The 53,386-nt window shown below is 69.4% G+C and carries 59 protein-coding genes (1 of these 59 cut by a window edge); 27 read left to right on the top strand and 32 right to left on the bottom strand.

The genetic code is table 11. The features are described 5' to 3' along the window. The 7 genes in view from phnH to OCL97_RS02680 are tightly spaced (at most 8 nt apart) and all read left to right on the top strand, a layout consistent with a single transcriptional unit that may run on beyond the window. Nucleotides 1–414, top strand: partial view of a phosphonate C-P lyase system protein PhnH gene (phnH, locus tag OCL97_RS02710; protein ID WP_377367373.1) — the 3' portion only. It extends 201 nt beyond the left edge of the window; only the last 414 of its 615 coding nucleotides appear in the window; its start codon lies beyond the left edge, outside the window; its stop codon occupies nt 412–414. A gap of 1 nt (nt 415) precedes the next feature. Further along, a complete protein-coding gene (locus tag OCL97_RS02705) occupies nt 416–1,522 on the top strand; it encodes a carbon-phosphorus lyase complex subunit PhnI (protein WP_377367371.1) in 1,107 nt (368 codons plus the stop codon). Next, on the top strand, nt 1,519–2,427 hold the full coding sequence (locus OCL97_RS02700; protein ID WP_377367369.1) for an alpha-D-ribose 1-methylphosphonate 5-phosphate C-P-lyase PhnJ: 909 nt from the start codon (nt 1,519–1,521) through the stop codon (nt 2,425–2,427). Before OCL97_RS02705 ends, OCL97_RS02700 begins: the two co-directional genes overlap by 4 nt. Beyond that, the gene (gene phnK, locus OCL97_RS02695; RefSeq protein WP_377367367.1) at nt 2,427–3,248 is read left to right on the top strand and encodes a phosphonate C-P lyase system protein PhnK; all 822 of its coding nucleotides are present in this window, start codon (nt 2,427–2,429) and stop codon (nt 3,246–3,248) included. The genes OCL97_RS02700 and phnK overlap by 1 nt, the downstream gene beginning before the upstream one ends. A gap of 8 nt (nt 3,249–3,256) precedes the next feature. Further along, a complete protein-coding gene (gene phnL, locus OCL97_RS02690; protein WP_377367365.1) occupies nt 3,257–3,961 on the top strand; it encodes a phosphonate C-P lyase system protein PhnL in 705 nt (234 codons plus the stop codon). A gap of 2 nt (nt 3,962–3,963) precedes the next feature. Next, a complete protein-coding gene (locus tag OCL97_RS02685) occupies nt 3,964–5,103 on the top strand; it encodes an alpha-D-ribose 1-methylphosphonate 5-triphosphate diphosphatase (RefSeq protein WP_377367363.1) in 1,140 nt (379 codons plus the stop codon). Beyond that, on the top strand, nt 5,100–5,789 hold the full coding sequence (locus OCL97_RS02680) for a DUF1045 domain-containing protein (protein WP_377367361.1): 690 nt from the start codon (nt 5,100–5,102) through the stop codon (nt 5,787–5,789). Before OCL97_RS02685 ends, OCL97_RS02680 begins: the two co-directional genes overlap by 4 nt. Here OCL97_RS02680 and phnN read toward each other — a convergent pair. The 3 genes from phnN to phnC are packed head-to-tail and all read right to left on the bottom strand — an operon-like array spanning nt 5,779 to nt 7,782. Next, nucleotides 5,779–6,312 (bottom strand): phosphonate metabolism protein/1,5-bisphosphokinase (PRPP-forming) PhnN, encoded by a 534-nt coding sequence (gene phnN / locus OCL97_RS02675; RefSeq protein ID WP_377367359.1) that lies wholly within the window; start codon nt 6,310–6,312, stop codon nt 5,779–5,781. The genes OCL97_RS02680 and phnN overlap by 11 nt on opposite strands. Nucleotides 6,313–6,319: 7 nt before the next feature. Further along, nucleotides 6,320–7,009 (bottom strand): DapH/DapD/GlmU-related protein, encoded by a 690-nt coding sequence (locus tag OCL97_RS02670; RefSeq protein ID WP_377367357.1) that lies wholly within the window; start codon nt 7,007–7,009, stop codon nt 6,320–6,322. Then, nucleotides 7,009–7,782, bottom strand: coding sequence for a phosphonate ABC transporter ATP-binding protein (gene phnC, locus OCL97_RS02665; protein WP_377367355.1), 774 nt, complete (start codon nt 7,780–7,782; stop codon nt 7,009–7,011). Before phnC ends, OCL97_RS02670 begins: the two co-directional genes overlap by 1 nt. A gap of 156 nt (nt 7,783–7,938) precedes the next feature. Between phnC and OCL97_RS02660 the strand changes: the two genes are divergently transcribed. Further along, nucleotides 7,939–8,802 carry a carbohydrate kinase family protein gene (locus tag OCL97_RS02660; protein WP_377367353.1) on the top strand — a complete coding sequence of 288 codons (864 nt, stop codon included), beginning with the start codon at nt 7,939–7,941 and terminating at the stop codon, nt 8,800–8,802. Here OCL97_RS02660 and phnE (OCL97_RS02655) read toward each other — a convergent pair. The 4 genes from phnE (OCL97_RS02655) to phnD are packed head-to-tail and all read right to left on the bottom strand — an operon-like array spanning nt 8,783 to nt 12,283. Then, nucleotides 8,783–9,604, bottom strand: a complete 822-nt coding sequence (phnE, locus tag OCL97_RS02655; protein ID WP_377367351.1) for a phosphonate ABC transporter, permease protein PhnE — start codon at nt 9,602–9,604, stop codon at nt 8,783–8,785. The two genes, OCL97_RS02660 and phnE (OCL97_RS02655), sit on opposite strands and share 20 nt — an antisense overlap. After that, complete coding sequence (phnE, locus tag OCL97_RS02650; RefSeq protein WP_377367349.1) at nt 9,601–10,470, bottom strand: phosphonate ABC transporter, permease protein PhnE; 870 nt, start codon at nt 10,468–10,470, stop codon at nt 9,601–9,603. The genes phnE (OCL97_RS02655) and phnE (OCL97_RS02650) overlap by 4 nt, the downstream gene beginning before the upstream one ends. A gap of 5 nt (nt 10,471–10,475) precedes the next feature. Further along, complete coding sequence (locus OCL97_RS02645; protein ID WP_377367347.1) at nt 10,476–11,324, bottom strand: PhnD/SsuA/transferrin family substrate-binding protein; 849 nt, start codon at nt 11,322–11,324, stop codon at nt 10,476–10,478. Next, nucleotides 11,321–12,283 carry a phosphate/phosphite/phosphonate ABC transporter substrate-binding protein gene (gene phnD / locus OCL97_RS02640; protein ID WP_377367345.1) on the bottom strand — a complete coding sequence of 321 codons (963 nt, stop codon included), beginning with the start codon at nt 12,281–12,283 and terminating at the stop codon, nt 11,321–11,323. Before phnD ends, OCL97_RS02645 begins: the two co-directional genes overlap by 4 nt. A 286-nt stretch (nt 12,284–12,569) precedes the next feature. Here phnD and OCL97_RS02635 point away from each other — a divergent pair, with 286 nt between their 5' ends. The 6 genes from OCL97_RS02635 (at nt 12,570) to OCL97_RS02610 (ending at nt 16,816) form a co-directional block, all read left to right on the top strand. Further along, entirely contained in the window at nt 12,570–14,138 is a 1,569-nt protein-coding gene (locus OCL97_RS02635; protein WP_377367343.1) for a carboxylesterase/lipase family protein, read from the top strand. Nucleotides 14,139–14,220: 82 nt separating this feature from the next. Then, the gene (locus OCL97_RS02630) at nt 14,221–15,087 is read left to right on the top strand and encodes an alpha/beta fold hydrolase (protein WP_377367341.1); all 867 of its coding nucleotides are present in this window, start codon (nt 14,221–14,223) and stop codon (nt 15,085–15,087) included. 79 nt (nt 15,088–15,166) lie between these two features. Next, nucleotides 15,167–15,337, top strand: a complete 171-nt coding sequence (locus tag OCL97_RS02625) for a hypothetical protein (RefSeq protein WP_304774982.1) — start codon at nt 15,167–15,169, stop codon at nt 15,335–15,337. A 126-nt stretch (nt 15,338–15,463) separates the two neighbouring features. Then, entirely contained in the window at nt 15,464–15,652 is a 189-nt protein-coding gene (locus tag OCL97_RS02620) for a hypothetical protein (RefSeq protein WP_377367339.1), read from the top strand. A gap of 67 nt (nt 15,653–15,719) precedes the next feature. After that, a complete protein-coding gene (locus tag OCL97_RS02615; RefSeq protein WP_377367337.1) occupies nt 15,720–15,971 on the top strand; it encodes a hypothetical protein in 252 nt (83 codons plus the stop codon). After that, entirely contained in the window at nt 15,971–16,816 is an 846-nt protein-coding gene (locus OCL97_RS02610) for a mechanosensitive ion channel family protein (protein ID WP_377367335.1), read from the top strand. Before OCL97_RS02615 ends, OCL97_RS02610 begins: the two co-directional genes overlap by 1 nt. Here the strand turns inward: OCL97_RS02610 and OCL97_RS02605 are convergent. Both OCL97_RS02605 and OCL97_RS02600 read right to left on the bottom strand, forming a co-directional pair. Further along, the gene (locus OCL97_RS02605; protein WP_377367333.1) at nt 16,787–16,948 is read right to left on the bottom strand and encodes a hypothetical protein; all 162 of its coding nucleotides are present in this window, start codon (nt 16,946–16,948) and stop codon (nt 16,787–16,789) included. The two genes, OCL97_RS02610 and OCL97_RS02605, sit on opposite strands and share 30 nt — an antisense overlap. 82 nt (nt 16,949–17,030) lie before the next feature. After that, a complete protein-coding gene (locus OCL97_RS02600; RefSeq protein ID WP_377367331.1) occupies nt 17,031–17,345 on the bottom strand; it encodes a hypothetical protein in 315 nt (104 codons plus the stop codon). A 318-nt stretch (nt 17,346–17,663) separates the two neighbouring features. Here OCL97_RS02600 and OCL97_RS02595 point away from each other — a divergent pair, with 318 nt between their 5' ends. Both OCL97_RS02595 and OCL97_RS02590 read left to right on the top strand, forming a co-directional pair. After that, a complete protein-coding gene (locus OCL97_RS02595) occupies nt 17,664–18,197 on the top strand; it encodes a hypothetical protein (protein ID WP_377367329.1) in 534 nt (177 codons plus the stop codon). Next, nucleotides 18,194–18,976, top strand: a complete 783-nt coding sequence (locus tag OCL97_RS02590) for a prepilin peptidase (protein WP_377367327.1) — start codon at nt 18,194–18,196, stop codon at nt 18,974–18,976. Before OCL97_RS02595 ends, OCL97_RS02590 begins: the two co-directional genes overlap by 4 nt. Here the strand turns inward: OCL97_RS02590 and gspN are convergent. From gspN to OCL97_RS02505, 17 genes are all read right to left on the bottom strand, one after another. Then, nucleotides 18,973–19,713: a type II secretion system protein N gene (gene gspN / locus OCL97_RS02585; RefSeq protein WP_377367325.1), complete on the bottom strand. Its 741-nt coding sequence runs from the start codon at nt 19,711–19,713 to the stop codon at nt 18,973–18,975. The two genes, OCL97_RS02590 and gspN, sit on opposite strands and share 4 nt — an antisense overlap. Continuing rightward, the gene (gene gspM / locus OCL97_RS02580) at nt 19,710–20,183 is read right to left on the bottom strand and encodes a type II secretion system protein GspM (protein WP_377367323.1); all 474 of its coding nucleotides are present in this window, start codon (nt 20,181–20,183) and stop codon (nt 19,710–19,712) included. Before gspM ends, gspN begins: the two co-directional genes overlap by 4 nt. After that, complete coding sequence (gene gspL / locus OCL97_RS02575; RefSeq protein ID WP_377367321.1) at nt 20,180–21,295, bottom strand: type II secretion system protein GspL; 1,116 nt, start codon at nt 21,293–21,295, stop codon at nt 20,180–20,182. Before gspL ends, gspM begins: the two co-directional genes overlap by 4 nt. After that, a complete protein-coding gene (gene gspK, locus OCL97_RS02570) occupies nt 21,292–22,263 on the bottom strand; it encodes a type II secretion system minor pseudopilin GspK (RefSeq protein WP_377367319.1) in 972 nt (323 codons plus the stop codon). The genes gspL and gspK overlap by 4 nt, the downstream gene beginning before the upstream one ends. After that, on the bottom strand, nt 22,260–22,841 hold the full coding sequence (gspJ, locus tag OCL97_RS02565) for a type II secretion system minor pseudopilin GspJ (RefSeq protein WP_377367317.1): 582 nt from the start codon (nt 22,839–22,841) through the stop codon (nt 22,260–22,262). Before gspJ ends, gspK begins: the two co-directional genes overlap by 4 nt. Then, nucleotides 22,838–23,203, bottom strand: a complete 366-nt coding sequence (gspI, locus tag OCL97_RS02560) for a type II secretion system minor pseudopilin GspI (RefSeq protein ID WP_377367315.1) — start codon at nt 23,201–23,203, stop codon at nt 22,838–22,840. Before gspI ends, gspJ begins: the two co-directional genes overlap by 4 nt. Continuing rightward, nucleotides 23,187–23,666 carry a GspH/FimT family pseudopilin gene (locus OCL97_RS02555; protein ID WP_377367313.1) on the bottom strand — a complete coding sequence of 160 codons (480 nt, stop codon included), beginning with the start codon at nt 23,664–23,666 and terminating at the stop codon, nt 23,187–23,189. The genes gspI and OCL97_RS02555 overlap by 17 nt, the downstream gene beginning before the upstream one ends. After that, on the bottom strand, nt 23,641–24,087 hold the full coding sequence (gene gspG / locus OCL97_RS02550) for a type II secretion system major pseudopilin GspG (RefSeq protein ID WP_377367311.1): 447 nt from the start codon (nt 24,085–24,087) through the stop codon (nt 23,641–23,643). Before gspG ends, OCL97_RS02555 begins: the two co-directional genes overlap by 26 nt. A gap of 11 nt (nt 24,088–24,098) precedes the next feature. Beyond that, complete coding sequence (gene gspF / locus OCL97_RS02545) at nt 24,099–25,313, bottom strand: type II secretion system inner membrane protein GspF (protein WP_377367309.1); 1,215 nt, start codon at nt 25,311–25,313, stop codon at nt 24,099–24,101. Beyond that, complete coding sequence (gspE, locus tag OCL97_RS02540; protein ID WP_377367306.1) at nt 25,300–26,781, bottom strand: type II secretion system ATPase GspE; 1,482 nt, start codon at nt 26,779–26,781, stop codon at nt 25,300–25,302. Before gspE ends, gspF begins: the two co-directional genes overlap by 14 nt. Beyond that, entirely contained in the window at nt 26,778–28,823 is a 2,046-nt protein-coding gene (gene gspD, locus OCL97_RS02535) for a type II secretion system secretin GspD (protein ID WP_305761791.1), read from the bottom strand. The genes gspE and gspD overlap by 4 nt, the downstream gene beginning before the upstream one ends. Further along, a complete protein-coding gene (locus OCL97_RS02530) occupies nt 28,820–29,665 on the bottom strand; it encodes a type II secretion system protein N (protein ID WP_377367304.1) in 846 nt (281 codons plus the stop codon). The genes gspD and OCL97_RS02530 overlap by 4 nt, the downstream gene beginning before the upstream one ends. Nucleotides 29,666–29,785: 120 nt before the next feature. Then, nucleotides 29,786–32,389, bottom strand: a complete 2,604-nt coding sequence (locus OCL97_RS02525) for a TonB-dependent receptor domain-containing protein (protein WP_377367302.1) — start codon at nt 32,387–32,389, stop codon at nt 29,786–29,788. Nucleotides 32,390–32,458: 69 nt separating this feature from the next. Beyond that, a complete protein-coding gene (locus OCL97_RS02520; RefSeq protein WP_377367300.1) occupies nt 32,459–33,895 on the bottom strand; it encodes a hypothetical protein in 1,437 nt (478 codons plus the stop codon). A 397-nt stretch (nt 33,896–34,292) separates the two neighbouring features. After that, a complete protein-coding gene (locus OCL97_RS02515) occupies nt 34,293–35,564 on the bottom strand; it encodes a TolC family outer membrane protein (protein WP_377367298.1) in 1,272 nt (423 codons plus the stop codon). After that, the gene (locus OCL97_RS02510; protein WP_377367296.1) at nt 35,561–35,764 is read right to left on the bottom strand and encodes a YgaP family membrane protein; all 204 of its coding nucleotides are present in this window, start codon (nt 35,762–35,764) and stop codon (nt 35,561–35,563) included. Before OCL97_RS02510 ends, OCL97_RS02515 begins: the two co-directional genes overlap by 4 nt. 145 nt (nt 35,765–35,909) lie before the next feature. Next, the gene (locus tag OCL97_RS02505) at nt 35,910–37,262 is read right to left on the bottom strand and encodes an NAD(P)/FAD-dependent oxidoreductase (protein WP_377367294.1); all 1,353 of its coding nucleotides are present in this window, start codon (nt 37,260–37,262) and stop codon (nt 35,910–35,912) included. An 85-nt stretch (nt 37,263–37,347) separates the two neighbouring features. Between OCL97_RS02505 and OCL97_RS02500 the strand changes: the two genes are divergently transcribed. From OCL97_RS02500 to OCL97_RS02480, 5 genes are read left to right on the top strand one after another with little or no spacing between them, the layout of a single operon-like run. After that, nucleotides 37,348–37,668, top strand: coding sequence for an ArsR/SmtB family transcription factor (locus tag OCL97_RS02500; protein ID WP_377367292.1), 321 nt, complete (start codon nt 37,348–37,350; stop codon nt 37,666–37,668). Nucleotides 37,669–37,679: 11 nt separating this feature from the next. Further along, entirely contained in the window at nt 37,680–38,009 is a 330-nt protein-coding gene (locus OCL97_RS02495) for a rhodanese-like domain-containing protein (protein WP_377367290.1), read from the top strand. 33 nt (nt 38,010–38,042) lie between these two features. Next, complete coding sequence (locus OCL97_RS02490; protein WP_377367288.1) at nt 38,043–39,074, top strand: efflux RND transporter periplasmic adaptor subunit; 1,032 nt, start codon at nt 38,043–38,045, stop codon at nt 39,072–39,074. Then, on the top strand, nt 39,071–42,283 hold the full coding sequence (locus tag OCL97_RS02485; RefSeq protein ID WP_377367286.1) for an efflux RND transporter permease subunit: 3,213 nt from the start codon (nt 39,071–39,073) through the stop codon (nt 42,281–42,283). The genes OCL97_RS02490 and OCL97_RS02485 overlap by 4 nt, the downstream gene beginning before the upstream one ends. Nucleotides 42,284–42,317: 34 nt before the next feature. Beyond that, the gene (locus OCL97_RS02480; RefSeq protein WP_305337741.1) at nt 42,318–42,683 is read left to right on the top strand and encodes an ArsR/SmtB family transcription factor; all 366 of its coding nucleotides are present in this window, start codon (nt 42,318–42,320) and stop codon (nt 42,681–42,683) included. Nucleotides 42,684–42,756: 73 nt separating this feature from the next. Here the strand turns inward: OCL97_RS02480 and OCL97_RS02475 are convergent, their stop codons facing one another. The 3 genes from OCL97_RS02475 to OCL97_RS02465 all read right to left on the bottom strand — a co-directional run bounded on the left by OCL97_RS02475 (nt 42,757) and on the right by OCL97_RS02465 (nt 45,450). Next, the gene (locus OCL97_RS02475) at nt 42,757–43,374 is read right to left on the bottom strand and encodes a class I SAM-dependent methyltransferase (protein WP_377367283.1); all 618 of its coding nucleotides are present in this window, start codon (nt 43,372–43,374) and stop codon (nt 42,757–42,759) included. Between the two features lie 82 nt (nt 43,375–43,456). Beyond that, a complete protein-coding gene (locus OCL97_RS02470) occupies nt 43,457–44,521 on the bottom strand; it encodes a class I SAM-dependent methyltransferase (RefSeq protein ID WP_377367281.1) in 1,065 nt (354 codons plus the stop codon). 155 nt (nt 44,522–44,676) lie between these two features. Next, entirely contained in the window at nt 44,677–45,450 is a 774-nt protein-coding gene (locus OCL97_RS02465; protein ID WP_377367279.1) for a sulfite exporter TauE/SafE family protein, read from the bottom strand. 82 nt (nt 45,451–45,532) lie between these two features. Here OCL97_RS02465 and OCL97_RS02460 point away from each other — a divergent pair, with 82 nt between their 5' ends. After that, the gene (locus tag OCL97_RS02460) at nt 45,533–46,477 is read left to right on the top strand and encodes an MBL fold metallo-hydrolase (protein WP_377367277.1); all 945 of its coding nucleotides are present in this window, start codon (nt 45,533–45,535) and stop codon (nt 46,475–46,477) included. A gap of 335 nt (nt 46,478–46,812) precedes the next feature. Here OCL97_RS02460 and OCL97_RS02455 read toward each other — a convergent pair whose 3' ends face one another. The 3 genes from OCL97_RS02455 to OCL97_RS02445 are packed head-to-tail and all read right to left on the bottom strand — an operon-like array spanning nt 46,813 to nt 48,757. After that, complete coding sequence (locus OCL97_RS02455; protein ID WP_377367275.1) at nt 46,813–47,430, bottom strand: TetR/AcrR family transcriptional regulator; 618 nt, start codon at nt 47,428–47,430, stop codon at nt 46,813–46,815. Nucleotides 47,431–47,474: 44 nt separating this feature from the next. Beyond that, a complete protein-coding gene (locus tag OCL97_RS02450) occupies nt 47,475–48,332 on the bottom strand; it encodes an alpha/beta fold hydrolase (RefSeq protein ID WP_304774913.1) in 858 nt (285 codons plus the stop codon). 20 nt (nt 48,333–48,352) lie between these two features. Further along, nucleotides 48,353–48,757, bottom strand: a complete 405-nt coding sequence (locus OCL97_RS02445; protein ID WP_377367273.1) for a hypothetical protein — start codon at nt 48,755–48,757, stop codon at nt 48,353–48,355. 224 nt (nt 48,758–48,981) lie between these two features. Between OCL97_RS02445 and OCL97_RS02440 the strand changes: the two genes are divergently transcribed. The 5 genes from OCL97_RS02440 to OCL97_RS02420 form a co-directional block, all read left to right on the top strand. After that, nucleotides 48,982–50,373 carry an FAD-binding oxidoreductase gene (locus OCL97_RS02440; RefSeq protein WP_377367271.1) on the top strand — a complete coding sequence of 464 codons (1,392 nt, stop codon included), beginning with the start codon at nt 48,982–48,984 and terminating at the stop codon, nt 50,371–50,373. An 85-nt stretch (nt 50,374–50,458) separates the two neighbouring features. Continuing rightward, complete coding sequence (gene ubiT / locus OCL97_RS02435; protein WP_377367269.1) at nt 50,459–50,983, top strand: ubiquinone anaerobic biosynthesis accessory factor UbiT; 525 nt, start codon at nt 50,459–50,461, stop codon at nt 50,981–50,983. Further along, nucleotides 50,983–51,975 (top strand): ubiquinone anaerobic biosynthesis protein UbiU, encoded by a 993-nt coding sequence (gene ubiU, locus OCL97_RS02430; protein ID WP_377367267.1) that lies wholly within the window; start codon nt 50,983–50,985, stop codon nt 51,973–51,975. Before ubiT ends, ubiU begins: the two co-directional genes overlap by 1 nt. Beyond that, complete coding sequence (gene ubiV / locus OCL97_RS02425) at nt 51,972–52,880, top strand: ubiquinone anaerobic biosynthesis protein UbiV (protein ID WP_377367265.1); 909 nt, start codon at nt 51,972–51,974, stop codon at nt 52,878–52,880. The genes ubiU and ubiV overlap by 4 nt, the downstream gene beginning before the upstream one ends. After that, nucleotides 52,877–53,386, top strand: a 510-nt coding sequence (locus OCL97_RS02420) for an FAD-dependent oxidoreductase (RefSeq protein WP_377367263.1), incomplete at its 3' end; no start/stop codon positions are given. The genes ubiV and OCL97_RS02420, both read left to right, overlap by 4 nt.

Genomic DNA, 53,386 nt, shown 5'->3' with positions numbered 1-53,386 from the left:
TTGGTCTGGCTCGACCCGCGCTTGCGCGGCGGGCTCGCCGAGGGCTGGATCCGCTTCCACTGCGGCGCGCCGCTGACCGAAGATCCGCTGGCCGCGGCCTTCGCCCTGATCTCCGACATCAGCGCGGCGCCGGCGATCTCCGCCTTCAACATGGGCGACGCCAAGTACCCGGACCGCTCCACCACCCTGGTCATCCAGCTGCCGTCCCTGGAGGACGGGCCCCAAGTCGTGCTCACCGGCCCGGGCATCAAGACCGAAACGACCCTGGCCCTCGCGGGCCTGCCCGACGGGTTCTGGGCCCAGGTCCAGGCCAACCAGGAGCGGTTCCAGTTCGGCGTGGACTTCATCTTCGTCGCCGGCGACCGCGTAACCGCGCTGCCGCGTTCGACGCGCATCACCATCAAGGGAGACTGACATGGCCTATGTGGCAGTTAAGGGCGGCGAGCGAGCGATCACCAACGCGCACCGTTGGCTCGCCGAGGATCGCCGGGGCGACGTCGCCATCCCGGAGATCGGAACCGATCAGATCCGCGAACAGCTCTCGCTCTCCATCGACCGGGTGATGAGCGAGGGGTCCTGCTACGACCGCGACCTCGCGGCCCTGGCGGTCAAGCAGGCGCGCGGCGACCTGCCGGAGGCCATCTTCCTGACGCGGGCCTACCGCACCACCCTGCCCCGCTTCGGCGCCTCCCTGCCGGTGGAGACCGGTCAGATGGCCGTCCGCCGCCGGGTCTCAGCGGCCTTCAAGGACATTCCGGGCGGCCAGGTGCTTGGCCCGACGTTCGACTACACCCACCGGCTGCTGGACTTCACCCTGGCCGCCAACGGCGAGACCCCGGTGGACCGCGCCCTGGAGGCCGAGGAGCCCCAGGCCTATCCCATGGCCACCATCGCCTCGGTCTTCGCCCACGAGGACCTGCTCGAGCCCGACACCCAGACCGACGAGGCGCCCGCGCCCTTCGACCTGACGCGCGAGCCGATGGCCTTCCCGGCCGGCCGCGATCAGCGCCTGCAGGCCCTGGCCCGTGGCGACGAAGGCTTCCTGCTTTCCCTGGCCTACTCCTCGCAGCGCGGCTGGGGCTCGACCCACCCGCTCTGCGCCGAGATCCGCCTGGGCGAGGTCGCCGTGGAGTTCATCCCCGACGAACTGGGCTTCGCCATCGAGATCGGCGAGCTGACCCTGACTGAGTGCCAGATGATCTCCACCTACGGCGGCGGGGTCGACACCGCCCCGCAGTTCACCCGCGGCTACGGCCTGACCTTCGGCCACTGCGAGCGCAAGGCGATGTCCATGGCCATCGTCGATCGGGCCCTGCGGGACGCGGCCGCCGGCGAGGCTTCGGCCCCCTGCCAGGATGAGGAATTCGTCCTCTATCACTCCGACAACGTGGAGGCCTCCGGCTTCGTGCAGCACCTGAAACTGCCGCACTACGTCGACTTCCAGGCCGACCTGCAACTGATCCGCCGTCAGCGCCGCGACTATGCCGAGCGCGCCGCCGCGATGAAGGAAGCCGCCGAATGACCGCGCGTCCCAATGAGCCCGAGCGCTACTACAACTACGCCTACCTGGATGAGCAGACCAAGCGGATGATCCGCCGCGCGATCCTGAAGGCCCTGGCCATCCCCGGATACCAGGCGCCCTTCGGGTCTCGCGAAATGCCGGTGCCCTATGGCTGGGGCACGGGCGGCATCCAGCTGACCGCGGCGATCATCGGTCCAGACGATGTCTATAAGTGCATCGACCAGGGCGCCGACGACACCACCAACGCCGTCTCGATCCGCCGCTTCTTCGCCCAGGTGGCCGACGTGGCCACCACCGAGGAGACCGGCGAGGCGACCATCATACAGACCCGCCACCGCATCCCGGAAAAAGGTCTTACCGAAGGCCAGGTCCTGGTCTTCCAGGTGCCGCAGCCCGAGCCGCTGCGCGGCCTGGAAGCCCGCGAGACCGAGACCCGCGCCATGCACGCCTATGAGGAATACGGCCTGCAGTACGTCTCCCTCTACGAGAGCGTCGCCGCCCACGGCTACATCGCCTCGACGGTGGGTTATCCCACCATGATCGAGGAGCGCTACCTGATGAGCCCCTCGCCCATCCCCAAGTTCGACAATCCCAAGCTCGGCCAAAACCCCGCCATCCTGCTGTTCGGCGCCGGGCGCGAGAAGCGCATCTACGCCGTGCCGCCCTACACCAACGTCCGCAGCCTGGACTTCGACGATCACCCCTTCGAAACCCAGACCTGGGAAGAGGATTGCGCCCTCTGCGGCGCTGAGGAGAGCTACCTCGACGAGGTGGTCCTGGATGACACCGGCGACCGGATGTTCGTCTGCTCCGACAGCAACTTCTGCGCTGAACGCCGCGCCGCCGGCCACGCCGGCCCGATGGCGGGCCACCAGCTCGCCGCCCTCGACAAGGAGCCGGCGTGATGGATCCCGCGGTACTCACCAAACCTCACGCGACCTCGGGCATGACCCAGGCCGCCCCGCTGCTGCGGGTTACCAACCTCACCAAGTCGTATGGCCATGTCGTCGGCTGCCGGGACGTCACCTTCGAGCTGCGGCCGGGCGAAGTGCTTGGCATCGTGGGCGAGAGCGGCTCGGGCAAGACCACCCTGCTGAACGCCATCTCGGGCAAGCTGCCGCCCTCGGCCGGCAAGGTGGAGTTCGACACCAGCCGCTTTGGCCTGACCGACATCTACGGTCTGAACGAACCTGACCGCCGGCGCATGCAGCGCGAGGAATGGGGCTTCGTGCACCAGAACCCCCGCGACGGCCTGCGCATGCGGGTCTCCGGCGGCGCCAATGTCGCCGAGCCGCTGATGAACCTGGGCAACCGGCACTATGGCCAGATGCGCGCGGCCACCATCGAGTGGCTTGAGCGCGTCGAGCTCGACACCCGCCGCATCGACGACAAGCCGCGCAACTTCTCCGGCGGCATGCAGCAGCGCATCCAGGTGGCGCGCAACCTGATCCACGGGCCCCGCCTGGTGTTCATGGATGAGCCCACCGGCGGTCTCGACGTCTCGGTCCAGGCCCGCCTGCTGGACCTGCTGCGCGAGCTGGTGCGCGACCTGGGCCTCGCCGTGATCATCGTCACCCACGACATGGCCGTGGCCCGCCTGATGGCCGACCGGCTGATCGTCATGAAGAACGGCTTCGTCGTGGAGACCGGCCTCACCGACCAGGTGCTGGATGATCCCCAGCATCCCTACAGCCAGCTCCTCGTCTCCTCCGTCCTGCAGATCTAGGTCACACCATGAGCACGCTTCCCCTCATCGTCGTCGAGGACCTGGCCAAGACCTTCGTCCTCCACAACGCCGACTCTGCGTCCATTCCGGTCTTCGAGCGCCTGAGCCTGGAGGTTTCTCCCGGCGAATGCGTGGTGCTGGCGGGCGAGTCCGGCGTCGGCAAGTCCACCCTGATGCGCTCCATCTACGGCAACTATCTGCCGACCCAGGGCTCGGTGCGCGTCCTCCACGACGGCGCCTATGTGGACATCACCCAGGCCCTGCCGCACCAGGTTCTGGACGTGCGGCGTCGCACGCTCGGCTATGTCAGCCAGTTCCTCCGGGTGATCCCGCGCATCTCCACCCTGCAGCTGGTCATGGAGCCGTTGCTGGAGAACGGGGTCTCCACCGAGGAAGCCCAGGCGCGCGCCGAGACCCTGCTCTCGGCCCTGCGTCTGCCGCGGGCCCACTGGGAGCTGCCACCCGCCACCTTCTCCGGCGGCGAGCAGCAGCGCGTGAACATCGCCCGCAGCTTCATCCGCAACTATCCGGTCATGCTGCTGGACGAACCCACCGCCTCCCTGGACGCCGAGAACCGCGCCATCGTGGTGACCCTGATCCAGCAGGCGCTGGCCCGGGGCGCGGCGATGATCGGAATCTTTCACGACCATGACGTTCGCGACGCCGTCGCCACCCGTCTGTTCGGGGTGTCTGAGTTCAAGGCGGCCGCCTGATCATGGAACAGCGCATCTTCTCGCGGAATATCGTCACGCCCCAGGGCCTGGTGCGCGGCGAGCTGGTGGTGCGGGGCGAGGTGCTCCTCGCCGTCGAGGCTCGCGAGAGCCCGTCGGCCGACGCCCACGATTGGGGCGGCGACTGGCTCATTCCCGGTCTCGTGGATATCCACACCGACAACCTGGAAAAGCATTACCAGCCCCGTCCCGGCGCCCTGTGGGACGCCTATGGCGCGGCCCTGGCCCACGACGGCCAGTGCGCCTCAGCCGGCATCACCACCGTGCTGGACTCCCTCAGCCTGCACGGGCGCAAGGAAGGTCTCGACCGCAAGGAAGCCCTCGGTCCCATGATCGCCGGCATGGATGCGGCCCAGGCTGACGGCGCCCTGCGCGCCGAGCACCTGCTCCACCTGCGCTGCGAGGTGACCAATCCCGAGCTGCTGACCCTGCTCGAGCCCCACGCCGACAATCCCCGCCTGAAACTGCTGTCGGTGATGGACCACACCCCCGGCCAGCGGCAGACCTCCAACGTGGCCGCCCTTGAAACCCGCATGGTGGCCGCTGGCCGCAGCGAGGCCGAGATCGACGAGATGATGGCCCGGCGCCATGCCGGTCGTGACCCTTCGGTGGCCCAGTCCAACCGCCGCAGCGTGGTGGCCTTCGCCCGCGAATACGGCGTGCCGATCTGCGCCCACGACGACGCCACCCTGGAGCATGTGCAGGAGGCCCACGACGACGGCTGCGTCATCGCCGAGTTCCCCGTCACCCTTGAGGCCGCGCTGAAGTCGAAGGTTTTTGGCATGGCCATCTGCATGGGCGGGCCGAACTTCGTGCGCGGCGGCTCGCACTCTGGCAATCTGTCGGCCCGTGAGTGCGCCCAGCACGACGTTCTCGACATCCTGGCCTCGGATTACGTGCCCCTCTCCATGCTCCGCTCCGCCTTCATGCTGATCGACGACATGGGCTGGACGCCGCAGAAGGCCCTGGCCACTGTCGCGGCCAACCCGGCCCGCAGCCTGGGCCTGAATGACCGCGGCGAAATCGCGCCGGGCCAGCGCGCCGACATCGTCCGGGTCACGCGACGCTCTGCCGGATGGCCGGTCCCCACCGAGGTCTGGCTGCGGGGCCAGCGGACCGCATGACCGCCCGCTACGCGATCTACTACGCCCCGCGGCCGGGCACGCGGCTGTGGGACAAGGCGTCGGCCTGGCTGGGCGCCGACGCCTACACAGGCGCCGCGGCGTCACGCCGCCCCCTGCCCGGCCTCGACGCGCTGGACCTGGACGCCTTGACGCAAGACCCTCGCGGTTACGGTTTCCACGGGACGCTCAAGGCGCCCTTCGAACTCGCGCCCGGGCGCGGCGAGGCCGAACTGCTGGCGGCGGTCGGGCGACGGGCCGCGGGCCTGCCCCCCTTCGAGGTCCCGATCGCGCCCGCCGCCCTGGGCCGGTTCCTGGCCTTCCAGCTCCAGCAGCCCTCGCCGGAGATGCAGGCCCTGCACGCCCTCTGTGTCCGCGACTTCGACACCTTCCGCGCGCCGCTGTCGGACGCCGACCTGGCGCGCCGCCGCAAGGCCCCGCTGACCCCGGAGCAGGACGCGCGCCTGGTGGAATGGGGCTATCCCCATGTCCTCGAGGACTTCCGCTTCCACATGACCCTCACCGGGTCCATCCGTGACGACGCCGTCCGGACCCGTGTCCTGGCCGTGCTGCGCGATCACTTCATGGAGGAGACCGGGCCGCACCTGTTCGACGGCCTGGCGGTCTTCAAGCAGGACGACCGAGAGGCGCGGTTCCGGATTCTGGAGCGGTTCAGCTTCAGCGCCTGAGGGCGGCCAGGAAGCGGGCCACGCCCTCCTGTGGCGTGCTGTCGTTCTGAACCACCACCACATCGTCGCCCGTGACCGGTATGGCCTCGGCGCGAGCCAGGCGCTGTGCGATGTCGGCCGCGCTCTCACGACCCCGCTGTGACAGCCGGTGGGCCAGGATTTCGGGATCTGCGGTCACCACCAGCACCCTCAGGGCGCCGAAGCTGGCCCGGGCCGCGTCCAGCACGGCGCGCGAGACATTGACGACCACGGTGCGGTCGAGAGCCAGGTCGTCGGCGATCTCGGCCGGGATTCCATAGGCCAGCCCGTGAGCCCGCCAGGTCAGGGCGTAGCCGCCGGCGGCCTCGCGGGCGACGAACTGGTCCTCGTCGACGGGGTCATGGTCCTCGCCGCCCGCCTCGGCCGGGCGGGTGATCTCGCGGCGGGGAAAGACGAATTCGGGATCACCGTCGAGCGCCGCCCGGGCGCCGTCCAGCAGAGTGTCCTTGCCGGCCCCGGAGGGCCCGACCACGAGCACAAGCATGCCGGCCTCAGGCGTACTTTTCGACGAAGGCGTCGGCGTCGAGGTCGCGGAAATCGTCGATGGCGTCGGCGAGGCGCTCATGGCTCCAGTCCCACCAGGAAACCGCCAGCAGACCATCCTGGACAGCCTTGGGGAAGCGCTCACGGATCGGCTTGGAGGGAACCCCGCCGACGATGGTGAAGGGCGGCACGTCCTTGGACACCACAGCCCCCGCGCCCACCACCGAGCCGGTGCCGATGCTCACCCCGGGCAGGACGGTGGCGCCGTGGCCGATCCAGACGTCGTGGCCCAGGGTCACGGTGTGCGACCGCCGCCATTCGAAGAAGTCGTGATCGTCCTCGGGGCCCAGCTCGTAGGAGCGGGTGCGGTAGGTGAAGTGGTGCAGCGCGGCCTTCCAGGTCGGGTGGTTGCCGGGGTTGAGCCGTGCGTCCCGGGCGATCGAGCAGAACTTGCCGATCTCCGCATAGTTGGCCGAGGCGTCGTTGACGATGTAGCTGTAGGCGCCCATCGAGACTTCGGAAAAGCTGGTGCGGGCCCCGACGCGGGTCCAGGGCCCCAGGATCGAGTCGTGCACCTGGGCGTCCTTGTGCACCACCGGCGCCGCGCTATCGCGGGCCTCGGCCGGCTCTTGTTGAACATAGCGGTCGAAATAGAGGTAACCGTCCTCGAGCGGCCGATCGGCCAGACGCAGCCTCATCAGGCGGCCGCCACGACGCTGAAGGGTTCGGGGGCGCTGGTGCGCCCGCCATAGACGCGGTCCAGCACCGCGGGGGTGAGCGCGCTCGGCGGACCGTCGAACACCACGGCGCCCTTGGCCATGGCGATCACCCGGGTGCAGTAGCGCCGCGCGATGTCCAGGCTGTGCAGGTTGACGATCACCGGCACATTGCGCTCCCGGCAGATCTTCTGGAGGGCCTCCATGACCACCTCGGCGTTGACCGGGTCGAGGGAGGCCACGGGCTCATCGGCCAGGACCAGGTCGGGATCCTGTAGCATGGCGCGCGCGATGGCGACCCGCTGCTGCTGTCCGCCCGACAGGGTGCCCGCTCGCTGCAGGGCCGCGGAGGCCATGTCCAGGGCGTCGAGCTCCAGGATGGCGCGGGCCCGGTCGGAGGCGGGGAAGAATTTGATCAGCGAACTGAACAGCGGGCGCTCGCCCACCACGCCCACCAGGACATTGGTGATGACGTCCAGGCGGGGGCTGAGGTTGAACTGCTGGAAGATCATGGCGCAGCGACGGCGCCACTTGCGCAGGGGCGCACCCTTCAGGTGACTGACGTCATCGCCGTCCCAGGTGATCTTGCCCTCGCTCGGGTCGCTGAGGCGGTTGATGAGCCGCAGCAGGGTCGACTTGCCGGCCCCCGATCGGCCGATGATCCCCACCAGCTCACCTCGTTTGCAGGAAAACGACACGCTGTTCACCGCCAGGGTTTCGCCGAAGCGCTTGCTGACGCCATGCAGTTCGAGCATCGGACCTCCAGGTACAGACCTATGAGCGGACGCTAGCGGCGCGCCGTGACCCGGACGTGACGGCGGGGCGATCGGGCGCTGGACCAAGGGGCGATTTGTCGGCGTCGCGTCCGCGTCACCGGTTCACGTTATGGTGTCAGGAGCGCGGAGGATTTGATGGCCGATTTCCTGGTGATCGGCGCCCTGGCGCTGGACCGGCCGGTGCGGCTGAGCGGGCCTCTGGAGTCCGGCGGCCGCGTGCTGGGCAAGAGCCTGGACGGCGCCCTGGCTGGACGGCTGGGGGGTGGCGCGGCGAACGCAGGGGTCGCCCTGGCGCGCGCCGGCCACCAGGTCGCGGTCGGCGGAGTGGTGGCGGCCGACGCCGATGGCGACGCCTGCCTGGCCCTGGTCCGGGCAGCCGGGCTGGACACCCGCCACGTCATTCGCAGGGACGGCGCCAGCCGCACCACCTTGATCCTCATCGAGCCCGGGGGTGAGCGCCTGGTCCTCGGCCTGGATGTCGAGCCGGTCAAGCCGCCGACCCTGCCCCCGCCCGAGTCCGACGCGGCGTTCGACGGCCTCTATGTCCGCGCGCCCTACCCAGGGGCGGAAGCCTGGGCGGCGGCCTGCCAGGGTCCCGTGGTGGCCCACTGGCCGGCAGGCGGATTCGCGGGTCCCTGCGATGTCCTGGTGGCCTCGATGGACGACTGCGACGCCGCCACCCTGGCCGATCCCTTCGCCGCCGGACGGGCCCAGGTTGGTGAGCGGCTGAGCTGGATGGTCCTGACCCGGGGCGGTCACGGCGTCACGGCCCATGACGGCCGGCGTATCCTGCGGGCCACGCCGCGGCCGACCACGGTGGTGGACGCCACGGGCGCCGGGGACTGCTTCGCCGCCGGCCTGCTCGAGGCCCTGACGGCCGGCGCGGACATGCAGGCGGCGCTCGCCCACGCCTGCGCCTGGGGGACCGTGTCCGTCGGCCTCGACGCCTCGGCCCCGCTGGACGGCTCGTTTCCGGCCTTCAGGCCAGCCGCTTCCTGAGCTGCTGGGAGACGGTGTCCAGGGCCGCGACGCAGATCATGTAGAGGCCGATAATGAAGAACACCTGGTCGAAGGCGAAGATGCGGATGCGCTCCTCCAGCTCGAACCCGATCCCGCCGGCCCCGACGATGCCCAGCACCGCGGCGTTGCGGAAGTTGCTCTCCAGGAAGAACAGCACCTGGCTGGCCATGATCGGCGTCACCTGCGGGGCGAGGCCGTAGCGCAGCACCATCAGGGGCGAGGCGCCGGCGGCGCGGACACCCTCCAGGGGCCTTTCGTCGCCGTTCTCGATCGCCTCGGAGAACAGCTTGGCCAGGCTCGGCACATCGGCGAGCGCCAGGGCGATCACGCCGCCGAAGGGTCCAAGCCCGAAGGCCGAGACCAGGATCAGGGCCCAGACCAGCGCTGGGACGCCCCGGAACCAGTCCAGCACCCGGCGAAAGGCGAAGTGCAGCACAGGCTGCCCCACCACCGTCTTGGCGCCCAGCACCCCCAGGGGCAGAGCCGCCAGCGCGGCCAGCACCGTGCCGGCGAAGGCCATGGCGAAGGTTTCGGCCAGGGCCTTGAGAATGCGGGGCAGATCGCCACCGTCGCTGGGGGGGAAGGCTCCGGCGGTAAGCTGGCCGAACTTGTCCATCCCGGCGAGCATGGCCTCGGGCGCCAGCTTCAGGTCGATGCACATGGCCACGAACGCGGCGACCCCCAGCACGACCAGTCCCATGCGCTGCAGACGCGCGGCCCCACTGGCGCGCATGGCTTGGGGCGCCAGCAGCAGGGCGCGGGCGTGATTCTCGCGGGTCATCGCGCTTCCCCCAGGCCGATCAGGCGATGGCGAATAGCTTCGGAGGCCATGTCGATCAGGAAGATCATGCCGACGATCAGCAGCAGGATCGCCAGGTAGGTGTCGAACTCGGTGTAGGTGATGGCCCGCTGCAGCTCGATGCCGATGCCGCCGGCGCCCACGATGCCCAGAGCCGCGGCGCCGCCCAGGTTCCCCTCCAGCCGGATCAGGGCGTAGGAGGCGTAGTTGGGCAGGACCTGGGGGATCACACCGTAGCGGATCTTGCGGATAAGGCCGGTGCCCGACGCCTCCATCGCTTCCAGCTGCCGAGCGTCGACCTCCTCATTGATCTCGGCGAACAGCTTGCCCAGCCCCCCCATGGTGGAGATGGCCAGGGTGATGACCCCGGCCAGCGGGCCGACCCCGAAGGCGGCAACGAGCAGGAGCGCCAGCACCAGGTCCGGCAAGGTTCGGATCGCCTCGAGAGTCCGCCGCACGGTGAAGCGCACCGCCGCAATGGGCATCAGGTTGCGCGCGCAGAGGAAGGAGGCGAACAGGCCACCGATCGCGCCGAAAACCGTGGCCACGATAGCCATCTCCACGGTCTGCCACCCCAGCTTCAGCCAGACCGGCAGGTCATAGAACCACCAGGCCATGGAGCCGGTCGTCCTGCGGTCTTCCAGCAGGACATCGCCCTTCAGGTCCGGGATCATTCGATTGAAGAAGTCGCCGATCCGCCCCAAGGGGTCGCCGCCGATATCGGAGGAGAAGAACTGACTGCGCTGGAACGAGATCAGCAGGATGGCCGAGAAGATCAGCAGGCCGACCAGGGCCTCCAGGCGCTGGCGGCGTAGGGTTCGCCGGCGCAGCGCTTCGAACTCGGCCACGGCCGTCATCGCGTGGCCACCAGGGCCAGGGCCTCGGTGGGCTCGAACTCAGCGGCCTTAGGCGTCCAGGATGAGGCCCAGGTGAAGGCGGCCCTGTTCTCCAGGTGCATCGGCATATGGATGCCGATCAGGCGGTAACGAGTCTCGTTGGCGATGTCCTTGCGCACGACGATCGCCTGCGCGGCCTGGGGGCGCGCCTTCAGCAGAACCTTGAGGTCACTGCAAAGCGGCTTGGCCTTGGGATCGTCGGGCATGCAGAGCCGCTGCCAGGCCGCCGCGTGCAGGACGATGGCGTCAGCCTCTCCAGACCGCAGCTTGTCGAGCGCGTCAGCGGCGTCGGCCGCCGCCACTTCAGCCTTGAGGACATCAACGCCAAACCCTCGCTCGGCGAGGACCCTGCTGGGCAGGGCTCGGGCGGCCGGCATCGATCCGCCGAAGGCCAGGGTCTTGCCGCGCAGATCCTCCAGCCGCTTCACGGGACCCGCGGCCGGCGCCGCCACCACCACCGGAATGCGGTTCAGTCCGCCCTCGGGGCGGATCGTGAGGATGGCGCGAGTCGTCGCCGCCACCGGGGCGAAGCTCACCGGATCAAGAAGGGCCATGTCGAGGCTTCCGGCCGCCAGCGCGGCGGCGGCGGCGGCCTGGTCGGCCACCGGGCACTTCAGCACCTTCACGTCGAGCCGCTTGGCGAGATGATCGTAATAGGCCTTCTCGCCAGGCGCCGCGGTGGCGTCCAGCGGCGCGCAGGGGCCCGCCGTCGGCGTCACGGCGGCGATGCGCAGGCTGGTGGCGGGCGGCTTGTCCGCGGCCGCCACGAGGACGATGGCGGAGACCGCCAGCAGGATCTTCCTCACGGCCGGCCTCCTTGTCCGCGACGCTGCGCGATGTCGGCGGCGCGCAGGGCGATGACGTCCTTGTAGTGTTCGCGAGTGACCGAGGTGTAGGCCGACCCGTCCAGTTGTCCGACGTCCACCCACAGGTCGGGTTCGTCATAGGGCAGCGCGCCCATTGTGCCGCGAACGGTGTCGATCAGCGGCTGCGGCCGGTCGGTGCGGACGACGAAGGCCTCGCTGGGAATGGGTCCGGCCGTCCAGATGATGCGGAAGTCCTTGAGGTCCACCAGCTTGCGGCGGGCCATGGTGTGCAGCGCGCCTCGGCTGAAGCCATTCACCGGGTCGCCGCCGCTGGCCTGCAGGATCGCCCCGTCGAACTGACCGTTGGCCAGGGCCATCACCGCCTGGGTATGGCCGCCGGCGAAGGAGGTCTTGCCGAAATAGGTGTCGGGGTCGATGCCCTCCTCGCGCAGCCTGGCGCGGGGCACGAGGTAGCCGGAGGTGGAGTTGAAATCCACATAGCCTAGGGACCGGCCCTTCATGTCGGCCAGGGTGCGGATCGGACTGTCGGCGCGGACGACGATGGTCGAGTAGTAGCCGGTGCCCCCCTCGGCCTGGCGGGTCGTCAGGATCGGGGCTGCGAGAGGGCCGATCTGGGCGTCGACATTGGCGTAGCCGCCGCCGGCCATCTGGGCCAGATCGACCTGGCCGGAGGACAGGGCCTGGATGACGCCGTTGTAGTCGGAGCTCTCGTACAGCTTGACAGGCAGGCCGATGGCCTCGCTCAGCCGAGCCCGGTAGAGGCTCCGCCGCTTGACGATCCTGGGGTCGTCATTGCTTCCGCTGACAGCCATGCGGATCTCTTTGATTCCGCTGCGCCAGTCACCGGTGTCGGCCACCGGCGTCTTCTCACCGCACCCCGCCAGGGTGACGCCGAGGCCAAGGGCCACCGCGGCGGAAAACCATGCTGATCGAGCCATTGCGCACTCCCGGCTCCGGCGGCCCGGAGCGACGATGCAGCGTTGCCTCCAAGCCGTGTCGTGGCGGTGACGGCCATATGACAGTCTTCGGTCGCCGTTGAGATTTGTCAGGGTGAGGACATTGAGAACCTAGTTCGGCGCGGCTTTCCGTCTCGCTCCCGCGCGCCCGTCGATAGGGCCTGCGCCAGGCGTACGTTCCGCATGACGGAACACTATTCCGTCTATTGGAATCGACTTCAGCTGTGTGCGAAGATCGGTGTCGCTGACGCGAGCTCTGGAGCAGATCATGACCAGCCTTGACCATCCGACCCTGGGCGCCGTGCGAAGCGCCGAGGCCAAGCTGTTCCCCATCGTCGAGACGACGGAGGGCAAGGTGCGGGGGCTGAGATCCGGCCGGATCTCGGTCTTCAAGGGCCTGCGCTACGGCGCCGACACCTCCGGCGCGAACCGGTTCCTGCCGCCGCAGCCGGTGGAGCCTTGGGCCGGGGTCCGCGACGCCCTCGACTATGGCAATATCGCGCCCCAGATCCCCGGCGACCGGCGCCACGCCTACGCCGACCTGATCCTCAACGATGTGCAGCCTGGCGGCATGGGCGAAGACTGCCTGGTGCTGAACCTCTGGACGCCCGACCCCAGCCCGGGAGCCCGGAAACCTGTCATCGTGCGGTTCCACGGCGGCGGCTTCTATGGCGGCTCCAGCAACAATCCGGGCGGCGACGGCGAGATGCTGGCCCGCTTCGGCGACTGCGTGGTGGTGACGGTGAACCACCGCCTCAGCGCCCTGGGCTATCTCTATCTCGGCGACGACGGCCCGCTGGCCGACTCCGGTGCGGCTGGCATGCAGGACCTGGTGGCGTCGCTGCGGTGGGTGGCGCGCAATGTCGAGGCCTTCGGCGGCGATCCTAGCCGCGTCCTGATCGTGGGTCAGTCCGGCGGCGGCGCGAAGGTGAGCCACCTGCTGGCCATGCCGGGGGCCAAGGGCCTGTTCTCCAGCGCCGGCGTGATGAGCGGATCGCGGCTGACGGCCATGACCCGCGAACAGGGGGCCAAGGCCGCGGACCTGCTGCTGCGCCAGCTCGGCCTGCGGGCGGACCAGATCAAGGAATTGCGGGCTGTCCCCTTCGCCACCCTGCTGGCCGCACAGGCCGAGGTCGAGGCCGAAGACCGGGCGCGCGGCGAGGCCCCGAGGTCCTTCGCCCCCCTGATCGGAGATGCGATCCCGCACCATCCCTTCACCCCCGGCGCGCCCACGGAATCGCTGGACATTCCCCTGGTGATCTCCACCGCCCTGGATGAGCGCACCTATCGCGAGACCCGGTTCGACATGGCGTGGGACGAGGTTAGCAAGAACCTGGACCACCGCGTCGGCGCCGACGCCGACATGCTGCTGTCGGCCTATCGCGACGACGATCCCAATGCGACGGCCTTCATCATCAACGCCCGCATCAACTCCGACACCACCTTCCGCCTGGGCGCCGACACCATGCTCGAGCGCCGGCTGGCGGCTGGCGGCGCGCCGACCTGGTCCTATCTCTGGGCCAGTCCCAGCCCGGCCTTCGGCGGTCGCTACGGCGCGGTGCATGGCATCGACGTCGCGTATTCGATGCACGACATCCGCTTCCCGCTGGCCGGTCCCACGGCCGACAATCTGCGGCTGGCCGACGAGATCGCCTCGGCCTGGGTGGCCCTGGCGGCCACGGGCTCGCCGGCCAATCCCAAGACCCCCGCCTGGCCGGCCTACGACCTCACCGCCCGCAACACCCTGGTCTTCGGCCAGCCCACCCAGGCCCAGAGCGACCCCCGGCGGTTCTTCCGCGAGTACTGGTCCAAGGCCGCCGCCGCCCGGCGGCCCTGAGGATCAACGGCCGGCGTGGGGTGAAACGCTGACGGAGCGCTCCGTCGTGCTAAGGCTCGCCCTCCTGCGCACGGAGACCGCCATGGAAGGCCCGACATCCCACTTCTATTTCTCGCAGCGGCTGCGTCTGCACTATGTCGACTGGGGCAATGAGACGGCCCCGCCGCTGGTCCTGGTCCATGGCGGTCGCGACCACTGCCGCAACTGGGACTGGGTCGCCGCGCGGCTTCGCGACCGCTACCACGTGATCGCGCCGGATCTTCGGGGCCATGGCGACAGCGCCTGGGCGGTCGGTGGCGGCTATGACAACGCAGCCTACCTCTACGACCTGGCCCAGATCATCCATCAGAAGGGCATGGCGCCGGCGACCATCATCTCCCATTCCCTGGGAGCAGGGATCGCGCTGAACTACTGCGGAGCCTTTCCCGACAGCGTGAAGAAGATCGTCGCCATCGAGGGCCTGGGCCCGTCCCCGGACGTGATGGCCGAGCAGGCCAAGCGCACGGTGGAGGAGCGCCTGCGCGCCTGGATCGATGACCGGCGCAAGAACTCCGGCCGCACGCCGCGCCGCTACGCCAGCCTCGACGAGGCGGTCGCCCGCATGGCCGAGCAAAACCCCCACCTCTCGCCCGAACAGGCCCGCCACCTGACCATCTACGGCGTCAACCAGAACGAAGACGGGACCTATAGCTGGAAGTTCGACAACCACGCCGGCGGCGGGGTCGGCGGCCTCAGTCACTCCGACCAGCACCGCCTGTGGGGCCAGATCACCGCCCCCGTGCTGCTGGTGCGGGGCGCCGAGTCCTGGGCGTCGGATCCGGTCATCGACGGCCGCATCCAGCACTTCACCAACGCCAGGCTGGTGAATTTCGAGGGCGCCGGCCACTGGGTCCACCACGACAGGCTTGAGGCCTTCATGGCCGAGGTGGAGACTTTCCTGGCCGAGTAGCCACGCTCTCCCGACGCCTGTCTGCGGAACTGCCGGGAGGGCCGGGAACTTTCATCTGCGAACCCTCAGGAGAATGCAGATGAGCAAGCCGCAGACACCGGGCCGCGAGGCCAACGCCGCCCAGCCCCTGGGCGACCGTAAGGGGCTGGTTTCCGACAAGGGCACGAAGCGCACGGCCGAGAAGGAGCAACGCTCGGCCGGCCCCGACGGGCCAGACGCCGGCGTCATCGGGGCGACCTTCAAGAAGTAGGCCGGCCTGCTGGGGCCGCCTGGCGCGGCTTCAGCCGCCCGCCGCGGGGCGGAAGCGTGGGAACCGCCCGTCCATCCCCCCGTTACTTCGGTCCACCAGACAGGGCGGCCGAGGCCGCACAGGACCATGCTCAGTCTCTCGACCGCCGCCGGCTTCTCCCACTCGATCTCAGACGGTTGCTGGTCCTGGGCGACCTTCCCCCCCGACGGGCGCACACGCGCCTCGGGCGCCGCAGGCGCCCGCGCCATGGCGGCCGCCGAGATCGTTCCCGACATCTGCCAGGCCTGGACGCGGGGCGCGGCCGTCGCCGCCTAGCGCTGCATGTGACGCGGGTCCCCAGGCCGCGATCACCCAAGTATCTCCAACTCCACAGGGACACACCATGCCCGCTGAAAAGTCGCCCAAGCCCCACCAAGACGCCACCATCACCGGCGAGCCGGAACTGCTGGACGACGGGCAGGAGGAGGCCTTCTCCTACACGGCGATCGAGCGCGGCTTGGTGAAGGACCCGCTGGCGATGGATCCTGACCTCCTGCGGCCTGCAGACACGACCGACCGACCGCGACGAGAAGCCGGAACTGACCGGCCAGTGATCCCGCCGCACAGCCCCACCCGACCCATCCAGGACGCTTGATGCCCGCCGAAGTCGCCAAGGCCGATCCCGTCGCCCCACTTACGCGCGCGATGGACGCCGCCTTCTCGGGAGATGCCGAGATGCTGCGGGGCCTTGCCGCCGTGGTCGCCTCGTTCTCCGTCCGCATCGTCGTGGCCATCGTCATCCTGGCCATCACCCTATGGGCGGCCAAACGCGTCGCCCGCGTGACCGAACGCGGCATGCAGCGGTTCAGTCGTCACACCCCGGCCGACAAGACCCTGGCGGACTTCGCCTCGGCCCTGGTGAAATACCTGATCATCGCTATCGGCCTGATCGCGGTGCTGCAGCAGCTTGGGGTGCAGACGACGTCGGTCCTGGCGGTTCTCGGCGCCGCGTCCCTGGCGATCGGCCTGGCGCTCCAGGGTACTCTGGGCAACGTCGCCGCCGGCGTGATGATCCTGTTGCAGAGACCCTATCGCGTCGGGGACCGCGTCGAGTTGAACGGCCGGCAGGGCGTGGTGTCAGGGCTCGATCTCTTCAACACTCGGCTGCTCGACTATGACGGCCTGACGGTCTACCTGCCGAACGGCAAGGTGTTCGGCGACATGATCGTCAACCTTTCCCAGGCCGGGCGGCGGCGCATCGACCTGGTCTTTGGCGTCGACTATGAGGACGACCTCGACCTCGCCCTGGAGCTGCTGCTGACGATCGCCGGGGAGGACAAGCGGGTGCTGTCCTCTCCGCCGCCCTGGTCCAAGGTCACCGCCCTCGCCGACAGCAGCGTCAGCGTGTCCCTGCGCTGCTGGACGACGCCGGACGAGTGGATGGATACGAGGTTCGACCTGGTCAACGGGTCAAGGAGGCCTTCCAGGCCCGCGGCCTGAGCTTCCCCTACCCTCACCAGGTGATGGCCGAACGGGTCCGCCATACATCCGACGGCGCCACCGCCTGGAGCGCGAGGTGATGGCGGTGAGGGATGTCGCGATGGTCAGCAGGTTCTTGACCCGGTGGCTCATCTCGCCGGCCAGCAGCTCGTTGGCCTCTTCGGCTTGAACCGATGATGCAGGCCAGGCGGCCCTGCATCATCGGCTGGCCGGGTCAGCGCGAGGCGAGTTTCAGGCGCTTCAGACGCATGTGTTCGGAACTGCGCATGCACTTTGCGCCGCTCCAGGCCGCGTCGGACTTCACGGCTTCTTCGGCGGTGACAAACTCGACAGCGCCATAGGCGCGGGCGAATGAGCGGCGAGTGAGGTCTTCATTGTCGCAAACAAAGACTTTCCGCGTCGCGGGCTCTGTCCTGGTCGCGTGAGCGGCCGCGTCCTTGGCCGCGACGGCGACCGACTTCGCCGCTTGGGCGTTTGCGGCGCCCAGGCTCACGGCGGCGATGACGGCCCCCAGCAATAACGAACGCATGGCCTTCTCCCTAAAAAGAGGCCGGTTCAATCCGGCTTGACCACAGGATACGCCCTTTTGGGTTGTTGTGAAGTTTATGTGACTATGCGCCGCAGAAACACGGAAGCGTCATGAAAGGCGGCGCCCGTTGGCGGCTCCGCAGGGATGCCTGCGACCGACCTGGCTCCGCGGAGTCTTCGGTGGAATGTGATGTCTGCGTGACCGCCACCTCCCGGCAGGCAAAGATTCATGAAACTGTCGCGCGGCTGATGGATAGCTGGCTTTTCAAGCCGCTGCGGGCCTGCGAAGGCCGACGCGCAAGGGAGACGGCGCCACAGAATGCGCTACGGGATCATCGTCGAAGGGCCGCAATCGCCGTCCGCCGAGGTCCAGCGGTTGCGTCTGGCGCAGCAGGCCTGCGACGTGGTCGTCGAGGAGCCAGCCATGACGCCGGATGCGCTTCGTCGCCTCTTGCGGCTGATCGCGCGCTTGAAGCCCCGTGATGAACTGGCCGTCCATGGCCTGGAGGTGCTCGGGCAAACCACTGGCGCCGTCGTTCATCTGTTGCGCGAGGTGTTTCGCAAGGGCGCTGTCATCGTCGTGGCCCGTGAGGCCGAGGAACCGATGCGGTTCGAGCCGCAGCCGGGCCTGTTGGCCCTGGTCGACGCCCTGGCCGATCACGAGGCGGGCCAGACCCTGCCCCCGGTCCCGCGCCGTCGCCGGGGAGAGGCCGGGCGTCGGATGCAGCTCACGGCCCATCAGATCGACTATGCCCGCAAGCTGCACGCGGAGGGCGCCTCGCCCCGGGCGATTGGCCTGCTGTTCCAGGTGCCGCCTGACGACATCTGGCAAATTCTCGACAGGCAGGGATGATCCTCGACGCCCACAGCCTGCCTGACTGGGGCTGGATGGCGCTCGCCGCCACGCTGGGCGCCGTGGCCGGCAGCTTCATCGGCCTCATCTCTTTGCGCCTGCCGGTCGGCAGGCCCGTTGGCGCGGCGCGTTCGGCCTGCGACGGCTGCGGCCGGCGGCTGGGCGTCCTGGACCTGGTTCCGATCCTGAGTTTCGTTGCGCTCCGGGGCCGGTGCCGCACCTGTGGCAGCCCCATCGCCCGGCGCTACCTGCTGCTGGAGGTGGGCTGCGCCTTGCTGGCGGTCTGGGCGGGCGTCGTTCATCCGGGCCCCTTGGCCCTGGCCGGCGCCCTGCTGGCCTGGCAACTGCTCCTGCTCTGCCTGCTGGACGCCGAGCACTTCTGGTTGCCCCGCGTGGTCACCCTCCCCTTGGTCGCCTCCGGACTGGCGGTCTCAGCGGCCTCGGGGCCGCAGGCGGCCCTGCACAGCCTGATCGGGGCGGCGGCGGGATTTCTCAGCCTGGCGACAATCGCCGCACTCTATCGGCGCCTGCGCGGCCGCGAGGGTCTGGGGGGCGGCGACGCCTATATGCTGGCTGGCGCCGGGGCCTGGGTCGGATGGATCGGCCTGCCGACCACGCTGTTGTGGGCCTCCCTCGCCGGTCTGAGCCTGGTGGCCTCCAGCCTGCTGGCCGGGCGCAAGGTCACGGCCGACCAGCGCCTGCCGTTCGGCGTATTCCTGGCGGCCGGAACCTGGCTGACCTGGCTCTACGGCCCCTTGGGCGGCGTGCGCCTACCCTAGAGCGGCGATTCGCCACCGCCCAGACGTCCCTGGTCCACACGCCGGAACCCGTCGATCGTCCGCTCGAACCCACTGAGCGCCGCCAGGGCCGCGAACCTGGGGTTGGTCGCCCGCAGCACGGTCTCCAGTCGGTATCCGCCCGCGCCGTCCAGCCGGATCAGCACATCGATCGCCACCCCGTCGGCCAATCCGCTCAAGGGGATCACGGCGGCCCCGCCCCGACACGTCGGCGAGCCGGACAGGACGAGGGCCGGGGCGAGCGGCGCGCCTCCGGGAAGGGCCACCTGGTCGAGGGAGACCCGGCCGCCGGCCGAGCGGCAGAGGCCGTGGCGAAACTCGAGGTCCACGTCCTTCAGGCCAAGCCGCCCGTGGACCGGAGCCTTGGGGATCACCAGGCCCAGCGGCAGGGTCCCGTCCAGGCTGCGCGCGCCCGCCCGCTTGCCGGCCAGCAGCAGCACGCCCCTCGCCGAGATCGGCCCCTGGGTGCGGAACCAGACACGGCCGCCGCCCAGGAACAGACCGGCGACATCGAGACCCAGGCGCACATCCCCGAGCTCGACCCCGCCCAAGCGCGCGCCCTGCAGCTGGCCGCGCCAGATCGTGCCGCTCGCCTCGCGGGCCGCGAGGCCACGCCGTGCGGCGCCCATGGCGTCCAGGGCCAGCCGCAGCGGCGCCAGGCCGATCAGCAGCAGCGCCAGGGCGATCGTGAAGATCTGGGCCAGACGGAGCTGGCTCATGACCCTGCCATCTCCAGGGTGGCGTCCAGGGTGAGGCCGCCCGTGTCGTTCTTGACGATGGCCAGGTGGGTCGCGGCTACGCCGTGCTCGCGCTGCAGCAGGCTCAGCCACGGGAAAAGGACGGTGGGCGCGACGGACGGCGCCGAAACCCGGAGACCGCCCGAGGGATCGGCCTCCACGCGCCCCAAGGCGATGCCGGCCGCCGCCGCGGTCGTGCTCACCGCCGCTTCAATCGGCAGCCGGCGGGGCGGGGCCTTGGCGGGCGCCTTCAGGCGGACGATCGCCGCGACATTCCGGGCGACCTCGGCCTGGTCCTGCAGCGCCTCCGCATGGCGCTCTGACGCGGCCCTCTCGGCGGCCTGCAGGGGGCGCAGGACGCCAAACAGCAGCACCACCAGCGCCAGGCAGGCGCCCATGACGCCGAGCAGGACCTGCTCGCGCCGGGTCCGGCCGTTCCACCACGCCATCATGTGCGCGCTCCCAGGATTACGTCGCTGATCACGCGGGGGCCTTCCTGTTGGGTCGCTTCGTCCCGCATGGGGATTCCCGCCCCGCGCATGGCCGCGCGAAGCAGTTCGACATCGGATATCTGGCCGTAGCTGATCCGCGCCCGCACCGCGCCGTCCGGCGCCAGCACCAGGCTCTCCAGCTGGGCGCCCTCGATGGTCTCGAGGGCGGAGAACAGGTTCGCCACCAGGCCGGTCGGCCCGCCGCCGGCGGCGAGCAGCAGTTCGTTGAGACGCGCACGGGTCTGGCCGGCGGGATCGGAGATCGCCGCGCCGGCCGGCAGCACCGTGGCCGCCTGCTTGACGGCGTGCCGCTCCAGGCTGCCGGCCGCCAGGTGGTCGCGCAGGACCTGGGCTCCGAACAGGATCGGGAAGCTGAGAACCAGGACGCCCGCGAGGATCGCCGCCCGCTTCAGGTTGCGCCAGTCGAGCCGGCTCTCGCGGGCGGGGTCGAACTCGTCCTGCAGCAGGTTGACGGGCGGGGCCGCCGCCCCGGCCGCCAGGGCCGCCTCGATCGCCTCGGGCTGTTGCAGCATCTCCACGTCGCGGCCCTGCAGGACGATGGCCACCAGGTCAGGCTCCAAGGTCATGGCCATGCGCCGTCCGCGCACCGCCACCAGGCCGCCGAGGGTCGCCGCCGACAGCACCTCCCCCGCGGGCGCTGGCAGCATCAGGTGATCGGGAAGCACAACATCGGGAACCACGCCATGCAGGGCGGCGTCGGCGAGCCAGACCTGCAGCAGGCGCCTGGCCACCACCACCACCAGGCGGTGCCCATCCTCCTCCAGCGGGCCGATGGCCAGGTGAAGGTCCTCGTCGGCCAGCGCGAACTGGTCGGCCAGGTGCAGGCGCGCCGCGGCCTGGGCCTGAGCCAGGTTGCGGGTCGGCAGATGCAGCCAACGGGTGCTGACCTCCGACCCCGGGACCACCAGGACCTCACGCAGGGGCTCGGCCGGCCGGCCGACGCCGATGGGCGCCTCACCGCGGGCGACCACCACACCCGCCGGATCGACGATCATGTACTGGGGGGCGGCGTCGGCCCCATGGGGCGCCAGGACGATGCGGGTTCTGCTCATTCGTCGTTCGTCCAACGTCTGGCGGCAAGGCGAATTCCGCCTGCGGCGTCCTGCTCAAACAGCGCGCTCGCCACCACGACGGCGTCGCGATAGCTGACTTCGCTCTCTAGGTTGAAGAAGCGCGACCGCACAGCGACCTGGGCGATCACATCGGCCGAGGGCTGCAGGTCGATCAATTGCGGCATGCGCCAGAAGGCCATCACCTCCGACCAGCCCTGCGCCGGGCGCCCGGCGATGACGCGCCGCGCCGCCTCCACGGTGACCGCCCCGTCGGTGAGCATGACGACCAGGGGCGCCTGCTGCGGGGTCAGGGCGTTGAGGTTGATCGGCGAGAGCATCGTGGTCGGCAGGGCGCAGACAAAGGGCCGGACCCGGGCGTAGAGCGCGGGATCGAAACCGTGGACGGCCCGCAGCTCGCTGACCTCCGCCAGCAGGGCGCCGGAGGTGCGGTAGGGCTTGGCCCCCCGCCCATAGGTCTCGTCCTCCGCGCCGCCGGTCTCGCGCAGGGCGTCGCTGTCGATCCAGTCCACCAGAGCCCCAGTCAGGGCTTCGGCCGTCCGCGGCGCGACCTGCAACGCCTCCAGAAGCGCCGTGAACTGCGCGGCGCCCAGATCGCGGCGGCGATAGGATTCCCCCACGCCGTCGACGACGCTGTTCAGGTTGAAGCAGGTCGCGCCGTCGCTGATGCGGCCCTGCAGCGTGCCCTCGTCGATGGGGAAGGTGAAGGTCCGGCCGTTCCATTCAGCGGCGACGGGCGCATTGTCGCCGGCCAGCTCCACCAGGCGGCGTCGCGCCAGGGTCTCGGCGCCCAGCGCATACCAGCGGGCCTGGCTGATGGCCTCTCCATTGGCGGTGCGCCGGATGCCGAACCGGATGTCGTCGAGCACCCCCACGGCCAGGGCCGACATCACCGCCACCAGCAGCAGAACGGTCAGCAGCGCCACCCCCTCCTCGCCTGGCCGCCTCATGGCGCACCCCCCGGCAGCAGGAACAGCTGGCGCACCTCGCCCACCGACTTGAGCGTCAGGGTCAGGCGAACCACCTGGGGCATGGGGACGCTCGACGAGGAGGTCCAGGTCGGACGCCAGGCGCCCTGCGAGAGAAACTCCACATCCGCCGCCTGCACGCCGTCGATCAGCCGCTGCGGCTCGCCCAGTCGCGCGCCATCCAGCGCCGGTCGCGATCGCCGCTCCAGGCGGCCGTCCTCGACGCGGTACTCCACATATTGCAGGGAGCCGCGCGCGGCCCGGTCGGGATTGTCCCAGCCCCGCCGGCTGAAGGCCAGCAACGCGCCAGGCGGCGGACCACCGCCAAAGGGTCCCGCCGCCGGGGTGCCGGCCTCGTCGCGCGTGCGGCGCGGGGCGGCCTGTTCCAGGTCGCTCTTCAGCAGGGCGCGGGTCCGCTGGATGTCCCCCAGGCGGTCCATGCGGCCGCGCACGGCCACCTGATTGTCGACAGTGAACCGCATCACCGTCACACCGGCCGCGGCCAGCAGACTGAAGATGAACAGGGCCACCAGCATTTCCACCAGGGTGAAGCCCTTCATCCGCGCCCCCGGAACACTGTGACCTCGCCCAGGGTCCGGTCGCTGTCGGCGCGGGTCACCCGGACATCGATGCGGAGCACCGCGGGGTCGGCGGTGCGGCTGATCTGCTGGGTCCAGGTCCAGGTCCGGTCTCCGGCGGTCTCGGCGCCGCGACCCTCGCCAAGAGTGGGGAGTTCGGGCTGGGTGAGCAGCTCCACCGCGCGGTTCTCGGCCACCACCACGGCGAAGGTCCGCTCCTCCAGGGCCACCGCCGCGCGCGTGTTCTCGCCGGCCAGGTTCAGCAGGGCGACAACCGCCAGGCTGAACACGGCGAGCGCCACCAGCAGCTCGATGAGGGTGAAGCCTTCAGCCCGGCGCGACATCGACCTTCACATTCCCGGCGTCGTCGACGGCTACCCCGGCCTGGCGGGGCGCGCGCGAAAGGGTGATGCGGGCGGCGCCGGCGACCCCGGTGGGATCGAAGCGAACGCCCTGGGCGCCGTCGGTGGCCACCACGGCCACCTTCAGGCCCGGACTCCAGGCGACAGGTTCGAACGGCGCGGTGGTGAGCGGCGTCCAGCCGTCGCGGCCCTGGACCCTGAACCGGTAGCCGACCGTATCGACGGCCACGTCCACGGCGCGGTTGGTCAGCACCGCCTCCTCCTGGGCGCGCTTGAGCCGCGCGGCCAGGACCTCGGCCTCCCCGCCCGGCGTCGGTCCCTGATCGGGCGCGGTCATGACGACGGCCGCGCTGATCAGGCCGATGATGAACAGGGTCACCATCAGCTCGACCAGGGTGAAGCCCCGTTCGGAAAGAGGCCTAGCTCCAGTTGCCGATGTCGGCATCGTCGCCCTCGCCACCTTTGCGGCCGTCCGCCCCGAACGAATAGATGTCGAAGCGCCCCTTCTCGCCCGGCACGGCGTATTGATAGGGATTGCCCCACGGGTCCTGCGGCAGGCGGCGGATATAGCCGCCCTCGCGGTAGCGGTCGGGACGGGTCATGCCGGCCGGCGGGGTGACCAGCGCCTGCAGCCCCTGCTCATTGGTGGGGAAGGCGAAGTTGTCGAGGCGATACCCCTCGATCGACTGCTCCAGCACCGAGATATCGGCGCGGGCCTTCTCCTTCATGGCGCGATCCTGGCTGGGCAGGACATTGACCATGACGACGGTCGCCAGCAGCCCCAGGATGACGATCACCACCATCAGTTCCAGGAGGGTGAAGCCGGCCTCGGCATGGGGATGGCGGATTTGGCGGGGCATGTCCATCGCGGGTTCCTTCAGGACAGGGCGAGGTTGTTGATCTGCAGGATGGGCAGCAGGATCGACAGGACGATCAGGGTGACGATCCCACCCATGATCAGGATGATGACCGGCTCGAGCAGGCTGAGCGCGACGGCCGTGAAGGTGTTGAATTCGCGCTCCAGATACTCCGAGGCGCGCTCAAGCATCACATCGACGCCGCCGCTGCTCTCACCGCCGGCCGTCATATAGATAAGCAGCGGTGGGAAGACGTCGGCGCGGCGCATGGCGGTCGACAGGCTTCCCCCCTCCTCGATGGTGACGGCCATCTCTTCGGTGGCCTGCCGCAGCACCCGGTTGCGGACGGTGGGCGCGGTGATGCGCAGGCCCTCCAGGACGGGCAGGCCGCCGCTGATCATGGTGGCCAGGGTCCGCGCCAGGCGCGCGGCGTGCAGGTCGCGAATAAGCTTCCCGAAGATCGGCAGGGTCAGGAGGGCGCCGTCCACCCGCAGGCGGAAGGCGGGCCGTTGCAGGGCGCGCGCGAACAGCCCTCCCCCGACGATCAGCAGCAGCAGGGCCAGCCAGCCCCAGTCGCGCATGCCGGTGGAGATGACGATGACCACCCGGGTCAGCAGCGGCAGGGTCTGGCCCATGGACTCGAACTGCTCGACCACCTTGGGCACCACGAAGGTCATCAGCGCGATGACCACCGAGACCGCGGTGACCGCCAGGGCGGCCGGATAGACCAGGGCCGTCACCACCTTGCCCCGCGCCTGCTCGTCCCGCTCCAGCAGGTCGGCCAGGCGCTGAAGGATCGACGGCAGGGCGCCGGAACTCTCGCCGGCCGCCACCATGGCGCGGTAGAGCGCCGGAAACGACTTCGGCTCCCGCGACAGGGCCGCCGACAGCCGGTGGCCCTCCAGCACCGCGGCGTGGACCGTCGACAGGACTTGGCGCACCTGGGGCCGGTCGGCCTGCAGGGCGATGGTCCGCAGGGCTTCCTCAAGGGGCGCCACGGCGATCAGCGTGGCCAGCTGTCGCGTGACCAGGGCCAGGGCCTTGGCGCCGAGCCGGGGTCCGAACAGGGCCGGCCCGCTGCGGGCGCGGCTGTCGGCGCGCGCCGGGGCCAGCCGGGTGGGGACCAGCTTGCGGCTCTCCAGCTCCTGGCGCGCGACGCGCTCGCTGGCCGCCGAGATCACCCCTTTGCGGATCCGTCCGGCCCCATCGAGGGCGTCGTACTCAAACGCCGACATCGCTCGCCGTCTCCTGGCGGGTGACCCGGATCGCCTCCTCGACGGTGGTGATCCCGGCCGCGACATAGCTGCGGGCTTCCTGGGTCAGGGCCGGCGCGGCTTCGAAGGCGATGGCGGCGATCTCGTCCTCGCTGGCGTTCTCGCTGATCAGCCGGCGGATGCGGTCGTCGATGCGGACCGCCTCATAGACCCCGATCCGGCCGACATAGCCGGTCTGGTTGCAGGCCGGGCAGCCCGCCGCGCGATAGAGAGTGTCGCCCTCGCAGACCCCGGCCAGGCGGGCTGAGGCGGGATCGGCCGGCTCGGGCTTGCGGCAGACCTGGCAAAGGCGGCGCACCAGGCGCTGGGCCACGATGACCCGCAGGGTGGAGGCCAGCAGGAAGGGTTCGATGCCCATGTCGCGCAGCCGGGTGATGGCGCCCACGGCGTCGTTGGTGTGGACCGTCGAGAGCACCAGGTGGCCCGTGAGGCTGGCCTGGACCGCGATCTGGGCGGTCTCAGCGTCTCGGATCTCGCCCACCATCACCACGTCTGGATCCTGGCGCAGGATCGCCCGCAGCCCGGCGGCGAAGGTCATGCCGACCTTGGTGTTGACCTGGGTCTGGCCGATCCCGGACACGGCGTACTCAACCGGGTCCTCGATGGTCAGGATATTGCGGCTGGCCTCGTTGAGCACGCCGAGACCGGCGTAGAGCGAGGTGGTCTTGCCCGAGCCGGTGGGCCCGGTCACCAGGATGATGCCGTTGGGTTCGCGCAGGGCCGCGCTGAAGGTGGCCAGCACCGAGGGCGTCATGCCGAGATCGGCCAGGCCCAGGCCCGCCTGCGCCTGATCCAGGATCCGCATCACCACCCGCTCGCCGGCCCGCGACGGCAGGGTCGAGACGCGAACGTCGAGGGAGCGTCCCCCCAGGGACAGCGAAATCCGCCCGTCCTGCGGCACGCGCTTCTCGGCGATGTCCAGCCGGGCCATGACCTTGACGCGGGAGACCAGCAACGGGGCGAGACGCTGCGACAGGCTGAGCACTTCGCGCAGGACCCCGTCCACCCGGAAGCGCACCACCAGGCTGGCGTCGAAGGACTCGATGTGGATGTCCGAGGCCCCAAGCCGCACCGCCTCGGCGATCAGGCCGTTGATCAGGCGGATGATCGGCGCGTCATCCTGGGCGTCCAGCAGGTCGGCGGTGACCGGGATGTCGTCGACCAGTCCTTCCAGACCGCCGGTGAGTTCGAAGTCCTCGGCGCCAGTCGACAGCCCCTCGCCGCCATAGCTCTCCGAGAGCCGCCGCTCGAAGTCGGTGCGCGACAGGGCCTGCACCTTCAGGGGCCTGCGCAGGGCGCGGCGCACCTCCACCAGCACCATGGGATCGGCGCCTTCGCGCAGACCGACATGAGCCAGGTCGTCCACCTCCAGCAGCACGACGCCGTTCTGCTTGGCGAACCCGTAGGCGAGCAGCGGCGCCTCTGTCATCGGGGCGCCGGCAGCTGACTGGGCGGGGGCGGCGTCGCGGGCATGGGCGCGCTGACCGGCGGGGCGGCGCGCATGTATTCGCGGACCAGTTGATCGAGTTCGCTGATCCCGTCCTTGCTCCGGGCCGCCTGCTGGTCGCGGATGTAGCCGTAGCGTGTGGCGGTGACCGCGCGCGCCTCTGCGGCGCTGCGGACGATGGTCGGCCGGATGAAGACCATCAGGTTGGTCTTGCCGCCCTGGCGCGCCGTGCTGCGGAACAGATGGCCCAGGCCCGGGATGTCGCCCAGCAGGGGGATGCGCTCCACGGAGGTCCGCTCGTTCTGATCCAGCAGCCCGCCAAGGACGATGATCTCGCCGTCGTCGACGCTGACCGTCGTCTCGATCTCGCGCTTGTTCAGGATCAGCTCGTTGAAATTCTCACTCACCGGCCCCGCGACGCTGGAGACCTCCTGGCGCAGGAACAGGGTGATGGCGCCCCCGGCGTTGATCTGAGGCTTCACCTCCAGCTGCACGCCGACGTTCTGCCGCTGGATGGTGCGGAAGGGGTTGGCGTTGGCGTCGCCCAGCACCTCGCCCGTGGTGATGGGGACTTCCTGACCCACCAGGATCTTGGCCTCCTGGTTGTCCTGGGTCAGGATCGAGGGGGTCGAGAGCAGGTTCGAGGCGGTGTCGTTCTTCACCGCGTTGACGATGAACCCGAACAGCGCGTCGTCATTGATCCGCCCGCCGCCGCCGGTGATGACCCCGTTGGCGCCCAGCAGGGACTTCAGGGCGGTGTCGCGCAGCAAGGCCAGGGTCGAGGAGTCTTCCGGCAGGTTCTCCTGGGCGGCCAGGGCGCCGGTGATCGCCATCAGGTTGGGGGCGCTGTTGGAATAGTTGGTGGCCATGAAGGGGACGCTGGAGCCGTTGGTCCCGGCCAGGGCGAACTGCACCCCCAGGCGCTTGGCGGTGTCGTCGGAAACCTCCACCACGATGGCCTCCACCAGCACCTGCTGGCGCCGCGTGTCCAGCTGTCGGATGACCTCAGCCAAGGTCCGCTGGGTCTCCGGGTCGGCGGCGATGACGATGGCGTTGGCCCCGGCGAAGCGGGCGATGTTGGCCCGCGCCGCGCCGCCGCCGATGGCCGCGCCCGTCGCCGCTGTCGTGGCGGCGGCAGGCGTGGAACCGGCCGAACCTCCGGCGGTGGCCGGGGCGCTCACGGTCTGGCCGACCAGTTGTTGCAGCACCGGCAGCAGCTGATCGGCGTTGGCGTGCTGCAGCTGGATCACGCGGATATCGCTGCTGGACTCCGCCCGGCGGTCCAGGTCGGCGATGGTGGCCAGCAGGGGCCGGATGGTGGCGGCGTCGCCCCGCAGGATCAGCGAATTGCTGCTCCCCACCACCACCACCGACACCACGCCGTTGCGGGCGCCGGCGGCCTCGCCGGGCGCCTTGAGCAGTTCGTTGATCACCTCGCCCATCTCGCGGGCCGAACTGCTGCGCAGGGTCACGGTCTCGGTGACGCTGCTGTCCTGGTCGATCTGCGAGAGCAGGGTTCGGATCCGCCGAAGGTTGTCGGCGTAGTCGGCCACCACCAGCAGGTTCCCGCGGCGGCTGGGCAGGATGACGCCCTGGCGGCCGACCAGGGGCTTCAGGGTCTCGGCCGCCGACGCCGCGTCCAGGGTGCGCAGACGGAACACCTGGGTGGCGAACCCGAGCCCGCCGCCGGCCGAGCTGGGCTGCGAGGCGACGCCCTCTTCCGGCGCGATCCGATAGGCGCCGGTCCCGGTGGGAATGGCCACCAGGCCGTTGGCCCGCAGGGTCGACAGCATGACCTCGAACAGTTCGGTCCTCGACAGCGGCTCCTGGCTGACCACGCTGACGCGGCCCTGGACACGCGGGTCGATGACGAAGGTCTGGCCGGTGGCGCGGGCGACATCCTGGATGAAGGCGCGGATGTCGGCGTCGCGCAGGTTGATGACCTGTTCCTGGGCCAAGACGGGCGCGCCGGGCGCGGCGGCGAGCAGGGCTGCGGAAAGGATGAGTGAGATGATGCGTTTCACTGGGGCGCCGTTCTTAGCCGGGTGGTCATGGGCTGGCCGTTGCGCGCGAAGCGAACTTCGACGTCAGCGGCCTTGGCGAGCAGGTCCGGCAGCTCGCTGAGCCGTTCCGGATTGAGGTTGGAGCCGTCCACGGCCAGCAGCACATCGCCGTCCTGCAGGCCGGCGCGGGCCAGGGCCTCGCCGCGTCCGCGGGCCATCACCCGGTAGCCGGTCACCCGGCCGTCCGCCATCACCGGGCTGAGGGCCGCGGCGCTCAGGAACTGGCTGGGACCAAGCCCCTGGGAAGGCGCCTGGGCGACGGGCGCGCTGGCGGGCGCCAGCACGGCGCCCATGGGCGGAGGTGGCGGCGGAGGCGGTAGCGAAGATCCGCTGGAAAACTCAAGTCGGATGCGCGAGCCGCCGCGGGTGAGGATGACGTGATCGGCGGCCACCGCGCGCAGCACCATGCCGTTACCGACGTCCTCACCCAGGGAATAGAGGGCCTGGGCGCCGTCGGCCGTCCCCAGGATCGCCGACCCGCCGCCACGGCCGTTGGTACGAACACCAAACAGGCTCAGGCCGCCCTCGACGGGCGCGGGACCGGCGGCAAGGGTCTGGCTCGGCTCAACGCGGAAGAAGGGATCGAAGCGCTGCAGGATGGTCAGGTCCACCGGCCGGGCGGGGCCCGCGCTGGCGTACTGTGTGGCGTCGCCCATCGGACCGGCGGGGGTCGCAAGCAGCCAGGTCAGCCGGGCGGCCTGCAGGGCGAGCAGCAGGATCAGGGTTGTCTCGACAACCTGGCGGATGAGCTTGGGCGACGGGCGCCAGCTCTCCCGGCGCCAATCGTCGAACACGCGCGGCATCTATCTGTTTCCACTGGGAACGGCGCCCCCCGAACCCGGCGTTCGGCGCCTCGCTATATGACGCGGAGGCGACAGTTGTATGACGGCGCCCGGCCTGGCCGGACGCCGTCATGACAGGGCTTAGAACTTGGTGCTGACGCTCACCGAGAGGCTGCGACCCATTTCGTACTGGTTGGCGTAGACCTTGCCGGCGCCGAGTTCCTGGAACTCTTCATAGTCCTCGCCCAGCAGGTTGCGCGCCTTCAGACCCAGTTGCAGGTCGTGGTCGCGCACGGTCACCGTCTTGCGATAGGTGAAGTCCAGCATGACGCCAGGGCTCTGGATGAGGTCCGGCTGCCCAGGGCGGCCGCGGGCGGAGATGCGGTCGCCGACATAGGTGACCAGCAGGGTCGCCTGTGACTGCGCCTCTTCGTCCTCGTAGCCGAACTGGGCGTTGGCCAGGTGCTCGGACTGGCCCTGCAGGGCGCTGCCGTCCTTCACATAGTCCTGGGCCAGACGGGAGGAGCCGCCGCCGGCGAGCGGGTAGACCAGGTCGCCGGCCTCAACCTGCACTTCGGACTTGGAGTAGGTGTAGTTGAGCCCCACCAGCCAGCGCTTGCTCGCCAGCCAGCCGGCCTCCATCACCGGATCGAAGTACTTCTTGATCTCGACCTCGACGCCATAGAGGCGGGCCTTGGGCGCGTTGATATAGGTCTGCTGCACCGTCGCGCCGGACTCGTTGACCACCGCCTCAACCGGCTTGTCCAGGTCCTTGTAGAAGGCGCCCAGGGTCACGAACTGATCGGAGTCGAAGTACCACTCGTAGCGGGCGTCGAAGTTCAGCAGCTCGGTGTCCACCAGATAGGGGTTGCCGATGAACAGGCGATCCAGTTCGGGGTCCAGGTACTGCTGGGGCGCCAGCTCGCGGAACTGCGGGCGAGCGATGGTCTTGGAGGCGCCGAGGCGCAGTTGCATGTCCTCGGCGAAGTTCCAGGTGACCGTCGCGGCGGGCAGCCAGTACTGGTTCTCAAGGGCGGGCGGCGCGACGGGGGGGACCCCGCCGAACAGGTCCACCGGGGTCACGCTTTGCGTCGCGTCCTCGTAGCGGATGCCGACCGCGGCGCGCACCAGCGGAAGCACTTCGGCGTCCACCTGGGCGTAGGCGCCCTGGACTTCCAGAGCCGCGCGGTAGGCGGCGGCGCCTTCCGAGCCGGTGGTCTCGCGGACCACCAGCAGGTTGGGGCCGATGTTGAAGTCCGACAGCAGGTAGTCGACGCGCTGGCGGCGCACATCCTGGGGCAGCGAGTTGTTGAGGGCCAGGAAGCGGTACTCGCGGGCCTCGGCGTGGCGGTCGTTGTCGGAATAGGCCAGACCGCCGCTGAGGATCGCCTCGCGGGCGTCGGACAGGGGCACGGTGTACGTGAAGTCGATGCCGGCGCTGGCGACGGTGTCCTCAACCTCGCTGAAGCGGGTGTAGTTCTGTTCCTGCGAGGCGTTGTGCTCGTAGACGCCGTTCACCAGACGATAGCGGATGCCCTTTTCATAGGGGGCGTCGCGGGTGCTGCGGGCGTAGGCCGCGCGCCAGTCGATCTCGAACTGGCCGAACTCGTGGGCGCCCACCAGCTGGGTGTTGCTCAGCGAGCGCTCGAACCACTCGGTGTAGTCGTCGCGGACATTGGCCCCGGCCAGATCGTCGTAGCCGACCCGGCTGCGGGCTTCCTTGGTGGTGGAGTGGACGTAGAAGTTGGTCCACTTGACCTCGTGGTCGCCCCACTGGAGGCTGGCGCCCAGCAGACCGTTCAGCACGATGTCGTTCTGGGTGGAACGGTAGTCGTAGTCCGTGCGGACCTCGATGTTGCCGGCCTGGACGAAGCCCTCCTGCTGGATGCCGACCCGGGTGCGCCAGGCGTTGTCGAAGCCGGCGACCGCGATCAGGCCAAGCGTGCCGAAGCCGAGGTCGAAGGTCCGGCCGGCGCTGACGTCCACGCTGTAGTCGAAGTCGATGTTGCTGTTCTTCTGCAGCAGGTTCATCGGCGCGTTGTTGAAGCTCTGGCCGATGGTCTGCAGCTGGGCCGGCGTGAAATTGGAGTCCGTCAGGCGCTTGCGGTCGGCGAGCGCCGCCGCCAGCGGGCCGGGCGTTTCGCGGGCGCCGTCGTCATAGCCGGTCCAGTCGGTGTCGGAGCCGTAATAGGTCAGCCCGTCCTTCTGGGTGGTCTCGCTGTTGGCGCCGACGCTGAACCCGAAGGAGAAGAAGGGCTCCACCGGCGTCGAGATGGTCTTCAGGTCGATCACCCCGCCGCCGAACTCGCCGGGATAGCTCGCCGAATAGGTCTTCTGGACCACCGTGCTCGCCAGGATGTTGCTGGGGAACAGGTCCAGCGGGACGACCCGCTGCAGGGGCTCGGGGCTCGGCAGGGGCGAACCGTTGAGCAGGGCCGACGAATAGCGCTCGCCGAGGCCGCGGACATAGACGAACCGGCCACTGACCAGGCTGAGGCCCGACATGCGGGTCAGGGCGACGGCGGCGGTGTCGTCACCGGCGCGCTTCAGGTCCTCGATGGTGAGAACCGAGGACACCTCGGAGGTCTCACGCATGACGTCAGGGATGAAGCGGCCGAGCACCGTCAGTTCTTCGACCTCGGTCTCAGCGGCGGGCGGCGCAGCTTGAGCAAAGGCGACTTGAGGGGCGAGGAGCGCCGTGGTCGCGAGCAGGAGCGCGCTCAGCGAGAGATGGGAGGTCTTCATGTTCGGAACCTTGTCTGTGTCAACGGGACGAAGTTGGGCGGCGGCGAAATCGCCGCCGCCCGCTCCGCATCAGCAGGTCGAGCCGGAGGTCAGGCCGCAGCTCCAGCCCAGCCACCAGGTGTCGGCCGAGTTGCGCACGGCGCCGATGTAGGTGACCGCGGTGAAGGCGGGGTTGATCGCTGTCAGGTTGGTGGCGACCACCGCGTTCTCGTTCGCGCCGTTGATGAAGTCGCTCGTCAGGGTCGACGTCCCGTTGGAGGTGTTGTTGGCGCCGGCGCCGAACATGGCCTGGATGGCGGCCGCGCCGACGTTGGAGTCTTCACGGAAGGCCACCGGGCAGGACATGTAGACCGAGCTGAAGGTCGCCTTGGTCACCGCATCGTCGATGTCGATACAGGCGACGGTGGAGGCCGCCGGGGCGGTGAGCACGCTGTTGTAGAGGCGGGCATCGGTGCCGGTGTTGAGCACGTAGTTGTCGTTGCCGCCGGTGCGGCCGATCGCCGTCACGTTGGCGAACTGCGGGGTGGAGGGCGGCTGGCGGTTGTTGGCGTTGCTGGTCTCGAAGACCCGGTCGCCGCCGTTGGCGCGCTTGCGGACGATCACGAACTGGACCGTGCCCTTGAAGCCGCTGTCGGTGTCGAGGTCGTCGTCGTCATTGCCCGTGAGGACCAGGTGCTTGGCGTTCACCGTGCCGCCGAACCACTCGATGCCGTCGTCGGAGCTGTTGTGGACCTGAACGTAGTCGACGGTCGTCCCGCTGCCGACGCCGGCCAGGGTAATGCCGTTCAGCTCATTGTTCGGAAGGATCTGGAAGCCCGAGTGCTGGACGCGGAAGTAACGCAGGACACCGGAGTTGTCGGTGTTCGAGCTGCCGCCGTAGAAGGCGTTGGTGCCCTCGACCTGGGCCTCGCAGGTGGCGCTGCCATAAGGCGTGGTGCCGGGGCAGTTGTTGATGTTGGCTCGGCCCAGGACGACGAGGCCGCCCCACTGACCGATCGAGTCGGTCCCGGCCGTGCCCTCGATGCTCTGCTTGCTGGTGAAGATGATCGGCTGGGCGGAGTTGCCGTCGGCGAAGATCTGCGAACCGCGGTTGACGACGATGTAGTCCAGGCCCGCCGAACCGAACAGGCGAACCCCGGCGTCGACGCTCAGGACGCCCTTGACCGCGCCCGCCTTGGGCGCCGCCGCGTCGCCGCCCATGTCGTCGCCCACGTCCACCCGCCCGGTGACGGAATAGACGGTCCCGGCGCGGAGCGGCAGGTTGAGGGTGCCGGTGATCTTGGCCGGCAGTTGGCAGTTGCGCAGGGTCCCTGCGGCCACGGTGCCGACGTTGGTGGTGCCGGTGGGGCAGTCAGCCGCCGCGCCCGTGCCCGTGCCGCCGCCCGTGCCGCCGCCCGTGGCTTCGCCAGGTGAAGCCGGCGCGTTGCCGCCGCCGCCGCAGGACGCCAACGCCACCGCGCTGAGCGAGGTGATCAAGAGGGTCTTAAGGTCCTTGAAGCCGGTCATCATGCTCTCCACCACCGTGTTTTCATCGGCGCATGCGGAGTCACGATCAAAGTCCCAAGCCACGCTTGAGGGACCAAGATCACCCGCCTGCCCGGTCGCGGTTCTAGGGACGGCCCGTGACAGAGACCGGACGGATTGATGACAGGTTTGTTGCGAAGCTCCCGACCGATACGAATGTTGTCTAGGCGCCGCACAAGGCAGCCCGACAGGACTCATGTCCGAGAGGTTCAGGAAGGGCTTTTCGGAGAGCGTCGATAAGCGGTCACGAGGCGCCGCAAGGCTTGCGCCATGAGCAGGACTTCGTCGTCCACGTTCGTTCACCCGCGCTCAGGGCGCACAAATTTCCACCCGGTGCGGATTGGCGAGCGTAAGCAACAACCCCCTCGGCGCAGGCCGATCAGCCACCCTGCAGCAGGGCGTCCAGGCGGTAGGAAGCGACAATGGCTTCTCCACGGGCAGCGATCACCGCGCTGCGCGCGGCCAAGACTTCACGCTCCGCGTCGAGCTGGTCCAGGGTCGGCTTCTGACCGACACGCACCTCGTGACGGACACTTTCGAGGGCGGCCTCGGCCGCAGCCGCTTGATCGCTCGCCGCGTCGGCCACCGCGCGGGCGGTCCCGATGTCCGCCCAGGCGCCGACCACGGCCTCGCGCACCTGGGCCTGCGCCGCAACCACGCCGAACTGAGCGCCCCGCGCGCCCGCGCGCGCGGCCCCAACACGGCCGTTGATGGCGCCGCCGGCAAAAAGGGTCCACCGTCCCTGAACCCCGACCGTGACGCCGTCGGCCTGATATCCGGGGAGGAATTGGTCGCGAGCGCTGCTGGCGGTCGCAGTCAACGCCAGGCTCGGAAATCTTTCAGCCTGGGCGTATCGCACCCCGGCCTGCGCCGCGCGGGCCTGCGCCTGGGCCGCCAGCAAGGTTGGATTGGATTTGAGGGCGAGCGCCATGGCCTCATCCAGGGACGTCGGGATGTCCGGCGGTGATGCGAGCGGCTCCAGGCCCTCCGGCTCAGACCCGACCACCGACACGAAGTGCGCGTGAGCACGGGCGACATCGCCTTGCGCGCGCGCCAGTCCGGCGCGGGCTCCCGCCAGCCGCGCCCGAGCCTGGGCGACATCGGTCCTGGCGGTCTCACCCCCCTTGAAGCGCAGTTCCGCCTGACGGGCGATCTCCCCCATTTGCCGGACCTGGGCCTCATTGAGACCTAGAATTTCCCGAGCGCTCAGGACGGCGACATAGGCCTCGGCCGCCTGAGCGGCGAGCAGGGCCTTGGCCCCGCCCACCTGGGCCAGGGTGGCGTCGCGGCCGGCCCGCGCGCGCGCGATCGCGGCGCTGACCGCCCCGCCGGTGAACAACGGCTGGCTAAGCTGCAGGGCCGCTGCGCGGGGCGAGACATCGGTGCGGCCAAAGCCGAAGAAGCCGCCCAGGTCGGTCCGCCCCTCCCCGGCTTCGCCGGACAGGATGAGACTGGGAAGCCGCCCTGCCCTCGCTTCTGCCAGTCGGGCGTCAGCGACGTCAGACTGGGCGCGACTTTGCGCCAGGCCGGGATTGGTGTTCTGCGCACGCGCTATCGCCTCCGGAAGCGAAAGCGCCAGGGCGCTGTGCGGAGCCGCCAGGCCTGCAGTCAGACCAAGGACAAGGACAAGACCCGTGCGCCTCAAGATCATCGGAAAGCGGGCCCCGACCTGGCGCCCAGCTTCTTGAACACCATCGCGGCCGGACAAAAGCCGGTGAAGGCGGCCTGGATCATGTTCAGGCCAGCGAAGATGGCCAGGCCAATCCACCAGGGATGGACATAGTGGGCCAGGGCGATGCTCAGCAGCACCATGGCGCCGGCGAAGACAAAAACCATACGGTCGAGGGTCATGATCGAGCTCCTGAGGTTGGCCGGACTTCGGCCAGGGCCTGGCGCGTCCAGGCGACGATTTGGCTTGCGCTCATTGCGCTAGCGACGCGGCGTCGGGCGGGCGATTGGCCGTGCTGCAGGCGGGACACACGAACTGGCGCATGGCCTAGCCCTTGATCTTGCGCAGGCCCATCACGTCGAGGGCCAGCTTTTCGTAGAAGGGCTCGCTCTCGCCGCGCTTGATCTTGCTCAGGAAGTATTTTTCGAAGGCCACCTTGGCCAAGTGGACCCACTTGCCCTCGGCCGCCCAGTTGACGTTGCGCGGCGGGATCTGCGGCTGGGCGACGAACGCGACGCCGCCATCCCCGAAATCGGCCAGGCAGAAGGCGTTCCAGGTCGCCTCGTTGGTGGCCGCCTGCCCGTCCAGGATCTGACCCAGGTTCTTGGCGATGGCGGTCACCATGCTCTCGATCATGAAGCCGGTCTTGGGCACGCCAACCGGAACCGGGGTCTTTCCCGTCGGCGCGATGGCCACGCAGACCCCGAGCGCGAAGACATTGGGGAACGTCGGGTTGCGCTGGTGCTTGTCGACAACGATGAAGCCGCGCGGATTGGTCAGGCCGTCGATCCCGCGCACCGCGGCCACGCCACGGAACGCCGGCAGCATCATGGAAAAAGTGAAGGGCAGGTCGTGGGTGGTCTTGACCGATCCATCCTCAGCGATCTCCTCGACGTGCATCAGCCCGGGCTCGACAGACGTCACCTTGGCGTTGGTGACCCATTTGATGTGCCGGTTGCGCATCTCGCTCTCGAGCAGGCCCTTGGTGTCACCGACGCCATCCAGGCCCAGGTGGCCGATATAGGGTTCGGAGGTGACGAAGGTCATCGGCACCTTGTCGCGGATTTTCCGGCGCTTCAGCTCGGTGTCGAGGATCATCGCGAATTCGTAGGCGGGACCAAAGCATGAGGCGCCCTGCGCCGCGCCCACGATGATCGGGCCGGGGTTTTCCACGAAACGGTCGAAGGCCTGGCTTGCCGCGACAGCATGATCGACATGGCAGATCGACTGGGTGAACCCGTCGTGCGGGCCAAGGCCGGGAATCTCATCGAAGGCCAGTTCCGGGCCGGTGGCGATGACCAGATAGTCGTAGTCGACCACCACGCCGTCGTTGAGTTCGACCTGGTTGGCGCCGGGATCGACCCGCTTGGCGCCGACGCCGGAGAAGCTCACGCCCTTCTTCTTGAACACCGGTGGCAGCTTGACCTCGATGGCGTCGCGCTTACGCCAGTGGACCGCCACCCAGGGATTGGAGGGCACGAAGTGGAAGGTGTCGCCCTGCGACACCACGCTGACCTCGGCCCTGTCGCCGACCGCGTCCTTGACCTCGAAGGCCGCGATCGCGCCGCCCAGTCCGGCGCCCAGGATGACAATGCGTGGCTTGGCCATTTCGGGCTTCCTCCAGAGACGGTCGATGACCAGCGGCAGGGTCCGCTCAACCGGGACGATTGACTTTGACATTCATCACACCCCCGCGTCGTGGCCGGACCTAGGGTGCGAACTCGATCGCTTGACGGAATATGTGAATAGTCGCATATACGCAACTATGAATTTTGACGTCACCACGATGATGGCCTCCGCGGACGACGCCTGCGCCTTGCTCAAGGCGCTGGCCAATCCGCACCGGCTGATGATCGTCTGCTCGCTGATCGATGGTGAGCAGTCGGTGGGCGCCCTCGCCCAACGGCTGGGGGTGCGTGAGACCCTGGCCTCACAGCATCTGGGCCTGCTGCGCCGCGATGGCGTGGTGGCCGCCCGGCGCGATGGCCAGACCATCTACTACGGCCTGCAGAGCGGTCAGGCCCGCGCCCTGGTCGAAACCCTCTCGAGTCTCTTCTGCACGATCCCTGATCGCACCCAACCCTAAGGAGCCCGCCCATGTTTAGCGCCCCCAAGACCAAGGATCTCACCCCCGCTCAGGTGAAAGCCGGCCTCGACGCCCAAGAGATCCTGCTGATCGACGTCCGCGAGCCCGACGAGTTCGCCGCCGAGCAGATCGCCGGCGCGCTCAACGTGCCGCTATCGACCTTCAATCCGGCTGCGCTGCCTGATGCAGCGGGCAAGACGATTGTCCTGCAGTGCGCCGGCGGCAAACGCTCGGCCATGGCCGTCGACAAGTGCCGCAAGGCCAATCAGGCCATTGAAACCCATCTGGACGGCGGGCTTGCGGCCTGGAAGGCTGCTGGTCTGCCGACCGTCGGCCGCTGATCCTAGGCCATACAACACACAGGGAGGCGAACCATGGCGTCGCGGCCGTATCTGATCAGCGCCCTTGGCGCGACCTTGCTGCTGAGCGCCTGCGGTGAGTCCAAGCCGACCGTCCCCGCGGCGCAGACCGCGCCGACGGCGGGACGCCTGATCTTGCGGGCCCAGACGGTCCCTGACCTCAAACCCGTGCCCGGGACCCTGACCACCCGCGACATGGCCGAGGCCCGCGCTCGAATTTCCGGCGTGCTGGTCAGCCTGACCGTCAAGGAAGGTGACCTGGTCCGGCAGGGCCAGGTCATTGGACGGGTGAAAGACGACCGCCTTGCCCTGCAGACCGGGGCCTTCGACGCCCAGGTCACGGCCGCCTCCGCCGAGGCCGCGCGCGCCAACGCGGACCTGGGTCGCACGCGCGACCTCTTCACTCATGGCGTCTACGCCAAGGCCCGCCTTGACCAGGTCGAGGCTCAAGCAAAAGCCGCCAACGCCAATCTAGCGGCGGCGCGCGCGCAGCGGGGCGCGAGCGCGGAACTCGGCGCCCAAGGCTCGATCCTGGCGCCCGCCGCCGGCCGTGTTCTGGTCGCCGACGTGCCGGTCGGCTCGGTGGTGATGCCGGGCCAGACCCTGGCCAAGATCACGGCGGGTCCGATGGTCGTACGCATCGAATTGCCAGAGGGCCAAGCCCGCGCGCTCAAGGTCGGCGACGTCGTCCAGCTGGCGGCCGAGGACCTGCGAGGCGTCGCCACCCGAGGCGCGATCACCCAAGTCTATCCCTCGGTCACGGGCGGACAGGTGACCGCCGACGTCTCCGCCCCCGGCCTGCCGCAGGACCTGATCGGTCAGCGCGTGCGCGCCCAGATCCAGATTGGTTCGCGCCAAGCCTTGGTCGTTCCACGCCGCTATGTCGTCACGCGATTTGGCGTCGATTATGCGAGGCTGGTCCGCGCGGATAACACGATCTCGGAAACACCTGTTCAAACCACGGCTGGCCCTGCGGCCGACACGGTCGAAGTGCTGTCGGGTCTTCGGGCCGGCGACGTCCTGACCCCCGCCGGAAGCGCCCAATGAACCTCGGCATCTCCGGACGATTGACCAAGGCGACCATCGGCTCGCCCCTGACACCGCTCTTCCTGCTGGCGGCGATCGCCGTCGGCCTGCTGGCCCTCGTTTCGATCCCCCGCGAGGAGGAGCCGCAGATCAGCGTGCCCATGGTCGACATCATGGTCGCCGCGCCTGGCCTGCGGGCGCCGGACGCCGTGGAGCTGGTCGGCAAACCGCTGGAGACCATCGTCAAGAGCGTGACCGGCGTCGAGCACGTCTACACCTTCGCCGACGATAACCAGATCATGGTCACCGCGCGCTTCGACGTCGGGACCGACCCGGACGCCGCGGCGGTGCGCATCCACGAGAAGATCCGCGCCAATTACGATCGTATCCCGGCCGGCATCGCCGAGCCGCTTATCCAGACCCGCGGCATCAATGACGTGCCCAGCCTGGTGCTGACCCTGTCGCCCAAGCCGGGCGCCGCCGGCCAATGGACCGACCAGGCGCTCCATGAACTGGCCGGCAAACTGCGGACAGAGGTCGCCAAGGTCGACAATGTCGGCCTGACCTTCATTGTCGGCGGCCGTCCGCAGGAGATCCGCGTCGAGCCCGATCCGGCCAGGCTGGCGCAGCACGGCGTGTCGCTGGGCGCCCTGATGGACACGATCCGCCAGGCCAACCGCGCCTTCCCGGCCGGTCAGGTGCGCAACGGCGGGGAGGCTGTCGACGTGACGGCCGGGCGAACCCTCGCCAACGCAACCCAGATCGGTCTGCTTGCCCTGCCCTCCGCCAAGGGCGAGAGCGTCTATGTCCGCGATGTCGCCCAGGTCATCGAGGCGCCGCGCGAAGATCAGGCGCGCGCCTGGCGCTATGCGCGCGACGGGGGGAGTTGGAGCGAGGCTCCGGCCGTCAGCCTGGCCATCGCCAAGCGCAGGGGCTCCAACGCCGTGGTGGTTTCGCAGGCCGTGCTGGCGCGGGTTGACGCCCTGAAGGGGTCATTGTTGCCCGACAGCCTGAGCGTGGCTGTGACCCGCGACTATGGCGCGACGGCCAACGAGAAGGCCAACGAGCTCTTGTTCCATCTTGGACTGGCGACGGTGTCGATCGTCATCCTGATCGGCTTCGCCATCGGCTGGCGCGAAGCCGGCGTCACCGCCGTGGTCATTCCGACCACCATCCTGCTGACGCTCTTCGCCTCCAACCTGCTCGGCTACACGATCAACCGCGTCAGCCTGTTCGCCCTGATCTTCTCGATCGGCATCCTCGTCGACGACGCCATCGTCATGATCGAGAACATCGCACGCCATTGGGCCATGGCGGACGGCAGAAGCCGGGTCGACGCCGCGGTGGACGCGGTGGCCGAGGTCGGCAATCCGACCGTGGTCGCCACCTTGACCGTCGTCACCGCCCTGCTGCCGATGTTGTTCGTCTCCGGACTGATGGGCCCTTACATGGCGCCGATCCCGGTCAACGCCTCGGCGGCGATGGTGTTCTCCTTCTTCGTCGCCGTGGTCATCGCGCCCTGGCTGATGGTGCGTTTCGCGCGCAAGACTCTCGCGACCGGCGACGCACACCACGATGAAGGCAGGCTTGGCGCGCTCTACCGCGAGGTCGCCGGTCGGGTGATCGCCACCCGCAGGTCGGCCTGGACCTTCCTGATCGCGGTCGGTCTCGCCACCCTCGTCGCCTGCGCCATGTTCGCGACCAGGACCGTGACGGTGAAGCTGCTGCCCTTCGACAACAAGTCGGAGCTACAGGTGGTGCTCGACATGCCGGAAGGCACGTCGTTGGAGGGGACACAGAGGGCTCTAGCCGACGCGGCCATGATTGCGCGCGACCTTCCGGAGGTCGTCGCCATTGACGCCTATGCGGGGACCGCCTCCCCGTTCAACTTCAACGGCCTGGTGCGTCACTACTACCTGCGCAACAAGCCCGAGATGGGCGACCTTTCCGTCGCCCTGGCCGAGAAGGGCGAGCGCCACCGCTCAAGCCACGCCATCGCGCTGGATTTGCGCCAGAAGCTGGCCAAGGTGGCCCTGCCCGCCGGTGCGGCGATCAAGGTCGTGGAAGCGCCCCCCGGGCCGCCGGTCATGGCGACTCTGCTGGCCGAGATCTATGGCCCAGACGCCAAGACCCGGCGCGCCGTCGCAGAGCAGGTGAAGGCCACTTTCCGCTCGGTCCCCTACATCGTCGATATCGATGACAGCTATGGCCAGCCCCGCCCTGGCCTGCGCCTGGTCCCGGACCGCGATCGGCTCGAAGCTCTGAAGGTCAGCGACCGCGACGTCTACGATTCCGTCGCCGCCGCTTTGGGCGGCCAGGTGGTCGGCTACGCCCATCGGGGCGAAGGCCGCGATCCGTTGGAGATTTCCGTTCGCCTGCCGCAAGCGGCGCGCAGCTGGGGTGAGGGCCTGGCCGCCATGCCGGTGGCCGTGTCGCAAGGCCCGGGCGGCGGGCGCCTGGTCTCGCTGGGCGAGGTCGCCACAGCGTCCAGCGAGCCGGGCTCGACCCATATCTTCCGCCGGGACGGGCGCGACGTGGACATGATCATGGGTGAGCTCGCCGGCGCCTATGAGGCGCCCATCTACGGCATGATCGCCGTCGACAAGGCGCTCAGGACCGCGGACTGGAAGCCCGGCCTCAAGCCGGACATCCGCATGCATGGCCAGCCGGACGACGAGAGCCGGCCGACCCTGCTGTGGGATGGCGAGTGGGAGATCACCTGGGTGACCTTCCGCGACATGGGCGGCGCCTTCGGGGTCGCGATCCTGGGCATCTATGTCCTGGTGGTCGCCCAATTCAAAAGCTTCCGCCTGCCGTTGGTTATCCTGACGCCAATTCCACTCACCCTGGTGGGCATCGTCATCGGCCATATCCTGTTCCGGGCGCCGTTCACCGCCACCTCGATGATCGGCTTCATCGCCCTGGCCGGCATCATCGTGCGAAACTCGATCCTGCTGGTGGACTTCATCCGCCACAGCCAGACCGGCGATCGTCCCTTGCGCGAGGTCCTGTTGGAGGCAGGCGCCATCCGCTTCAAACCGATCGTGCTCACCGCGGCGGCGGCCATGATCGGGGCGGCGGTGATCCTCACCGATCCCATCTTCCAGGGACTGGCGATCTCGCTGCTGTTTGGTCTCGCCTCCTCCACGCTGCTGACCGTCCTTGTCATTCCGGCGATCTACGTGGTGCTGCGGGACGACGGTGTGGCGCTCCCCAAGAGGGCGGCGTGAGCGGCCGCCCCCTCCGCGGGCTCCTTGATCTAACATGCGTATGTTCTACATTAAGCAGATGAACGCCGCCCTTGCCGTCCGCCCTTCCTCCGAGCTTTCCGAACTGGCCGATAGCGCCCAGTCGGCGGCGCGCCTGTTGAAGCTGCTGGCCAGCGAACAGCGGCTGTTGCTGCTTTGCCGGCTCGTCGAGGGCGAAGCGTCGGTCGGCGTCCTGGCAGAGCATGCGAAATTGGCCCAATCGGCCGCGTCGCAGCACCTGGCCAAGATGCGCGCCGAAGGCCTGGTGGCCACCCGGCGCCAAGCCCAGACGATCTACTATCGACTGGACGATCCGGCGGCCGTGCGGGTGCTGGACGCGCTTTGCGAGATTTATCGAGGCCAGCCCGCCGGGGCCCAATAGCGCGTGCCGTCAAGTCGCGCTGAGTGAGGTCTGAATTCGGCGCCGGCTGCGCCTTGGGGCCTAGCTCATAGCATCAGCCTGGCTGGCGGGCGACGAGGTCTATCAAGGCTGACATGCCCGAATGACCCGTCCCCTCTTCGATCACCGCGTCGTAGGAGGTCAGCTCAAGGATCTGCAAGCCTGCGAAAGCCTCTCGAAGCAGGTCTTCGGTATAGAGGTTCTCGACGATCGGGGGCCCGCCCGTGCGGTAGCCCAGCTGCTCTGGCCGATAGCCTTCGAGGAGCAACAATCCCCCCGGCGCCAGCGCCTGCCGCATGCCTGCGAATAGGCGCGAGCGCAGATCAGGGCCGGCGAACTGAATGAAGATGGCGGCGACGACGTCGAAGGACTCGGTCGGCCAGGACCACGTTTCCAGGTCGGCAAGCTCAAGCTGCAGTTCGACGCCGCGCTGCTCGGCTAGCCTGCGCGCCTTGCGCTGGGCGGCGCCCGAACCATCAAGCGACACCACCTCCAGGCCCTGCTCGGCCAGCCAGACCCCATTGCGCCCCTCTCCGTCGGCCACCGCAAGCGCCCGGCGGCGACCTTGCAGCCGCTGCGTCTGGCGCGACAGGAACGCATTGGGGCGCTCACCGAAGAGGTAAGTCTCTCCGGCGTAGCGCTGATCCCATAGCTCGACACCCGGGTTGCTCATTCAGTCAGACCTCCACACGCCCGAAGGGGCCCGTTAGCATAGGGCGGCGACCAACCTGCGCCTGTTCGTCGGCGGTTAGCATTCAGAGCTTCAGTTCCAGAACGAGGCTGGGTGACTCGTCGGCGACGCGGCGCACTCGGGTGAAGCCAGCCTGCCTGGCGACCTCGGTCAGCCGCCCCGGTCCGGCCGCGGCGCCCAGCGCCAGCCCGACCTCCTGGCTCATCGACACCGGCGTGCAAATCATCGTCGAGGCCGAGTACATGATCCGGCTGAATGGATTCTTGAGGTTCTCCGACAGGCTGTCGGCGGCGTTCGGTTCCACCAGCATGCAGGTTCCGTCCGCCGTCAGGCGCGAGCGCATATGATGGGCCGTGCCCACCGGGTCGCCCATGTCGTGGAGCGCGTCGAACATGGTGATGAGGTCGAATTCCCCGCCTTCGCCGAAGTCCTTGGCCGCGGCTTGCTCGAAGCGGACTCGCCCCGCCACCCCTGCGGCCTCCGCTGCAGCGCGCGCATGTTCGACTGAGGGGCCGTGGTAATCGAAGCCGACGAAATAGGCGTTCGGGAATGCCTGGGCCATCATGATAACGGCCCCACCGTGCCCGCATCCCACGTCGGCGACACGCGCGCCCGCCTTCAACTTGGCTTCCACGCCCTCTAACGCCGGGAGCCAGACTTCGAGCAGGTTGGCCGCGCGGCCGGGTCGGAAGAAGCGCTCCGTGCCGCGGAAAAGGCAGCCGCAGCGCTCGTGCCAGCCCAGCCCAAGGCCGCTCCGGAAGGCTTGCGCCACTTTTGGCTCGTCGAGGAACATCGCGGCCGCGAGTTCGAACCCGCCGCCCATGTAGGCTGGCCCGTCCTCGTCGACCAACACCGCCCTCTGCTCGGCGTTGAGCCCAAACCGGCCATCAGCATCGTCGTAGTCAACGTAGCCGGACGCCGCCTGGGCCGCGAGCCACTCCCGCACGTTGCGCTCGTTGACGCCGGCCGTCTCGGCCAGTTCGGCCGAGGTGCAGGGCCCGGCCGCGGCCAGCGCCTTATAGAGCCCCAGGCGATCTCCGAGCACCGCCAGTGAAACCGACATCGCCGCGCCGATCTCGCCCGCGATCTTGCCTTTGAACAGGTCGAGCTTGGTGGGGCCGTTCGTCATTTTCGCAAGTCCTTCGCGTGGCGTGCTTCTTACTTTGCGCGCTTTCGGCCACGCTCACCGGTCACCAGTCTTCCCAGATATCCATAGCGGCATCCAGACGCTGCGCGGACTTCTTGACGCGCCCTGCGCCGCCTCGCCTGGATGTCTGGGCTCGTCTATGCCGCCAGCGCGCGCCAGGCCACATAGGCGGCGACAAGCAGGACCAGGCCGGCGAACAGGCGCCGTGCGAGAACGACGTGGCCCGCCAGCAGGCCCGCACCGCGGACCCCCAAGGCGCCGCCGCCCAGGCCCCCTAGAATAAAGAGCAGGGCGATCGGCCAGTTCACCTGGCCAGAGACCGCGTAGTTCAGGGAGGTCGCCGCCCCAAACACCGACACCGAGAGCAGCGAGGATGCTGCGGCGTTGGCCAGGGTCATCCCGGTTGCGGCCATCAGGCCCGGCACGATCAGGAAGCCGCCGCCGATCCCGAAGAAGCCCGCGGCGACGCCCGTCAGCACGCCCAGCGGGGCGAGCTTCATTATCAGCGGCAAGGTGATGTGGACGTCTGGATCACCGTCCGACTTTGGCCGTCGCAGCATCGACAATGCGATGGCCGCCATCGCCGCGGCGAAGAACAGCAGCAGGCGCTGGCCATCGACCGCCTTGGCGAGGCTTGAGCCGAGGAAGGATCCCAGGAGGCCCGCGCCCGCGAACACCGTCGCGCAGGGCCATTTGACCCGCCCGCCCCGGCCGTGGCCCAGCAGGCTGATCGCCGCATTGACGGCGACAGCCGCGGCCGAGGTGCCGATCGCCACATGGGGATCGTCGATACCCACGACATAGAGCAGGAGCGGCGTCGCCAGCACCGAGCCGCCGCCGCCGAACAGCCCCAGCAGAGCGCCGACCACAAGGCCGCTCATCAGAGCCGAAACGATCTCATAGACGGTCATGGCGGCGAACACCGATCAGGCTTGTATCTGCATATATTCGCATATATGTTATTGCCTGACAGTGCAACCTGAGAGTTACGCCATGCGCGATCCGACCGCCCCACCCGACTCCGTCGCCGTCTCCGCTGTCGCGAAGATCGACGCCGCACGGGCCGACGCGGCCCTGCGCCCGCAGGTGAAGGCCTTTTTCGACGAGGCGACCTTTACGGTGAGCTATGTCGTGCGCGATCCGGGCTCGAAGGCCTGCGCCATCATCGACAGCGTCCTCGACTATGATCCGGCCTCGGGTCGAACCTCGCACGGCTCGGCGGACGCCGTGATCGACTATGTTCGAGCTGAGGGATTGGAGGTGGTCTGGCAGCTGGAAACCCACGCCCATGCCGATCACCTCTCAGCCGCGCCTTACCTTCAGGCGGCCCTGGGCGGCCAACTGGCCATCGGCGAGGAAATTGTCCGGGTCCAGCAGACGTTTGGCGCCCTCTTCAATGTCGGTTCCGATTTTGCGCGCGACGGTCGGCAGTTCGACCATCTCTTTCAGGACGGCGAGGCGTTCGCCATTGGCGCGCTCCAGGCCATCGCCTTGCATGTGCCCGGCCACACGCCGGCCTGCATGGCCTATGTGATTGGCGATACGGTCTTCGTCGGCGACACCCTGTTCATGCCCGACTATGGCACCGCCCGGTGCGACTTCCCCGGCGGAGATGCAGCGACCCTCTACCGGTCGATCCAACGGCTCTTGACCCTGCCCGACGCCACCCGGGTGTTCCTGTGCCATGACTACAAGGCGCCGGAGCGCACGGAGTTCGCCTGGGAGACGACGATCGGCGAGCAGCGCCGCGAAAACGTTCATGTCCATGCCGGGATCAGCGAGGCCGCGTTCGTGGCGCTGCGCGAGGCGCGCGACAAGACCCTCGGCGTGCCGCGGCTTATCCTGCCCTCGGTGCAGGTCAACATGCGTGGCGGCCATCTGCCCGACCCGGAAGCCAACGGGGTCCGCTATCTGAAGATCCCCCTCAACGCCGTTTGATTGCGGCCTGTGATCAAGGCGCTCGCGATGGCCACTGTCCTGACCGTCGGGGCCTCCTCGGCCCAGCCGAGCCGACCTGCCAAGTTCATTGGTGACACAGGGGCGGCGCCGAGATCACGCTGACCGACGGCCGGACGGGCGCTGCGCTGGCCCCGCGCTTGACCAGGGGCGGCGCCGGAGACTCGCCCCGCATTATAAAGGCGCCGAGAGCACGCGGCGTGGGTGTCACCGACGCCTCGACCGCAGGCTTCGAGGCCGTGCTCGACTTGAAGAGACCGACCTTGGTTCGCGTCGATGCGGAGGGCCCCATCGGTAAGCCCGGCGGGTCAGAAAGGCTAGCCGCGAAGGGGCTCCAGCTCCCGCGCCTCCTCTGCGGCACGCTTCAGAATGCCGAGAACGCGCCGCTCCAGGAACCCCCCTCCCCCATGGCCCACGCCTCGCGCCAGGCCCTCTAGCAGGTACACGCTCAGGCGATCGAGGTTCGGCCCAACGCCCGCCGGTGGATCAACGGCGGGCCTCTGGTCTCCGTCCAGCGCCGACGAACATCGGGCAGCCGCCAAGCGGGCGCGCAGGTCGTGATCGGTGCGGGCGCAGCATTCAAGCTCGGCCATCGCGACGAAGGGCGTTTCGCGCAGTAGCGCCCAATAGGCCTCGATGGCCGAGCTGTGGGAGTTGCTTACCTCCGGCGCGCCAACCGTCGCCGCCACCCGCTCGGCCCTTAGCCGGTGCAGGTGCAGGACCAGGGCCTCCGAGAGCTGGTCTGGGTCGGGAAAGTGATAGTTGATCGCGGTCCGGACCAGGCCGGCGGCCCGGGCGATCCGCTGATGGGTCGCGGCGTGATAGCCCTCCTGCGCAACGATGAGCATGGCGGCGTCGAGAATTCGCCGCCGCGTCGCCTCGCCCTTGCAGCGCCGCTGGTCCGTCTTGGCCGGGCCCCTTGGCCTTGAGCGCATTTTCCTGCGCGATCGCGGCCGCTCCTGTTCCACCGACATTTCGTTCAGGCTCCGCGATGGGCGCCGAGAAAGGTCGTCAGCGCTAGATTGAAGGCGTCGTTCCGGTCGCCCGACACCATGTGACCCGCGCCGGCGACGTCGCTGAACGCGGTGTGAGGCGCGAGCGCCAGGAAGGCCTTGGCCGCGTCCTCGCTGACCAGCTCGCTCATGCGCCCGCGGATGAGATGCATCGGCAGCTTGAGCCGGCGCACCTGTTCGTCCATGTCGCGCCGGGGGCCGCGTTCGTGCTCCTCCTGGGCGCTGGCGACGAAGCGGGGATCCCAGTGCCAGCGGTAGCGTCCGTCCGGCCGCAGGCGCAGATTCTTGGTCAAACCCGAAAGGTCGCCGGAGCGCGGGCGGTTCGGCAGATAGGCGGCGATAGCCTCCGCCGCCGCTTCGGGGCTCTCGAACCCGTCCTTCAGGTGAGCCCCCATGAAACCCATGATCTTGGCGACGCCCGAAGCGTCCATGTCCGGAGTGATATCCACCAAGGTCAACGAGGAGAAACTCCCCGGGGCGATCCAGGCCTCGGCGTAGAGGCCAGCCAGACCTCCAAGGGATGCGCCCACGAGAGCCGGTTTGCCGCCCAGTTGATCGGCGACGCAGACCAGATCCTCGGCGAACCGCTCCAGCCGGTAGTCGCCCTCGGGCGACCACTGGCTATCCCCGTGGCCGCGAAGATCCAGCGTGACGACGCGCCATCCGCGGGCGGCGAGGTCTTTCGCGGCTCCCGACCAGGAATGCCGCGTCTGTCCGCCGCCGTGGGCCAGCAGCGCCGCGGGGCCATCGGGAGGCCCCACGGCGTCCGCGGCCAGGATCAGGCCGTCGGCGCTGGCGAATATTCGCCGCTCGGTCTGGCTCATCTCCGAATTCCGCCGAGACGTCACTTGGCCGAGAGCACGATCCTCATCGACAGGTCAGCGTACTCACCGCCTGCGCGCCGGTTGTGTCTCACGATGGCCCTGTAGCGGGTCATGGCCTTGTCCGCCGAGGCGCGGCTGCACCAGTTGACGTCGTAGGCGTCCAGTTCGCGATTGAGGAAGGCGTTGCGGCAGACGCGGCCGGCGGCCAGGCGGACCTCGTGGCGAACGGCGACCTTGGCCTTGCCGCGAATGCTGATCGCCTCCCTGGTGGGCGCCCGGGTGACGGTCACGGTGGACAAATCCTGGCCCTGCGCTTGGGCCGCCGGCGCGAAGCCTAGGGCGGCCGCGCTGGCGATCAGGCCGGTCGCCAGGGCGCAGAGCGTCCGGTGACGGTTGAGAGTCGTGGGGAAGGTGGTGGCAGGCATGTGGCCTCCTTTGATGACCATGCGAGCCTATCCCGGCCTCCGCCAAGCTCCCTTGCCCGCCGTCAAAGGGCCCCTTGATGTCTGCCCGAGGGTGCGACACCCCAGGGCCGCCGCACGCCGCCGCATGTCGCATGACCCGCGCGGAGGGCGCGTCCATTTGATTCTGATCATTCGGACCTCGCCCAGGTGAGAGGAGACTGCCGCCGAACCCCCCGGGAGGCGGAATGGATACCTTGCTGGCCGACCTTGAGGCGCTGCTGGGCGCCGAGCACATACTGACCGGCGCGGAGGCGACCGGATGGGCCTTCAGTTCCTGGACCCGGCTGGGCGCGCCGCGGGCGATCCTGCGGCCCGCCACCACTCAGGAGGTGTCGGGGATCCTGCGCCTGGCCCACGCCGCCGGTGCGGCCGTGGTCCCTTGGGGCGGGCGCACGGGCCTGGTGGACGGCGCCTTCGCCGAAGGCGCTCTGGCGCTCAGCCTCGACCGCATGACCGCGGTCGAGGAGATCGACCCGCTCGGCGCCACCATGACTGTCCAGGCCGGTTGCGTCCTTGAGGCCGCCTGCGCCGCGGCGACCGCGGAGGACCTGTTCCTGCCGGTGGACCTGGGGGCGCGGGGCTCGGCCACCATCGGTGGTGTCGTCTCCACCAATGCCGGCGGCAACCGGGTGCTCCGCTACGGCATGACGCGGGACTCCGTCCTGGGCCTGGAAGCGGTGCTGGCCGACGGGACGGTGATCTCCTCCCTCAACCATTTGATCAAGAACAACGCCGGCTACGATCTCAAGCAGCTCTTCATCGGATCGGAGGGCACCCTGGGGGTGGTGACCCGTGCGGTGTTCCGGCTGCGCCCCAGGCCGGTGTCGCAGGAAACGGCCTGGCTGGCCGTGGATCGGTTCGAGGCCCTGTCGCCCCTGCTGCGGTCCCTGGAGTCGTCTCTGGCCGGCTCGCTGTCGGCCTTCGAGGTGATGTGGCCGGCCTTCTATGACCTCGTCACCACCCCACCGGCGGCGGGCCGCCCCATCCTGCCCGCAGGCCACGCCTATTACGTGCTGGTGGAGGCCCTGGGGCCGGATCTGATCCGCGACGCCGCGCGGTTCGAACAGGTGCTGACCGACGCTCTCGAGAGCGGCCTCGTGGCCGACGCGGCTATCGCCAAGTCCCAGGCCGAGCGGGACCGCATGTGGGCCCTGCGGGACGACGTCGCCCAGACCGCCCGCAACGGTCCCATCATCACCTTCGACGTCAGCCTGCCCATCGCGGCGATGGAAGCCTATGTCGCCGAGGTCCGCGGCGCGCTGGCCGCCCGTTGGCCACAGGCGGGGATGACCGTCTTCGGCCATCTGGGCGACGGCAACCTGCACCTGATCATTGGCGTCGTCGAACCTGACACCCGCTCGGAGATCGAGGAGATGGTCTATGGGCCGCTTCGCGCCCGCGCCGGCTCGATCTCCGCTGAGCACGGGATCGGCCTGCAGAAGCGCCCCTACCTCGCCTATTCCCGCAACCCTGCGGAGCTCGCCCTGATGCGCACGCTGAAGACGGCCCTGGACCCGCGCGGCATCCTCAATCCCGGCAAGGTCATCCCGCTTGATGATCGGCAAAGCCTGACTTGAGCAAGTTCCGCGGGTGCGGCGGCCATTGGGCCGTTCCCCGCGCCGCAGGACGCGCGCCAAGTTGGTGGCCGAAGAGGTTCCGCTCATGCGTACGAGACACAGGCTCCGAGCCCGACGACAGGGCGACGCCGCCGAGCTGCTGATGACCTTGCGACCACCGGCCGAGTGGGTGCTGAGTGCGGCCCTGCGGCGGCTGGCTCGGCGGCGGCCCGAGGTCTTTGAGCGGCTGGGCGCCTTTGGCGAGGCGGCTTTCCTGATTGTCCCCGACGGATCTCCGGTGGCCTTCCGGCTCGCTCCGCAGGGCGCCTCGGCGGGAGTCCAGGTCCGCCGGCGCGACGACCGCTCGCCCTGGGTCGCGCGGATCGAGGGCCCGCTCGGCGCCCTGTTGGGATTGTTCGACGGCTCCGTGGACGCCGACGCCGCGTTCTTTTCCAGGGCGATCCGGGTGAGCGGCGACATCGAGGCGGTGATGGCCCTGCACAACACCCTGGAGGCCGCCGAACTGACCCTCGCCGACCTGCTGGGCCTGTCGGGGCCAGCCAGCCAGATGGCCAACGAAGCCGTCCGCTTCGCCCGCACGGCCGCCAGCGCCAGGGCTGCGTGGGCCTGATGGGATCGATCGAACTCGTCTGCCCGGCCGGCTCGCCGGCCATGCTTCGGGCGGCTATCGAAGCCGGCGCCGACAGCGTCTATTGCGGCCTGCGCGATGAGACCAACGCCCGCAACTTCCCCGGCCTGAACTTTTCCCCCGCTGAACTGAAGGCGGCCGCCGCATGGGCTCATGATCGCGGCGCCAAGGTGCTGGTGGCGGTCAACACCTTCGCCCGCGCCGGCGAGGTCGACGCCTGGCGGGCCTCGGTGGACAGCGCCGCGGCCGCGGGGGCCGACGCCATCATCGTCGCCGACCTGGGGGTGCTGGCCTACGCCCACGCCCAGCATCCCGGCCTGAGGCTGCATCTGTCGGTCCAGGCCGCCGCCGGCACGGCCGAGGCCATCGCCTTCTACGCCCAGGCCTATGGCGTGAAGCGGGTGGTCCTGCCCCGCGTCCTGTCCGCGCCGGAGATCGCCGCCCTGGTGCGCGAGACCGATGTGGAGGTGGAGGCCTTTGTCTATGGCGGGCTCTGCGTCATGGCCGAGGGGCGCTGCGCCCTGTCCTCCTACGCCACCGGCAAATCCCCCAACCTGGCCGGGGTTTGCTCACCGCCCGAAGCCGTCTCCCTGGAGGAGACCGACGGACTACTGACCCCGCGCCTCGGGGGCTTCATGATCGACCAGGTCGCGCCGGGAACGGCCGCCGGCTATCCAACCCTCTGCAAGGGCCGCTTCGAGGCCGAGGGGACCGCGTCCCACCTCTTCGAAGACCCCACCAGCCTCAACGCCATGGCCCTGCTGGCGGAACTGCGGACCGCCGGGGTCCGGGCGGTGAAGATCGAGGGCCGTCAGCGCGGAAAGGCCTATGTGGCCCGGGTGGCGGGAGCCTTCCGCGCCGCCCTCGACGCCCTGGACCGCGGCGAGACCACCGCCCCCTACGAAGCGCGCCTCACAGGCTTGGCCGAGGGCGGCCGGGAGACCGCCGGCGCCTATCGGAAGGCCTGGCGATGAGCGACGCCCACATCGAGATCGTCCTGGGCCCGCTGCTGTTCAACTGGTCCGCCGAGCGCATCGCCGACTTCTACGCGGCTGTCGCCGAGGAGAGCGATCTCGACCGCGTCTATCTGGGCGAGGTGGTCTGTGGAAAGCGCGAGCCCTTCATCTCCGGGCCTCTGGCCGAGGCGGCCGAGCGGCTGACGCGCGCCGGCAAGACGGTGGTCTGGTCGACCCAGGCCCTGCCCACGACCCCCCGTGACCGCCGCGGCGTCGCGCAGCTGGCCGGCGGCGAGGGCCTGGTGGAGATCAACGACGTCTCGGCCCTGGCCCACCGCCCCCCCCGCGCGGCCTTCGTGGCCGGGCCCCTGCTCAACATCTACAACGAGGCCGCCGCGCGCGAGCTGATGGCTCGTGGCTGCGTCCGCCTGTGCCCCAATGTCGAGCTGTCGCTGCCGGCTATCGGCCGCCTGGCCCAGGCCTGCCCCGGGCTGGAGATCGAGCTCTTCGCCTATGGGCGCCTGCCCCTCGCCCTGTCGGGGCGCTGCTACCACGCCCGGGTGCGGGGGCTGCACAAGGACTCCTGCCAGCTGGTCTGCGACCGCGATCCCGATGGTCTCGCGGTGCGGACCCTGGAGGGTCAGGACTTCCTGGCGGTGAACGGCGTCCAGACCCTGTCCCATGGGACGCAGGTGGCCGACCTGCCGATCGCCGAGTTGCGCGCGGCCGGGGTCGGAGCCCTGCGCCTGTCGCCCCACACCGGGGACATGCTCAAGGTGATCGCGGCCTTCCGGGGCTTCAGCCAGGGGCGGCTCTCGCCCCAGGACCTGGCGGCCCGGATTCGCGAAGCCGGGCCGCCAGGGCCCCTGGTCAACGGCTATCTGCACGGCCGGGCGGGCGTCGACTGGGCCCCCGCGGCATGAGCGCCTGTCCCTCGCGAAAGGGCTTCGACGTGGTGGTGCTGGGGGGCGGCATCGCCGGCGCGGGGCTAGCCGCCCAACTCGCCGGCGAGCTCCGGGTGGCCCTGGTGGAGCAGGAGCCGCAGCTCGGCTACCACACCACTGGCCGCTCGGCGGCGATGTACATCCCCTCCTATGCCGGCCCTGCGGTCTGGCCCCTGACCGCCGCCAGCCGCGGGTTCTTCGAGGGCCCGCCGCGCGGCTTCGCCGGGCGCCTGCTGAGCCCGCGACCGGTGCTGCACATCGCCCGCGCCGACCAGACGGACCGCCTGGACGACTTCGCCCGCAGGAGCGCTGGGGTCGCCGCCCTGCGCCGGCTTGGCCGTGAGGGGGCCTTGAGGCAGGCGCCGATCCTGAGGCCACAGGCTGTCGCCACCGCCCTGCTGGAGACCGAGGCGGGAGACCTCGACGTGGCGCGGCTGCACGGCGGCATGGTGCGCCGGGCGCAAGAGGCCGGCGCCGTCATCCTC

The organism is Phenylobacterium ferrooxidans (genome assembly GCF_042714595.1).
In the GTDB taxonomy this organism is placed as follows: Bacteria; Pseudomonadota; Alphaproteobacteria; order Caulobacterales; family Caulobacteraceae; genus Phenylobacterium; species Phenylobacterium ferrooxidans.
Note: the sequence above shows the minus strand (reverse complement) of the source record. Positions and strands in the feature narration are given on the sequence as shown.

Bases quoted from the DNA above. Each gene is read 5' to 3' on its own strand.
- gspG (WP_377367311.1), bottom strand. From the start codon at position 24,087: ATGGACATGCCCCGCCAAATCCGCCATCCCCATGCCGAGGCCGGCTTC.
- phnL (WP_377367365.1), top strand. From the start codon at position 3,257: ATGAGCACGCTTCCCCTCATCGTCGTCGAGGACCTGGCCAAGACCTTC.
- OCL97_RS02620 (WP_377367339.1), top strand. From the start codon at position 15,464: ATGCTCAGTCTCTCGACCGCCGCCGGCTTCTCCCACTCGATCTCAGAC.
- OCL97_RS02485 (WP_377367286.1), top strand. From the start codon at position 39,071: ATGAACCTCGGCATCTCCGGACGATTGACCAAGGCGACCATCGGCTCG.
- OCL97_RS02515 (WP_377367298.1), bottom strand. From the start codon at position 35,564: ATGATCTTGAGGCGCACGGGTCTTGTCCTTGTCCTTGGTCTGACTGCA.
- ubiT (WP_377367269.1), top strand. From the start codon at position 50,459: ATGCGTACGAGACACAGGCTCCGAGCCCGACGACAGGGCGACGCCGCC.
- OCL97_RS02610 (WP_377367335.1), top strand. From the start codon at position 15,971: ATGCCCGCCGAAGTCGCCAAGGCCGATCCCGTCGCCCCACTTACGCGC.
- OCL97_RS02625 (WP_304774982.1), top strand. From the start codon at position 15,167: ATGAGCAAGCCGCAGACACCGGGCCGCGAGGCCAACGCCGCCCAGCCC.
- OCL97_RS02530 (WP_377367304.1), bottom strand. From the start codon at position 29,665: ATGCCGCGCGTGTTCGACGATTGGCGCCGGGAGAGCTGGCGCCCGTCG.
- OCL97_RS02595 (WP_377367329.1), top strand. From the start codon at position 17,664: ATGCGCTACGGGATCATCGTCGAAGGGCCGCAATCGCCGTCCGCCGAG.
- OCL97_RS02465 (WP_377367279.1), bottom strand. From the start codon at position 45,450: ATGACCGTCTATGAGATCGTTTCGGCTCTGATGAGCGGCCTTGTGGTC.
- OCL97_RS02700 (WP_377367369.1), top strand. From the start codon at position 1,519: ATGACCGCGCGTCCCAATGAGCCCGAGCGCTACTACAACTACGCCTAC.
- phnD (WP_377367345.1), bottom strand. From the start codon at position 12,283: ATGGCTCGATCAGCATGGTTTTCCGCCGCGGTGGCCCTTGGCCTCGGC.
- gspM (WP_377367323.1), bottom strand. From the start codon at position 20,183: ATGATGGCGTGGTGGAACGGCCGGACCCGGCGCGAGCAGGTCCTGCTC.
- OCL97_RS02660 (WP_377367353.1), top strand. From the start codon at position 7,939: ATGGCCGATTTCCTGGTGATCGGCGCCCTGGCGCTGGACCGGCCGGTG.
- OCL97_RS02600 (WP_377367331.1), bottom strand. From the start codon at position 17,345: ATGCGTTCGTTATTGCTGGGGGCCGTCATCGCCGCCGTGAGCCTGGGC.
- OCL97_RS02495 (WP_377367290.1), top strand. From the start codon at position 37,680: ATGTTTAGCGCCCCCAAGACCAAGGATCTCACCCCCGCTCAGGTGAAA.
- OCL97_RS02520 (WP_377367300.1), bottom strand. From the start codon at position 33,895: ATGACCGGCTTCAAGGACCTTAAGACCCTCTTGATCACCTCGCTCAGC.
- gspF (WP_377367309.1), bottom strand. From the start codon at position 25,313: ATGTCGGCGTTTGAGTACGACGCCCTCGATGGGGCCGGACGGATCCGC.
- OCL97_RS02705 (WP_377367371.1), top strand. From the start codon at position 416: ATGGCCTATGTGGCAGTTAAGGGCGGCGAGCGAGCGATCACCAACGCG.
- OCL97_RS02490 (WP_377367288.1), top strand. From the start codon at position 38,043: ATGGCGTCGCGGCCGTATCTGATCAGCGCCCTTGGCGCGACCTTGCTG.
- OCL97_RS02510 (WP_377367296.1), bottom strand. From the start codon at position 35,764: ATGACCCTCGACCGTATGGTTTTTGTCTTCGCCGGCGCCATGGTGCTG.
- gspN (WP_377367325.1), bottom strand. From the start codon at position 19,713: ATGAGCCAGCTCCGTCTGGCCCAGATCTTCACGATCGCCCTGGCGCTG.
- OCL97_RS02670 (WP_377367357.1), bottom strand. From the start codon at position 7,009: ATGAGGCTGCGTCTGGCCGATCGGCCGCTCGAGGACGGTTACCTCTAT.
- OCL97_RS02440 (WP_377367271.1), top strand. From the start codon at position 48,982: ATGGATACCTTGCTGGCCGACCTTGAGGCGCTGCTGGGCGCCGAGCAC.
- OCL97_RS02590 (WP_377367327.1), top strand. From the start codon at position 18,194: ATGATCCTCGACGCCCACAGCCTGCCTGACTGGGGCTGGATGGCGCTC.
- OCL97_RS02505 (WP_377367294.1), bottom strand. From the start codon at position 37,262: ATGTCAAAGTCAATCGTCCCGGTTGAGCGGACCCTGCCGCTGGTCATC.
- OCL97_RS02480 (WP_305337741.1), top strand. From the start codon at position 42,318: ATGCGTATGTTCTACATTAAGCAGATGAACGCCGCCCTTGCCGTCCGC.
- OCL97_RS02460 (WP_377367277.1), top strand. From the start codon at position 45,533: ATGCGCGATCCGACCGCCCCACCCGACTCCGTCGCCGTCTCCGCTGTC.
- OCL97_RS02475 (WP_377367283.1), bottom strand. From the start codon at position 43,374: ATGAGCAACCCGGGTGTCGAGCTATGGGATCAGCGCTACGCCGGAGAG.
- OCL97_RS02500 (WP_377367292.1), top strand. From the start codon at position 37,348: ATGAATTTTGACGTCACCACGATGATGGCCTCCGCGGACGACGCCTGC.
- phnC (WP_377367355.1), bottom strand. From the start codon at position 7,782: ATGCTCGAACTGCATGGCGTCAGCAAGCGCTTCGGCGAAACCCTGGCG.
- gspE (WP_377367306.1), bottom strand. From the start codon at position 26,781: ATGACAGAGGCGCCGCTGCTCGCCTACGGGTTCGCCAAGCAGAACGGC.
- OCL97_RS02445 (WP_377367273.1), bottom strand. From the start codon at position 48,757: ATGCCTGCCACCACCTTCCCCACGACTCTCAACCGTCACCGGACGCTC.
- OCL97_RS02450 (WP_304774913.1), bottom strand. From the start codon at position 48,332: ATGAGCCAGACCGAGCGGCGAATATTCGCCAGCGCCGACGGCCTGATC.
- OCL97_RS02525 (WP_377367302.1), bottom strand. From the start codon at position 32,389: ATGAAGACCTCCCATCTCTCGCTGAGCGCGCTCCTGCTCGCGACCACG.
- gspL (WP_377367321.1), bottom strand. From the start codon at position 21,295: ATGAGCAGAACCCGCATCGTCCTGGCGCCCCATGGGGCCGACGCCGCC.
- phnK (WP_377367367.1), top strand. From the start codon at position 2,427: ATGGATCCCGCGGTACTCACCAAACCTCACGCGACCTCGGGCATGACC.
- OCL97_RS02470 (WP_377367281.1), bottom strand. From the start codon at position 44,521: ATGACGAACGGCCCCACCAAGCTCGACCTGTTCAAAGGCAAGATCGCG.
- OCL97_RS02680 (WP_377367361.1), top strand. From the start codon at position 5,100: ATGACCGCCCGCTACGCGATCTACTACGCCCCGCGGCCGGGCACGCGG.
- OCL97_RS02555 (WP_377367313.1), bottom strand. From the start codon at position 23,666: ATGCCGACATCGGCAACTGGAGCTAGGCCTCTTTCCGAACGGGGCTTC.
- gspI (WP_377367315.1), bottom strand. From the start codon at position 23,203: ATGTCGCGCCGGGCTGAAGGCTTCACCCTCATCGAGCTGCTGGTGGCG.
- OCL97_RS02630 (WP_377367341.1), top strand. From the start codon at position 14,221: ATGGAAGGCCCGACATCCCACTTCTATTTCTCGCAGCGGCTGCGTCTG.
- gspK (WP_377367319.1), bottom strand. From the start codon at position 22,263: ATGAGGCGGCCAGGCGAGGAGGGGGTGGCGCTGCTGACCGTTCTGCTG.
- ubiV (WP_377367265.1), top strand. From the start codon at position 51,972: ATGAGCGACGCCCACATCGAGATCGTCCTGGGCCCGCTGCTGTTCAAC.
- phnE (WP_377367351.1), bottom strand. From the start codon at position 9,604: ATGACCCGCGAGAATCACGCCCGCGCCCTGCTGCTGGCGCCCCAAGCC.
- phnN (WP_377367359.1), bottom strand. From the start codon at position 6,312: ATGCTTGTGCTCGTGGTCGGGCCCTCCGGGGCCGGCAAGGACACTCTG.
- OCL97_RS02615 (WP_377367337.1), top strand. From the start codon at position 15,720: ATGCCCGCTGAAAAGTCGCCCAAGCCCCACCAAGACGCCACCATCACC.
- ubiU (WP_377367267.1), top strand. From the start codon at position 50,983: ATGGGATCGATCGAACTCGTCTGCCCGGCCGGCTCGCCGGCCATGCTT.
- gspJ (WP_377367317.1), bottom strand. From the start codon at position 22,841: ATGAAGGGCTTCACCCTGGTGGAAATGCTGGTGGCCCTGTTCATCTTC.
- OCL97_RS02455 (WP_377367275.1), bottom strand. From the start codon at position 47,430: ATGCGCTCAAGGCCAAGGGGCCCGGCCAAGACGGACCAGCGGCGCTGC.
- OCL97_RS02635 (WP_377367343.1), top strand. From the start codon at position 12,570: ATGACCAGCCTTGACCATCCGACCCTGGGCGCCGTGCGAAGCGCCGAG.
- OCL97_RS02605 (WP_377367333.1), bottom strand. From the start codon at position 16,948: ATGAGCCACCGGGTCAAGAACCTGCTGACCATCGCGACATCCCTCACC.
- OCL97_RS02685 (WP_377367363.1), top strand. From the start codon at position 3,964: ATGGAACAGCGCATCTTCTCGCGGAATATCGTCACGCCCCAGGGCCTG.